55 protein-coding genes (2 of these 55 only partly in view) are annotated in these 56,039 nt (G+C 61.9%); 39 read left to right on the top strand and 16 right to left on the bottom strand.

Annotated features, from left to right (window positions below; translation table 11 throughout):
* Positions 1-533 carry the 3' portion of a protein adenylyltransferase SelO gene (gene selO, locus C4J85_RS02220; protein WP_124406107.1) on the top strand. 931 nt of this gene lie to the left of the window's left edge, so 533 of the gene's 1,464 nt are visible here — the last part of the coding sequence; the start codon falls outside the window, past its left edge; it ends in the stop codon at positions 531-533.
* A 4-nt stretch (positions 534-537) separates the two neighbouring features.
* On the opposite strand, the gene C4J85_RS02215 is transcribed toward selO, so the two are convergent.
* Positions 538-939, bottom strand: coding sequence for a type II toxin-antitoxin system HigA family antitoxin (locus C4J85_RS02215; protein ID WP_124365564.1), 402 nt, complete (start codon positions 937-939; stop codon positions 538-540).
* Positions 936-1,232, bottom strand: a complete 297-nt coding sequence (locus tag C4J85_RS02210; RefSeq protein WP_124408894.1) for a type II toxin-antitoxin system HigB family toxin — start codon at positions 1,230-1,232, stop codon at positions 936-938. The genes C4J85_RS02215 and C4J85_RS02210 overlap by 4 nt, the downstream gene beginning before the upstream one ends.
* Positions 1,233-1,455: 223 nt before the next feature.
* Between C4J85_RS02210 and trxC the strand changes: the two genes are divergently transcribed.
* Positions 1,456-1,890 carry a thioredoxin TrxC gene (trxC, locus tag C4J85_RS02205; protein ID WP_124408893.1) on the top strand — a complete coding sequence of 145 codons (435 nt, stop codon included), beginning with the start codon at positions 1,456-1,458 and terminating at the stop codon, positions 1,888-1,890.
* A 215-nt stretch (positions 1,891-2,105) separates the two neighbouring features.
* Here the strand turns inward: trxC and C4J85_RS02200 are convergent, their stop codons facing one another.
* From C4J85_RS02200 to C4J85_RS02190, 3 genes are all read right to left on the bottom strand, one after another.
* Positions 2,106-3,239, bottom strand: a complete 1,134-nt coding sequence (locus C4J85_RS02200; protein ID WP_124370322.1) for an IS4 family transposase — start codon at positions 3,237-3,239, stop codon at positions 2,106-2,108.
* 154 nt (positions 3,240-3,393) lie between these two features.
* Complete coding sequence (locus C4J85_RS02195; RefSeq protein WP_124408892.1) at positions 3,394-3,615, bottom strand: DUF6124 family protein; 222 nt, start codon at positions 3,613-3,615, stop codon at positions 3,394-3,396.
* Positions 3,616-4,086: 471 nt separating this feature from the next.
* Entirely contained in the window at positions 4,087-4,857 is a 771-nt protein-coding gene (locus tag C4J85_RS02190) for a ParA family protein (RefSeq protein WP_124408891.1), read from the bottom strand.
* 315 nt (positions 4,858-5,172) lie between these two features.
* On the opposite strand from C4J85_RS02190, the gene C4J85_RS02185 reads away from it, so the two are divergent.
* The 20 genes from C4J85_RS02185 to C4J85_RS02085 all read left to right on the top strand — a co-directional run bounded on the left by C4J85_RS02185 (position 5,173) and on the right by C4J85_RS02085 (position 22,660).
* Complete coding sequence (locus C4J85_RS02185; protein ID WP_124406101.1) at positions 5,173-5,892, top strand: beta-ketoacyl synthase chain length factor; 720 nt, start codon at positions 5,173-5,175, stop codon at positions 5,890-5,892.
* Complete coding sequence (locus C4J85_RS02180; RefSeq protein WP_124365558.1) at positions 5,868-6,680, top strand: 1-acyl-sn-glycerol-3-phosphate acyltransferase; 813 nt, start codon at positions 5,868-5,870, stop codon at positions 6,678-6,680. The genes C4J85_RS02185 and C4J85_RS02180 overlap by 25 nt, the downstream gene beginning before the upstream one ends.
* Positions 6,658-6,927 (top strand): phosphopantetheine-binding protein, encoded by a 270-nt coding sequence (locus tag C4J85_RS02175; protein WP_034117369.1) that lies wholly within the window; start codon positions 6,658-6,660, stop codon positions 6,925-6,927. The genes C4J85_RS02180 and C4J85_RS02175 overlap by 23 nt, the downstream gene beginning before the upstream one ends.
* Positions 6,928-6,936: 9 nt before the next feature.
* A complete protein-coding gene (locus C4J85_RS02170) occupies positions 6,937-7,191 on the top strand; it encodes an acyl carrier protein (RefSeq protein WP_003209389.1) in 255 nt (84 codons plus the stop codon).
* Entirely contained in the window at positions 7,188-7,733 is a 546-nt protein-coding gene (locus tag C4J85_RS02165) for a hypothetical protein (RefSeq protein ID WP_124408890.1), read from the top strand. Before C4J85_RS02170 ends, C4J85_RS02165 begins: the two co-directional genes overlap by 4 nt.
* On the top strand, positions 7,730-9,397 hold the full coding sequence (locus C4J85_RS02160) for an acyl-CoA synthetase family protein (RefSeq protein ID WP_124408889.1): 1,668 nt from the start codon (positions 7,730-7,732) through the stop codon (positions 9,395-9,397). The genes C4J85_RS02165 and C4J85_RS02160 overlap by 4 nt, the downstream gene beginning before the upstream one ends.
* A 171-nt stretch (positions 9,398-9,568) precedes the next feature.
* Positions 9,569-10,303 carry a glycosyltransferase family 2 protein gene (locus tag C4J85_RS02150; protein WP_124408887.1) on the top strand — a complete coding sequence of 245 codons (735 nt, stop codon included), beginning with the start codon at positions 9,569-9,571 and terminating at the stop codon, positions 10,301-10,303.
* Positions 10,300-11,235, top strand: coding sequence for a glycosyl transferase (locus C4J85_RS02145; RefSeq protein WP_124408886.1), 936 nt, complete (start codon positions 10,300-10,302; stop codon positions 11,233-11,235). Before C4J85_RS02150 ends, C4J85_RS02145 begins: the two co-directional genes overlap by 4 nt.
* Complete coding sequence (gene hutH / locus C4J85_RS02140) at positions 11,219-12,760, top strand: histidine ammonia-lyase (protein ID WP_124408885.1); 1,542 nt, start codon at positions 11,219-11,221, stop codon at positions 12,758-12,760. Before C4J85_RS02145 ends, hutH begins: the two co-directional genes overlap by 17 nt.
* A complete protein-coding gene (locus C4J85_RS02135) occupies positions 12,753-13,178 on the top strand; it encodes a thioesterase family protein (RefSeq protein WP_124360939.1) in 426 nt (141 codons plus the stop codon). Before hutH ends, C4J85_RS02135 begins: the two co-directional genes overlap by 8 nt.
* Positions 13,175-13,858, top strand: coding sequence for an outer membrane lipoprotein carrier protein LolA (locus tag C4J85_RS02130; RefSeq protein ID WP_124408884.1), 684 nt, complete (start codon positions 13,175-13,177; stop codon positions 13,856-13,858). Before C4J85_RS02135 ends, C4J85_RS02130 begins: the two co-directional genes overlap by 4 nt.
* The gene (locus C4J85_RS02125; protein ID WP_124408883.1) at positions 13,842-16,160 is read left to right on the top strand and encodes an MMPL family transporter; all 2,319 of its coding nucleotides are present in this window, start codon (positions 13,842-13,844) and stop codon (positions 16,158-16,160) included. Before C4J85_RS02130 ends, C4J85_RS02125 begins: the two co-directional genes overlap by 17 nt.
* Positions 16,161-16,193: 33 nt before the next feature.
* A complete protein-coding gene (locus C4J85_RS02120; RefSeq protein WP_124408882.1) occupies positions 16,194-17,441 on the top strand; it encodes an NAD(P)/FAD-dependent oxidoreductase in 1,248 nt (415 codons plus the stop codon).
* Positions 17,438-18,187, top strand: coding sequence for a class I SAM-dependent methyltransferase (locus tag C4J85_RS02115; RefSeq protein WP_124365547.1), 750 nt, complete (start codon positions 17,438-17,440; stop codon positions 18,185-18,187). The genes C4J85_RS02120 and C4J85_RS02115 overlap by 4 nt, the downstream gene beginning before the upstream one ends.
* Positions 18,184-18,666, top strand: coding sequence for a hypothetical protein (locus C4J85_RS02110; protein ID WP_124408881.1), 483 nt, complete (start codon positions 18,184-18,186; stop codon positions 18,664-18,666). Before C4J85_RS02115 ends, C4J85_RS02110 begins: the two co-directional genes overlap by 4 nt.
* Positions 18,663-19,829, top strand: a complete 1,167-nt coding sequence (locus C4J85_RS02105; RefSeq protein ID WP_124406093.1) for a beta-ketoacyl-[acyl-carrier-protein] synthase family protein — start codon at positions 18,663-18,665, stop codon at positions 19,827-19,829. Before C4J85_RS02110 ends, C4J85_RS02105 begins: the two co-directional genes overlap by 4 nt.
* Entirely contained in the window at positions 19,826-20,287 is a 462-nt protein-coding gene (locus C4J85_RS02100; protein ID WP_124408880.1) for a hotdog family protein, read from the top strand. Before C4J85_RS02105 ends, C4J85_RS02100 begins: the two co-directional genes overlap by 4 nt.
* A complete protein-coding gene (gene fabG, locus C4J85_RS02095; protein ID WP_124406091.1) occupies positions 20,284-21,012 on the top strand; it encodes a 3-oxoacyl-ACP reductase FabG in 729 nt (242 codons plus the stop codon). The genes C4J85_RS02100 and fabG overlap by 4 nt, the downstream gene beginning before the upstream one ends.
* On the top strand, positions 21,012-22,238 hold the full coding sequence (locus C4J85_RS02090) for a beta-ketoacyl-ACP synthase (protein ID WP_124408879.1): 1,227 nt from the start codon (positions 21,012-21,014) through the stop codon (positions 22,236-22,238). Before fabG ends, C4J85_RS02090 begins: the two co-directional genes overlap by 1 nt.
* Before the next feature lie 26 nt (positions 22,239-22,264).
* On the top strand, positions 22,265-22,660 hold the full coding sequence (locus C4J85_RS02085) for a hypothetical protein (protein WP_124360929.1): 396 nt from the start codon (positions 22,265-22,267) through the stop codon (positions 22,658-22,660).
* Between the two features lie 164 nt (positions 22,661-22,824).
* On the opposite strand, the gene C4J85_RS02075 is transcribed toward C4J85_RS02085, so the two are convergent.
* Positions 22,825-23,718: a LysR family transcriptional regulator gene (locus C4J85_RS02075; protein ID WP_124406089.1), complete on the bottom strand. Its 894-nt coding sequence runs from the start codon at positions 23,716-23,718 to the stop codon at positions 22,825-22,827.
* A 171-nt stretch (positions 23,719-23,889) separates the two neighbouring features.
* Here C4J85_RS02075 and C4J85_RS02070 point away from each other — a divergent pair, with 171 nt between their 5' ends.
* Positions 23,890-25,116 (top strand): MFS transporter, encoded by a 1,227-nt coding sequence (locus tag C4J85_RS02070; protein ID WP_372240627.1) that lies wholly within the window; start codon positions 23,890-23,892, stop codon positions 25,114-25,116.
* Between the two features lie 35 nt (positions 25,117-25,151).
* Here the strand turns inward: C4J85_RS02070 and C4J85_RS02065 are convergent, their stop codons facing one another.
* Positions 25,152-26,528 (bottom strand): L-serine ammonia-lyase, encoded by a 1,377-nt coding sequence (locus C4J85_RS02065; RefSeq protein WP_124365539.1) that lies wholly within the window; start codon positions 26,526-26,528, stop codon positions 25,152-25,154.
* 415 nt (positions 26,529-26,943) lie between these two features.
* Between C4J85_RS02065 and C4J85_RS02060 the strand changes: the two genes are divergently transcribed.
* The 3 genes from C4J85_RS02060 to choV all read left to right on the top strand — a co-directional run bounded on the left by C4J85_RS02060 (position 26,944) and on the right by choV (position 29,981).
* Positions 26,944-27,891: a choline ABC transporter substrate-binding protein gene (locus C4J85_RS02060; RefSeq protein ID WP_124365538.1), complete on the top strand. Its 948-nt coding sequence runs from the start codon at positions 26,944-26,946 to the stop codon at positions 27,889-27,891.
* A gap of 69 nt (positions 27,892-27,960) precedes the next feature.
* The gene (gene choW, locus C4J85_RS02055) at positions 27,961-28,806 is read left to right on the top strand and encodes a choline ABC transporter permease subunit (protein WP_003194913.1); all 846 of its coding nucleotides are present in this window, start codon (positions 27,961-27,963) and stop codon (positions 28,804-28,806) included.
* Positions 28,803-29,981 (top strand): choline ABC transporter ATP-binding protein, encoded by a 1,179-nt coding sequence (choV, locus tag C4J85_RS02050; RefSeq protein ID WP_124365537.1) that lies wholly within the window; start codon positions 28,803-28,805, stop codon positions 29,979-29,981. Before choW ends, choV begins: the two co-directional genes overlap by 4 nt.
* Positions 29,982-30,124: 143 nt before the next feature.
* Here the strand turns inward: choV and C4J85_RS02045 are convergent, their stop codons facing one another.
* On the bottom strand, positions 30,125-32,059 hold the full coding sequence (locus C4J85_RS02045; protein WP_256657488.1) for a BCCT family transporter: 1,935 nt from the start codon (positions 32,057-32,059) through the stop codon (positions 30,125-30,127).
* Positions 32,060-32,448: 389 nt separating this feature from the next.
* Between C4J85_RS02045 and betI the strand changes: the two genes are divergently transcribed.
* From betI to yccS, 10 genes are all read left to right on the top strand, one after another.
* A complete protein-coding gene (gene betI, locus C4J85_RS02040; protein WP_124360922.1) occupies positions 32,449-33,042 on the top strand; it encodes a transcriptional regulator BetI in 594 nt (197 codons plus the stop codon).
* Between the two features lie 110 nt (positions 33,043-33,152).
* Entirely contained in the window at positions 33,153-34,625 is a 1,473-nt protein-coding gene (gene betB, locus C4J85_RS02035; protein ID WP_124360921.1) for a betaine-aldehyde dehydrogenase, read from the top strand.
* 159 nt (positions 34,626-34,784) lie between these two features.
* Positions 34,785-36,491, top strand: a complete 1,707-nt coding sequence (betA, locus tag C4J85_RS02030; RefSeq protein WP_124365535.1) for a choline dehydrogenase — start codon at positions 34,785-34,787, stop codon at positions 36,489-36,491.
* Positions 36,492-36,700: 209 nt separating this feature from the next.
* Complete coding sequence (locus C4J85_RS02025; RefSeq protein ID WP_124408877.1) at positions 36,701-38,143, top strand: TldD/PmbA family protein; 1,443 nt, start codon at positions 36,701-36,703, stop codon at positions 38,141-38,143.
* Positions 38,143-39,459 (top strand): TldD/PmbA family protein, encoded by a 1,317-nt coding sequence (locus C4J85_RS02020; protein WP_124408876.1) that lies wholly within the window; start codon positions 38,143-38,145, stop codon positions 39,457-39,459. Before C4J85_RS02025 ends, C4J85_RS02020 begins: the two co-directional genes overlap by 1 nt.
* Before the next feature lie 182 nt (positions 39,460-39,641).
* A complete protein-coding gene (locus C4J85_RS02015) occupies positions 39,642-40,532 on the top strand; it encodes an alpha/beta fold hydrolase (protein WP_124408875.1) in 891 nt (296 codons plus the stop codon).
* A gap of 35 nt (positions 40,533-40,567) precedes the next feature.
* The gene (gene mdtD, locus C4J85_RS02010) at positions 40,568-41,995 is read left to right on the top strand and encodes a multidrug transporter subunit MdtD (protein ID WP_124365531.1); all 1,428 of its coding nucleotides are present in this window, start codon (positions 40,568-40,570) and stop codon (positions 41,993-41,995) included.
* 130 nt (positions 41,996-42,125) lie between these two features.
* Positions 42,126-43,463: an ATP-dependent RNA helicase DbpA gene (dbpA, locus tag C4J85_RS02005; protein ID WP_256657486.1), complete on the top strand. Its 1,338-nt coding sequence runs from the start codon at positions 42,126-42,128 to the stop codon at positions 43,461-43,463.
* 157 nt (positions 43,464-43,620) lie between these two features.
* Positions 43,621-44,799: an NAD(P)/FAD-dependent oxidoreductase gene (locus C4J85_RS02000; RefSeq protein ID WP_124365530.1), complete on the top strand. Its 1,179-nt coding sequence runs from the start codon at positions 43,621-43,623 to the stop codon at positions 44,797-44,799.
* Positions 44,800-44,958: 159 nt separating this feature from the next.
* Complete coding sequence (gene yccS / locus C4J85_RS01995) at positions 44,959-47,142, top strand: YccS family putative transporter (RefSeq protein WP_124369304.1); 2,184 nt, start codon at positions 44,959-44,961, stop codon at positions 47,140-47,142.
* Positions 47,143-47,227: 85 nt separating this feature from the next.
* Here yccS and C4J85_RS01990 read toward each other — a convergent pair whose 3' ends face one another.
* On the bottom strand, positions 47,228-47,965 hold the full coding sequence (locus C4J85_RS01990; protein WP_124365528.1) for an ABC transporter substrate-binding protein: 738 nt from the start codon (positions 47,963-47,965) through the stop codon (positions 47,228-47,230).
* 199 nt (positions 47,966-48,164) lie between these two features.
* Here C4J85_RS01990 and C4J85_RS01985 point away from each other — a divergent pair, with 199 nt between their 5' ends.
* Positions 48,165-48,617, top strand: coding sequence for a GNAT family N-acetyltransferase (locus C4J85_RS01985; RefSeq protein WP_124408874.1), 453 nt, complete (start codon positions 48,165-48,167; stop codon positions 48,615-48,617).
* Positions 48,618-48,721: 104 nt separating this feature from the next.
* Here the strand turns inward: C4J85_RS01985 and C4J85_RS01980 are convergent, their stop codons facing one another.
* The 3 genes from C4J85_RS01980 to C4J85_RS01970 are packed head-to-tail and all read right to left on the bottom strand — an operon-like array spanning position 48,722 to position 51,684.
* On the bottom strand, positions 48,722-49,018 hold the full coding sequence (locus tag C4J85_RS01980; RefSeq protein ID WP_124408873.1) for a helix-turn-helix domain-containing protein: 297 nt from the start codon (positions 49,016-49,018) through the stop codon (positions 48,722-48,724).
* 17 nt (positions 49,019-49,035) lie between these two features.
* Positions 49,036-49,536, bottom strand: coding sequence for a M48 family metallopeptidase (locus C4J85_RS01975; protein WP_065937088.1), 501 nt, complete (start codon positions 49,534-49,536; stop codon positions 49,036-49,038).
* A 42-nt stretch (positions 49,537-49,578) separates the two neighbouring features.
* Positions 49,579-51,684 (bottom strand): bifunctional diguanylate cyclase/phosphodiesterase, encoded by a 2,106-nt coding sequence (locus C4J85_RS01970; protein ID WP_124408872.1) that lies wholly within the window; start codon positions 51,682-51,684, stop codon positions 49,579-49,581.
* A gap of 310 nt (positions 51,685-51,994) precedes the next feature.
* On the opposite strand from C4J85_RS01970, the gene C4J85_RS01965 reads away from it, so the two are divergent.
* Together C4J85_RS01965 and C4J85_RS01955 are read left to right on the top strand one after the other, a co-directional pair.
* Positions 51,995-52,660 (top strand): polysaccharide lyase family 7 protein, encoded by a 666-nt coding sequence (locus tag C4J85_RS01965; RefSeq protein WP_124408871.1) that lies wholly within the window; start codon positions 51,995-51,997, stop codon positions 52,658-52,660.
* A gap of 486 nt (positions 52,661-53,146) precedes the next feature.
* Positions 53,147-53,440: a fructose-bisphosphate aldolase gene (locus tag C4J85_RS01955; RefSeq protein WP_124408869.1), complete on the top strand. Its 294-nt coding sequence runs from the start codon at positions 53,147-53,149 to the stop codon at positions 53,438-53,440.
* Positions 53,441-53,499: 59 nt separating this feature from the next.
* On the opposite strand, the gene fba is transcribed toward C4J85_RS01955, so the two are convergent.
* From fba to C4J85_RS01935, 4 genes are all read right to left on the bottom strand, one after another.
* The gene (fba, locus tag C4J85_RS01950; protein WP_003177554.1) at positions 53,500-54,564 is read right to left on the bottom strand and encodes a class II fructose-bisphosphate aldolase; all 1,065 of its coding nucleotides are present in this window, start codon (positions 54,562-54,564) and stop codon (positions 53,500-53,502) included.
* A gap of 273 nt (positions 54,565-54,837) precedes the next feature.
* Positions 54,838-55,170, bottom strand: coding sequence for an MliC family protein (locus tag C4J85_RS01945; protein ID WP_124369296.1), 333 nt, complete (start codon positions 55,168-55,170; stop codon positions 54,838-54,840).
* Positions 55,171-55,230: 60 nt separating this feature from the next.
* A complete protein-coding gene (locus C4J85_RS01940; RefSeq protein WP_124365520.1) occupies positions 55,231-55,458 on the bottom strand; it encodes a hypothetical protein in 228 nt (75 codons plus the stop codon).
* Between the two features lie 31 nt (positions 55,459-55,489).
* Positions 55,490-56,039, bottom strand: the final stretch of a protein-coding gene (locus C4J85_RS01935; protein ID WP_057014011.1) for a phosphoglycerate kinase. It continues 614 nt past the right edge of the window; 550 of the gene's 1,164 nt are visible here — the last part of the coding sequence; the start codon falls outside the window, past its right edge; it ends in the stop codon at positions 55,490-55,492.

The raw sequence follows: 56,039 nt of genomic DNA, 5'->3' as shown, positions 1-56,039 counted from the left end.
TCAGCGTTGACGCGCTCAAAGAAGCGCTCGGCCTGTACCTGCCGCTGTATCAAGCGCACTACCTGGACCTGATGCGTCGCCGGTTGGGCCTGACCATCGCCGAAGACGACGACCAGCAGCTGGTGGAACGCTTGCTCAAGCTGATGCAGAACAGCGGCGTGGATTACACGCTGTTTTTCCGACGTCTTGGCGATGAGTCGGCAGCCTTGGCAGTCACGCGGCTACGCGATGACTTTGTCGACCTGGCCGGTTTCGATGCCTGGGCCGAGCTGTACAAGGCCCGTGTTGCCCGAGACGGGGACGACAGCGAGACACAGCGCCGTGAACGCATGCATGCCGTGAACCCGCTGTACATTCTGCGCAACTACCTCGCACAAAACGCTATCACCGCCGCCGAGTCCGGGGACTACAGCGAAGTGCGACGGCTGCATGAGGTACTGACCAAGCCGTTTGAGGAACAAGCGGGAATGGAACAGTACGCACAGCGGCCGCCGGATTGGGGCAAGCATCTGGAGATCAGTTGTTCGTCTTGAGCCTTTAGATAAAGGTCTCCACGGAGACCCCGAAGCGCTCGGCCAACCACCGAATTTGGCGCACGTTAAGCTGGCGTTTTCCGCTCAATATCTCAGAGACGACTGATTGCGCCCCAACCCCCGGAAGGTCGCTCTGAGTGAGATTGTGCTCGCGCATCATGTAGCGCAGCACATCAACACCGCTGGCCACTGGCATTGGACGATGTTCACGGTCGTAGGCTTCGATCCAGTCGCTGAAAATATCGACTAGGCTCATCAGCGGACTGTCTTCGTCATCGCCCACCAGGCTCAACAGCTCATCCAAACCGCAGACCAGTGCGTCGTAGTCTGCCTCGTTTTGCGGCTTGCGCAGCACAGGCGCAACGTATTCCCAATGCTTTGCCGCTACTCGCATAAGCGCGCTCATCTGATTTTTTCCTTCCATTTGTCTTTCTCATAATCGCGATGGTCAAGCAGATGCTTGATGTAAACGCGTTGCGCCCGATACTGCACCGACGCAATCAGCCTCAGCTTGTTACCGCCAATATCAAACACATGAAATTCGCCCACCTTGTCGGTCGCGGGAAACATGGCTTTCATTGCAGCGAAGTCTGCGGGGTTGTTGCGCTTGATGACGCAGTACCACTGATCCAGAGCCGTTGCTGAACGCGGCCATTTTTCCTTGGCTTCCCAGATCCTTTTTTCACTGATCACTCGCATGCAACGTCCTTATCGCATCTTGCTATGAAGGTTAAGCCTGAATCCGGACTATCGCAATTTGCTATAACCAAAAACAGACCGGTGGCGCACACCAAAAAGCCTAGACAGACGACTCACCGCAGCGCGGGCAAAACTGTGAGCGAATGAGTCTCTGCACCCAGCCTTGATAAATCTCAGCCTCGGCACCAGATACAACCTATTGGCCAGTCCCCAGGAGCCTCCGATGTCTGAACCTCTCGTAATCCCTTGCCCACATTGCAACGGCCTCAACCGCATCCCCGGCGAACGCCTGGGTGATGCTCCAAAATGCGGGCGCTGCAAGCAGCCGGTTTTACTGAACAAACCTTTTGAATTGAAACAGGGCGACTACGCCAGCCAGATCAAGGGTGACCTGCCGTTGCTGGTGGATGTGTGGGCGGAGTGGTGCGGGCCGTGCAAGTCGTTTGCGCCGGTATTTGAACAGGCCGCCGGGCAGTTGGAAGGCAAGTGCCGGCTGGCCAAGCTGGACAGCGAGGCCAATCAGCAGTTGTCGGCGCAGCTGGGGATTCGCTCGATTCCCAGTTTGATTCTGTTCAAGAATGGCCGCGAAGTAGCGCGCCAGAGTGGGGCGTTTCCGTTGCCGCAATTGATGGGTTGGTTGCGCAGCCAAGGCGTGTAACCCGATCAGGAAAGCACCACAGGACAGTGTGGGAGGGGGCTTGCTCCCATATGCGCTAACCAAACCTCCCTCCCCACAACTCGTCCTGCTGGCGTCCTCGTTTTCGTGGGGATTCACGCAGTGCCTGGCTGATATCTCCCCACTTCTCGATACACGTAAACAACGACAAGTGGGGATTGATCGCGCTGCAAAGTAGCCAGTAAATAAAGGCCATCTCACGCCAGTGACAACGGAGTGGCGGCACTTCCTTTTTCTGTCTCGTCTCCCTCGATAGGGGAAAAATGCTCGCCCGCTGCGATTAACCGCTCAATCAGGCAAGCCACTAATAATTTCCCTTGCAACCATGCTTTTGCGCCTTCCGGATTTTTCTTTCTGAGGTGGGATAACCCCAGCAATGACTTCATCCGCTTGAACGCCAACTCCACCTGCCAACGGTGCCGATAGAGAGCCAAAACCTCCTGCGTATCCAGGCAGTCCAAGGTTGTTACCAGCACCACGTAACCGGCCGCTTCCATCGTTTCAGGTTTCAATTGCTTCTGCTTTTTTTGCCCGACTCTCTTGAGCTTGCACTCGCTTTGCGATCGCTGCTCGTCGGTTTTTCGATAGGCGCACACACGTACTGCAATATCCCCCTTTGAACCTTTCATCACAGCTGCCCACTCGCCCGTTTGCCCTGGCTGCAAGGTCCGTAGTCGCGCCAGTTGCTCAAAAGGCGACCCTTGCTCATCGCTAAGCGGCAGGCTGCTCAGGTTCATTCGTACCAGGATGTCACCGCCTGCATTGAGTACATGATTGACTCCACGCCGGTTGGCAAACCCTCGATCCGCGATGAAAACATCGCCCTGCTGCACCGAAAACCGAGTCAACGATTCGCCTGTTTTGGACGGTGTCACTTGCACTTCACAGCAACGCAACGTGCTGATATCCATCGTGTAATGCAGCCGCCATGTTGAGGTGACCGCGCCAGGCTCCATTACGACACTGCCATCAGCAGCCAGTATTCGTCTCCCCAGCAGCGCCGGGCATTGCATGGCCGCGACCGGCGATTGTTGGATCAACTGCTCTGTGATCCAACCTAGCCAGGCCCCCGATTTGTTGACCCTCTTGAGAAGGCCCACGTCTGATAACTCCAGCAATTTCCCTGTACGCGCTCGCTCTACCGTTTCGACCATCGAGCAATCGGCGCTCATGTACATCAATAATGTGCGCAATAGACTCTCTGGCCCGCTGAATCGGCGACCGAACTTCAGGGCCCCCAGCTCTTTTGCCTTGGCTTCCCATCCAGGCGGTAGTAGTGCCAGGAGCTTGGGCCAGTCTTCATTCAGTTTTTGTGTTGGGTCTATTGTCACTGCTCTCGCATCCTAAAGAGTCAGACTTGATTATATCTTTTGGGGTTTGGTTAGCGCATATGGGGCTTGCTCCCGATAGCGGTGGTTCAGTGACACTTAAGTGCCTGACACTCTGCCATCGGGAGCAAGCCCCCTCCCACATGTTGACCGCGTTTCAGCCTTGGGCCAGTGGGGCTTGGCGGTCCATCATTTGGCTGACCAGCATGACGCCAAGCTCACTCAATTGATGGATGGCCAGGGCCACGTCGCGGTGTTCGCCGGTGAGGTCGTTGGACAGGTTGAGTAATAAGGTGCGGACTGAGGCGAAGGTTTCGTAGCTGTTGAGCACGAGGGTTTCGGTGGGCAGGTTGGGTGTAACGGTATAGAGGTTAACCATGAATCGTCTCCGGGCAGAAGCCGCAACCAACCCGCTACTAAACGGAGGGTGGCAGCTGTACGCAGGTTAGTAGACCGGGGAGACTCAACCGGCGCGCCCGAAAGCGCCCTCCGTACAGCCACCATCAAATTCAGGAGAGTCCTGACCGACGATTTACCGTACGTCTCACCACGGGCTACTAAACCCGATCACTGAACATTCAGCGACCGGCAAACCTTAGAGATGCCCATCCAGACGCACAAGCCGGCGGATTCTGGCGTAGCTGTAGGCAAGGTTACAAGGCCCATCCCCTGCTGCCAGACCGCTCCTACAGCCTACGTAGGACAAGTCCCAGAAACCCAACTGGAATGCAATCCAAATGTGGGAGGGGGCTTGCCCCCGATTGCGGTGGGTCAGCTACAGATAAGCTGGCTGGCACACCGCTATCGGGAGCAAGCCCCCTCCCACATTGGATCTGTGTAGTGCTTGAGATCAGGTGTTTTCCAGCAAGTTGTGCAGTTCCACAAACTGCAGCGTCAGCTTATGCCGTGGGTCCAGATGAATCAGCGGCTTGTTCTCCTGGTGCGACTCGCGCATGCGCACGGAGCTGGCCAGGTACACCGGCAATACCGGCAAGCCTTCGGCAATCAATTCGTCGAGGATCTGCTGCGGCAGGCTCGCCCGGGCCTGGAACTGGTTGACCACAATGCCTTCGACTTCCAGGCCTTCGTTGTGGTCTTCCTTCAATTCTTCGATTTCAGCCAACAGGCCATACAAGGCCTGGCGCGAGAAGCTGTCGCAATCAAAGGGAATCAGCACACGATCAGCGGCAATCAGCGCCGACACCGCATAGAAATTCAACGCCGGTGGCGTATCCAGGTAAATGCGGTCGTAATCCTCGCTCAACTCATCCAACAGCTTTCGCAGCTTGTTGATCTTGTGCTTGGCCTCAAGCTTGGGCTGCAGGTCTGCCAGTTCCGGGGTGGCCGTGATGACGTGCAGGTTGTCGAACGGCGTTTCGTAGATATCCACCTTGTTTTTCTTCGAAAACGGCCCGGAAGACAGGGTTTGCTTGAAAAAGTCGGCGATCCCCATGGGGATATCGTCGCCGGTCAGCCCCGTAAGGTACTGGGTGGAGTTGGCCTGTGCATCGAGGTCCACCAACAGGGTTCGATAACCTTCGCTGGCGCTGACCGCCGCCAGGTTGCAGGCGATGCTGGACTTGCCCACGCCGCCTTTCTGATTGAACACCACGCGCCGCATGGGAAAACCTCCGTGTATCAATGAATGACCGAGTGTAGAGCGCAAAAGCGCCGGTTAGCTACCTCGTTCATCCATACGCTGTGCCTGGCCCACAAATGAAAGGGAACGCTCCGACAATCCAGTTCGGCCCTCTATCGCGCACAATTTGTGAATTCGTCCAATTTATTCGTGATCCGTCGTGAACAAATTTTTACCAATATTTGCTAGAAGCCCACGGCACCGGGATAATGCGCGCCATTCGGCCATTGCCCTCTGTCCCGGAATCCGGGGCCATTGGCCGCACATGGAAGCCCGCAGGGGCGGGATAACTTCTCAGTGATCAACTTCAACATCGCCCAATGGCGCGCCTGGGCCCCTGGCCTGGAGCGTGCGGACGACTGGCTGGCCTGGTGCCGGGACCCGGTGTTGCTGCCCGCCAGCGATGCCTCCCCGGATGTGTCATTTTTGCCAGCCATGCAGCGCCGACGCTTGAGCCGTCTGGCGCGCATGGCATTCAGTGTGGGCTGGCCGCTGGCCGAAGGCCGTGAAGCGCTGCCCCTGGTGTTTGTCTCGCGCCACGGCGAGACCCCGCGCACCCTCGACATCCTCAGTGACCTGGCCAACGAGCAGCCGCTGTCGCCGACCCAGTTCAGCCTGTCGGTGCACAATGCGGTGATTGGCCTGTGGTCAATCCTGCGCAATGAAACCAGCGAAATGACCGCCCTCGCCGCCGCCGGCGATGGCCTCGAACACGGCCTGCTCGAAGCCGCCGCGTTGCTCAACGAAGGCGCCCCGGCGGTATTGCTGGTGATTACCGAGGAACAACCGCCCGAGGCGTATGCCAGCTGGATCGCCGACGTGCCCTTCCCCTATGCCCTCGGTCTTTTGCTCACGCCCGGCGACGAGTGGCAACTGGAACTAAACAGCAGCGCTGTCCAACTCACTCAAACCCAGTGGCCCCACGCCCTGAACCTGCTGCGCACCCTGCTGACCGAACAGGGCGCCTGCCAACATGCCTGGAAGAACCGAGTATGGAACTGGCGACGCAAATCCTGACCGACAAACCACGGCAGGCCTATTACTGGCGCCTGTTCGCCACAGCCACCAGCTTCTTTATGTTCGGTGTCGGCGGGCTGTGCCTGCGCTTGCTGGTATTCCCGCTGCTCAGTTGCCTGCCGGGCGACGCCAGGCAGCATCAACGACGCGCGCGCCACACCATCAGTTGCCTGTTCTGGTTTTTTATCCGGATGATGAAGTTTCTGGGCATCCTCACCTACAGCGTCGAGGGTGCGGACAAACTCGGCCGCCCCGGCCAGATGATCGTCGCCAACCACCCGTCGCTGATTGACGTCGTGTTCCTGATCGGCCTGATGCGTCAGACCAATTGTGTGGTCAAGCAGAGCCTGTTTCAGAACCCGTTCACCCGCGGCCCGGTGCGCGATGCCGGCTATATCAGTAACGACGGCAGCGCCGACATGCTGGACGCGGCCGCCGACGCCCTGCGCGCAGGCCAGACCCTGATCATCTTTCCCGAAGGCACCCGCACCACACCCGGCGCGCCACCTGCCTTTCATCGCGGCGGCGCGGCCATTGCGCTGCGCGGTGCGACAATCATCACCCCGGTGGTGATCAAGGTCAGCCCCACCACCCTGACCAAGGCCGAGCCCTGGTATCGCATTCCCAGATGCCGATTCCACTTCAGTTTGCGCGTGGGTGCCGATATAGAACCACAGGCGTTCGCCGCACTGGGCCCCGCGCCCCAGGCGTCACGCAAGCTCAACGATTACCTGCATCACTATTTCATTAAGGAGCTCGCCGAAGATGAGCGACCAACACCGCCTTGAGCACGACATAAAGACGCTGATCATCGAGGCCCTGGGCCTGGAGGACATCAGTGCCGACGACATCGGCAGCGAGCAGACGCTGTTCGGCGAAGGCCTGGGCCTGGATTCGGTCGACGCCCTGGAACTGGGCCTGGCCATCCAGAAAACGTACGGCATCAAGATCGACGCCGACGCCAAGGACACGCGCAATCACTTCACCAACGTGGCCAGCCTTGCGGCATTCGTCACGGCCAGACAGGCAGCTTGAGACCGGACCATGCAAACTCGTGACGATATTTTCAACACCCTGCGCGACGCCTTGGTGGAACTGTTTGAACTGGAACCTGAACGCGTCACCCTCGATGCCAACCTGTACCAGGACCTGGAAATCGACAGCATCGATGCGGTGGACCTGATCGACCATATCAAGCGCCAGACCGGCAAGAAGATCGCCGCCGAAGAATTCAAGGCAGTGCGCACTGTGAATGACGTGGTTGAGGCGGTGTACCGTCTGGTCCAGCCCGCCGCATGAGCCGGCTGATCGGCCTTGGCCTGTTGCTGGCGGGGCTGCTGTACCCCTTTGCGGTGTATTACGGCACCGAGCATTTTGCGCCATGGCAATTCGGCCTGCTGCTGGGCAGCCTGTGGCTGCTGCGCGCGCTCACCGCTGCACGCCGCCCCGGCAGTCGCTGGATGGCGGTGGTGGTGATTGTGTTTTGCCTGGCGCTGGCCTGGTTCGATAACCCGCAGTGGCTGCGCTGGTACCCCAGCCTGGTCAGCGCGTTCATGCTGGCACTGTTCGGCCTGAGCCTTAAATACGGGCCGCCGATGGTCGAGCGCCTGGCGCGCATGGGCGACCCGCAGTTGCCGCCGCATGCAATTGTGTATACGCGCCGGGTCACCGTCGTGTGGAGTGTGTTTTTCCTGGGTAATGGCCTGCTCGCCGCCGCCCTCACCCTGTGGGCGCCGCTGAGCTGGTGGACGTTGTACAACGGCTTGATCGCCTACGGGCTGATGGGGCTGTTGTTTGCCGTGGAATGGCTGGTACGACAAAGGGTTCGAGGCCGCGTATGAAAGGTTTGAAACTTGAGCATCTGCTGCTCGAGCCGCAGGAACACCGCCAGGTCACCCTTGAGCCTGCGCTGAATCATGCACAACTGGTGGAGCAATCCCTGCGCCTGGCGGCAGGCCTGCAAGCGCGTGGCATACAGCGCCTGGCGGTGCACCTGGAAGACGCGGGCGTGCTGGCGATCGCCTTGCTCGGCGCCTGGCGTGCCGGGGTCAGCGTGCTGCTGCCGGCCGACCTGCAACCCCAGACCCGTCAACGCTGGGCCGCCGCCGTGGATGCCTGGCTGACGCAGGCATCGGACCTGGAGGCGCTGTATCACACGCCACTTAGCCCAGCCGCACTCGACCTGGATAGCTGCCAACTGAGCCTGTGCACCTCCGGCTCCAGCGGTGAACCCAAACGCATCGACAAGTCGCTGCGCCAGCTGGCCAATGAGGTCCAGGCGCTGGAAGCGCTGTGGGGCGTCGACCTGAAAGACGCCTGCATCATCGGCAGCGTCGCCACCCAACATATCTACGGGTTGCTGTTCCGCGTGCTGTGGCCGCTGTGCGCCGGTCGCACGTTTGTGCGCAGGCAACTGGCATTCCCCGAGGACCTGCAGCGCGCCAGTCGCGAGCATCCGCACTTCGCCTGGGTGGCCAGCCCGGCGCTGCTCAAACGCATGGGCGATAACCTCGACTGGCCGGCGCTGAGCCAGGTTTCACGGGTGTTTTCCTCCGGCGGTGCCTTGCCTGTCGAGGCCGCCGCCAGCCTCTACGACCGCTTGCAGCAATGGCCCACGGAAATCCTCGGCAGCTCGGAAACCGGCGGTATCGCCTGGCGCCAGGGTGCCCAGCCGTGGCAGCCGTTTACCGATGTACAACTGAGCCAGGATGCCGACGGTGCCCTGCGCATTGCCTCGCCTTACTTGCCCGAGGGGCATATCGAACAGACCGCCGACGCCGCGCGCATCCATGCCGATGGCCGTTTTGAGCTGCTCGGGCGCCTGGACCGCATCGTCAAGCTGGAAGAAAAACGCATCGCCTTGCCGATGCTCGAACAGGCCTTGATGAACCATCCATGGGTTGCCGACACCCGTCTGGGCGTGGTGCAGGAAAATCGCGCCTCACTCGGCGCCCTGGTGGTGCTGAGTGCCGAGGGCCTGCATGCCCTGCGCAACCAGGGCCGGCGCACGGTGACCCAAACCCTGCGCCAGCACCTGAGCCAGCATTGCGAAGCCCTGGCCTTGCCCCGCCGCTGGCGTTTGCTGCGCCAATTGCCGCTCAACAGCCAGGGCAAGCTGCCCCAGGCCGATACCGAGGCGCTGTTGCTGGCGCCGCGCCCCAAGGCGCCGGAGGTGCTGGCGCAGGTGGAAACCGACGGTGAATGGACGTTGCAACTGAGCGTTCCGCCGGACCTGGCCTATTTCAGCGGGCATTTCCCGGTGACGCCGGTGCTGCCGGGGGTGGTGCAGGTGGAATGGGCCTTCAATCTGGGCCAGCAATTGCTGAACCTGCCGGCGACGTTCGCCGGTATGGAAGTGCTCAAGTTCCAGCAACTGGTGCGCCCCGGTGATCACATCGAATTGCACCTGCGCTTTGACCGCGAACGCAGCAAGTTGTACTTCGCCTACCGCAATGGCGCCGCCGCCTGCTCCAGTGGCCGAATCGTGCTGGAGCCTGCCAAGTGAATAGGCTTTTGTGGCGAGGGAGCTTGCTCCCGCTGGAGTGCGCAGCACTCCCGACTCAGGCACCGCCATTTGCCAGGATGAATTCGTTCGCCTGCATTGGGGCTGCTTCGCAGCCCGGCGGGAGCAAGCTCCCTCGCCACAAGATGAGCGACAACCTTGAGAAGGTCCACCATGCATAACCCCTGCGCCCTGATCCCGGTCTACAATCACGAAGCCGCCGTGCCCGCAGTGGTCCACAGCCTGCTGGACAGCGGCCTGCCCTGCCTGCTGGTGGACGATGGCAGCAGCGCGGCCTGCGCGGCAGTGCTCGCGCAATTGGCGCTGCTGGAGAATGTCACCCTGCTGACCCTGCCGAGCAACCAGGGCAAGGGCGGCGCGGTCATGGCGGGCTTTCGCGAAGCCGCGCGGCTGGGGTACACCCATGCCCTGCAGGTGGATGCCGACGGCCAGCATGATCTTCGCGAAGTCGAGACCTTTATCGACACCTCCCGCCGGCACCCCGACGCCGTCATCTGCGGCTACCCCGAATACGACGACAGCGTGCCCAAAGGCCGCCTTTATGCACGCTACCTGACCCACGTGTGGGTATGGATCAACACCCTGTCGCTGCAGATTCGCGACTCGATGTGCGGCTTTCGCGTGTACCCGCTGGCCCCGACGCTGGCGCTGATGGACTCGGCCTACATCGGCACGCACATGGATTTCGACTCGGACATCCTCGTGCGCCTGGCCTGGCGCAACCAGCCCATGCGCTGGCTGCCGACCCAGGTGCATTACCCCGCCGACGGCCTGTCGCACTTCCGCCTGTTCCGCGACAACGTGCGCATCAGCGCCATGCATACGCGCTTGTTCTTCGGCATGCTGGTGCGCGCGCCGGCCATTTTGTGGCGTCGGTGGCAGGCATGAGCGACAGCGGCAAACACTGGGCCGATCGCGAGGAGCGCGGCAGCTTCTGGTTGATGAAACTCACGGCGATCGCGGCAAAAGTCCTCGGCCGGCGCCTGTTGAGCCCGTTGCTCTACAGCATCGTGTTGTACTTTTTCCTGTTCGGCCGCACCGCGCGCCAGAGCGCCTGGCACTACCAGCAGCGCCTGGCGCAGTGGAGCGGGCGTGATGACCTGCTGCCGAGCCACAGGACGGTCTTTGCCCAGTTCATGGCCTTCGCCGACTCACTGCTCGACAAGCTGGACGTGTGGAACGGCAAGCTGCGCCTGGAGCAGATCGACATCAACGACCCGGCGCAATTACGCGGCCAATTGCGAGGCGAGCGCGGGCAGATGCTGGTGGGCGCGCACCTGGGCAACCTGGAAGTGTGCCGCGCCCTGGCGGAAATCGGCGAACGCGTCACCATGAATGTGCTGGTGCACACCAAGCATGCCGAGCGTTTCAATCGCTTGCTGGGCGAAGCGGGCGCGACCCATTTGCGCCTGATTCAGGTCAGCGAGCTGGACCCGGCCACCATGCTGTTGCTCAGCCAGCGCCTGGACGACGGCGAATGGCTGGCGATTGCCGGCGACCGCATCCCGCTGCACGGCGGGCGCACGGTGCGCGTGGATTTCCTCGGGCATGCAGCCGCGTTCCCCCAAGGCCCGTGGCTGCTGGCCGGCCTGCTCAAATGCCCGGTCAACCTGCTGATGTGCCTCAAGCATCAGGGCCGCTATCGCCTGACCATCGAGCCCTTCGCGCAATCGATTGAATGGAAGCGCAGCACCCGCGAGCAGGTCATCGCCCTGTGGACCGCCCGCTACGCCACGCGCCTGGGTGAATTCTGCCTGCAGGCGCCTCAACAGTGGTTCAACTTTTACCCTTTCTGGAAGACCGATGACGACGCCTCTTGAGCCGATCACCTTTGGCGAACGCCCCCTGCGCATCGAAGACGTACTGGCCCTGGCCAACCGTCAGGTGCCTGCCCGCTTGCAGAACGATGCCGCGTATCGCCAGCGCATCGCCAAGGGCGCGCAGTTTCTTGACTCGCTGCTGGACAAGGAAGGCGTGATCTACGGCGTGACCACCGGTTACGGCGACTCGTGCGTGGTCGCGGTGCCGTTGCACCATGTCGAAGCGCTGCCGCGTCATCTCTACACCTTCCACGGTTGCGGCCTGGGCAAATTGCTCGACGCCCAAGCCACCCGCGCCGTGCTGGCGGCGCGCTTGCAGTCGCTGTGCCATGGCGTGTCGGGCGTGCGCGTGGAACTGCTGGAGCGCCTGCAGGGTTTCCTCGAACACGATGTGCTGCCGCTGATTCCAGAAGAAGGCTCCGTGGGCGCCAGCGGCGACTTGACGCCGCTGTCGTATGTGGCGGCGACCTTGTCCGGCGAGCGTGAAGTGCTGTTTCGTGGCGAACGGCGCCAAGCCGCCGACGTGCACCGCGAACTGGGCTGGGAGCCGCTGGTACTGCGGCCCAAGGAAGCCCTGGCGTTGATGAACGGCACGGCGGTGATGACGGGTATTGCCTGCCTGGCCTTCGCCCGCGCCGACTACCTGCTGCACCTGGCCACGCGCATCACTGCGCTCAATGTGGTGGCGCTGCAAGGCAACCCGGAACACTTCGATGAACGCCTGTTCGCCGCCAAGCCCCACCCCGGGCAAATGCAAGTCGCCGCCTGGCTGCGCCAGGACCTGGCTATCGATGCACCGACTGCACCGCTGCACCGCCTGCAGGATCGCTATTCGCTGCGCTGCGCGCCCCATGTGCTCGGCGTGCTGGCCGACAGCCTGAATTGGTTGCGCTCGTTTATCGAAATCGAGCTGAACAGCGCCAATGACAACCCGATCATCGATGCCGAAGCCGAACGCGTGCTGCACGGCGGGCACTTCTACGGCGGACACATCGCCTTTGCCATGGACAGCCTCAAGACCCTGGTGGCCAACGTCGCCGACTTGCTCGACCGGCAGCTGGCGCTGCTGGTGGACGTGCGTTACAACCACGGCCTGCCGAGCAACCTGTCGGGCGCACCGGCCGACCGCGCGATGATCAACCATGGCTTCAAGGCCGTGCAGATCGGCACCAGCGCCTGGACTGCCGAAGCGCTGAAAAATACCATGCCGGCCAGCGTGTTTTCGCGCTCTACCGAGTGCCATAACCAGGACAAAGTGAGCATGGGCACCATCGCCGCCCGTGATGCGATCCGCGTGCTGGAGCTGACCGAACAGGTCGCCGCCGCCACCTTGCTCGCCGCCAACCAAGGGGTATGGCTGCGCGCCCAGGCCGACGATGCCCGGCCGTTGCCACCGGCGCTGGCAGCAATGCATGACGCGCTGGCCAAGGATTTCCCGCCGGTCATTGAAGACCGCGCCCTGGAAGGCGAACTGCGCCTGTGCCTGCAACGCATCGCCGCGCAACACTGGAGGCTGCATGCGTAGCCCCGGCGTATTGCACAGCGACACTGAAATCCTCGTGCCGTTTTTCGACATCGACTCGATGAACGTGGTGTGGCACGGGCATTACGTGAAATACCTGGAAGTGGCGCGCTGCGCGCTGCTGGACAAGATCGGCCACAACTACACCGCGATGCTCGAAGCCGGCTACGCCTGGCCGATCATCGACATGCAGCTGCGCTATGTGCGCGGCGCGACCTTCGGCCAAACCCTCAACGTGCGCGCCAGCCTGGTGGAGTGGGAGAACCGCTTGAAGGTGAATTACCTGATCACCGACCTCGCCAGCGGCGAACGCCTGACCCGCGCCAGCACCGTGCAAGTGGCGGTAGAGATCGCCAGCCGCGAGATGCAACTCGCTTCCCCCAAAGTATTCACCGACGCCGTAGAAAGGGCCTTGAAATGAGATCCCCTGTAGGAGCGAGCTTGCTCGCGAAGATCGCCAACGATAACGCGCAGCACCTGACGCCCCGCAGGGCCCTCAGGTTCTTCGCGAGCAAGCTCGCTCCTACAGTGGCCGCCGCGTTGCTGAGCTTCAGCGCCCACGCCTTCGACCTGCAACAGCTCAGCGATCAATTGGCCAAACCCCGCGTGATCCACGGCAACTTCATCCAGGAAAAACACCTGCGCGCCCTGCCCCAGCCGCTGGTCAGCAAAGGCACCTTCGTGCTCGCCAAGGACCACGGCTTGCTGTGGCTGTTGAAGACCCCGCTGCAACAGGACTATCGCATCACCGCCCAGGGCATCGCTCGGCGTGACGCCAACGGCTGGCAACTGCTGCCGAACAAGAGCGCCGGCGCCGAGCAGAACCGTCTGTTCCTCGCGGTGCTGCAGGGTGACAGCAGCGGCTTGCAACGTGACTTCGAACTGCAACTGCAAGGGCAAGCCCAGCAATGGAAGCTGACGCTGATCCCGCGTTCGCTGCTGCTCAAGCAAGTCTTTACCCAGATCAATATCGACGGCGGCGAGCTGGTCAATACCATTGAGCTGCTGGAAACCCAGGGCGACAGCACACTGCTGCGCATGCAGGACAGCAGCGCCGACCAACCTTTGAGCATTGCCGAGCAACATGACTTTGCCCAGTGAGCGCCTGCTGCCGCGCCTGTTCCTGATCCTGCTGGTGGCCGTATTGGCCCTGGCCGGCTGGCAGTGGCGCGCGGGTGCGCCGTTGTCGGCCAACCTGATGGAACTGGTGCCCGGCAGTACGCCGGACGCCTTGGAGCTGCAAGCCGAGCAGCGCATGCAGGAGCCGCTGAACCGCGAGATGCTGGTGCTGGTGGGGCATGCCGACCGCCAGCAAGCGCTGGCCGTGGCGCAACAAATGGCCGAGCGCTGGCAAGCCAGCGGCCTGTTTGAAAAGGTGCAATGGAACCTGCAAGCCGACTTGCCGGCGCTGCGCGAACAGCTGCTGCGCGGTCGCCTGGCGATGCTGGCGGCCAAGGACCGCGAGCAACTGATCGAACAGCCTGAGGCCTTTATCCAGCAGCGTGTGCAGTCGCTGTTCGACCCCTTCACCGGCTTCAGCCTGGTGCCGAGCCAGGACGACTGGCTGGGCCTGACCGGGCGCATCCAGAACAGCCAACCGCAACACGGCGCGGTACAGCTGGATATCGGCAGCGGCGCGCTGATCGCCGATGCCGACGGCAAAAGCTGGGTGCTGCTGCGGGCGCGCACCACCGGCAATGCGTTCGATATGAAACTGCCGCTGCAAGTGGCCGATCTGCTCCAGGCCAGCCGCGCCCAGGCAGGCAAGCAAGGTGTGCAACTGCTCGCCGCCAGCGGCTTGCTCTATGCGGCCAATGGGCAGCAGCAAGCCACGCGGGAAATCACCTGGGTCGGCGGCGGCGCAACCGTGGGCATCCTGCTGTTGCTGTTGCTGGCGTTCCGGCGCTGGCGGGTGCTGCTGGCGTTCGTGCCGGTCGTGGTCGGCATGCTGTTTGGCGCCGTGGCCTGTGTGGCGCTGTTCGGCCATATGCATGTGATGACCCTGGTGCTGGGCTCGAGCCTGATCGGCGTGGCGGTGGATTACCCGCTGCACTACCTGTCCAAAAGCTGGAGCCTGCAACCCTGGCGCAGTTGGCCGGCATTACGCCTGACCCTGCCAGGGCTGAGCCTGAGCCTGGCCACCAGTTGCATCGGCTATCTGGCCCTGGCCTGGACGCCGTTCCCGGCGCTGACACAAATCGCGGTGTTCTCCGCAGCCGGCCTGGTCGGCGCCTATCTATCGGCCGTGTGCCTGTTGCCCGCGCTGCTCAGCGGTGTGGAACTGCGCCCGGCGCAATGGCCGCTGCGCATCGCCGAACGCTTGTGGCAATGGCGGGCGGCATTGATCAAGCGCGTACCAGGCTCGGTGCTGCTGGTGTGGGTGCTGTTGTTCTGCGCCGGTGGCCTGTGGCAGTTGAACACTAAAAACGATATCCGCCAGTGGATCGGCGCACCGCCGCAATTGCTGCAGGAGGCCCAGGCCGTGGCGCGCATCACCGGGTTCCAGCCCACCAGCCAGTTCTTTCTGGTGCGCGCCGAGACTCAGCAGCAGTTACTCGAACGCCAAGCGGCGCTGGGCCAGCGCCTGGACCAACTGGTGAACATGGACAAGCTCCAGGGTTATCTGGCGCTGAATCAGCTGGTCAACCTGCCCGCCGAACAACAGCAACTGCGCGACGCGCTGGGTACACTCGCGCAGCATTGGCAACCGCTGCTGGACCTCGGCGTGCCCGCCGCCGCGCTGCAGGCCGAAGTCGCGCAGTTGCAGGCGCTGCCCACCGAAGACATCGACGTCGCGCTCAAAGGCCCGCTGGCCGAGCCATGGCGTACGCTGTGGCTGGGCCCGGTAGACGGCGGCGTGGCGGCGATGGTCAGCCTGCAAGGCCTGAACAACCCGGCCTTGCTGCGGGTGCAGGCCGTGGATTTGCCCGGCGTGCAACTGGTGGATCGCCTGGGTGACTTGAACCGCGTGTTTGCCGATACCCAAATCAGCGCCGCCGAGTTGAAGTTGCTGTCCTGTGTGCTGATCGTGGTGCTGTTGATGCTGCCCTTCGGCTTCATCGGCGCGTTGCGCATCGTCGCGCTGCCGTTGCTGGCGGCGCTGTGCAGCCTGGCCAGCCTCGGTTGGCTGGGCCAGCCGCTGACGCTGTTCAGCCTGTTCGGCCTGCTGCTGGTCACGGCCATCAGCGTCGATTATGCGATCCTGATGCGCGAGCAGATCGGCGGTGCTGCCGTGAGCCTGCTGGGAACCTTACTGGCCGCGCTGACCACTTGGTTATCGTTCGGCCTGCTGGCCGTCTCCAGTACCCCGGCAGTGAGCAATTTCGGCCTGTCGGTCAGCCTCGGCCTGGCATTCAGCTTTATGCTGGCGCCCTGGGCCGGGCAACAGAAACACGCCTTATGAATGTGATTATCGCCAAAGCGGCAAGGAGCCTTCGTGCCCACAGTTGAAATGGAACGTCGCCAAGTGGTGGTGATCGGTGCCGGGCCGTCCGGGGCCATCGCGGCCGCGCTGCTCAAGCGCAAAGGGCATGATGTATTGATTATCGAGCGCCAGCATTTTCCGCGCTTCTCGATTGGCGAAAGCCTGCTGTCGCACTGCATCGACTTTATCGAAGAAGCCGGCATGCTCGACGCCGTGCAGGCGGCCGGCTTTCAACTGAAAACCGGTGCCGCATTCGCCTGGGGCGAGCGCTACAGCGCGTTCGATTTCGGTGACACCTTCAGCAACGGCAAGCCGACGACCTTCCAGGTGCAGCGCGCCGAGTTCGACAAGCTGCTGGCCGATCAGGCGGCACTGCAGGGTGTGGAAATCCGCTACGGCGAAAGCATCGTCGGCGTGGACTTTTCCGGCGAGTGTCGTTACCTGCACGTACGCCGCGAGAACGGCAGCGAGTACCACCTCAAGGCCAAATTCGTGCTGGATGCCAGCGGCTATGGCCGCGTGTTGCCGCGCCTGCTGGACCTTGAAGCCCCGTCGAATTTTCCGCTGCGCCAGGCCGTGTTCACCCACGTCGAAGACCGCATCGAACACCCAGGCTTCGACCGCACCAAGATTCTGGTGACCACCCATCCCGAGAAGCGCGATATCTGGTTCTGGACCATCCCGTTCAGCAACGGCCGTTGCTCGGTGGGCGTGGTCGCGGCCAAGGAGCACTTCGACGGCCACGACGGCGACCTCGACGCCTGCCTGCGCGGGTTTATCGAGCAAACCCCGAGCCTGTCCGGCGTGCTGCAAAACGCCGTGTGGGACACCCCGGCGCGCAGCATCGGCGGCTATTCGGCCAACGTCAAAACCCTGCACGGTCCGGGCTTTGCGCTGCTGGGCAACGCGGCGGAGTTTCTCGACCCGGTGTTCTCTTCCGGCGTGACCATCGCCATGCGTTCGGCGAGCATGGCCGCCGGCTTGCTGCATCGCCAACTGCAAGGCGAAACGGTGGACTGGCAAACCGAGTTCGCCGAACCGTTGAAGCGCGGCGTCGACACCTTCCGCTGCTACGTCGAGGGCTGGTACGCCGGGACGTTCCAGGATGTGATTTTCCACACCGGCAGTTCGCCGGAGATTCGTCGCATGATCAGTTCGATCCTCGCCGGTTACGCCTGGGATGAACGCAATCCGTTCGTCAGCGAGCCCAAGCGGCGCCTGCGCATGTTGTCGCAAATCTGCGCGAGTGAGACGGTATGACCAGCCCTGCCGTTGAAAAAAACTACCTGAGTAAGAACTACGTCGAAGAAACCCGGTTCGGCTTCTGGTTCCTGCGCAGCCACACCTGGCAGCACCATGTGCTCCGCGTAGCGATCAACGACCTGCGCAGCCTGTTCAGCGAACCGCTGCCGGTGGCGCCGGTGTTGCTCGACGCCGGCTGCGGCCAGGGCAAATCCTTCAACTTGCTGCAGCAGGTGTTTGCGCCCTCGCGTTTGATCGGCCTGGATGCCGACCCCCACAGCCTGGCGCTGAGCCGCGAAGAAGCCGCTCGCCAGGGCCTGGCCGTGGAGTTGATCGCCAGCGACTGCGCCACCCTCGACGTTCCCGACGCCAGCGTCGATATCGTGTTTTGCCACCAGACCTTTCACCACCTGGTCGAGCAACATCGCGCACTCAAGGAGTTTTATCGGGTACTCAAGCCGGGCGGCTATTTGCTGTTTGCCGAGTCCACCGAAGCCTATATCGACACCTGGGTAATTCGCTGGCTGTTCCGCCACCCGATGCACGTACAAAAAAGCGCCGAGGAGTATCTGCAGATGCTGCGCGAGCAAGGCTTTGAATTCGGCGCGGGGAACGTCTCGTACCCCTATTTGTGGTGGAGCCGTTCCAGCGATTTCGGCCTGCTGGAACGCTGGGGCCTGCGCAAGGCGCCGCCGGTGGGCCAGCGTGAGGAAACCCTGGTCAACTGTGTGGCGCGCAAGCCGTTAGAGGCCGCGAGCTCATGATGCGCCGGCTGTTGATGGGTTGCCTGTTGCTGCTCAGCGCGTGCGCCAGCCAGGCACCGTTACCCGAGAAAATCCCGGCGCTGGCCTTGCCGATGCAATTGCATGTGCAACGCCTGGAGGGCGAGCGCAGCCAGGACTGGCTGTTGGTGATCCAGCGTGAAGGCGCGGCGATTCGCTGGTCGATGATGGATCCGCTGGGCATTCCCCAGGCCCGGCAGAAGCTGATCGACGGGCAATGGCAGGCCGACGGCTTGCTGCCGCCCGATCCCCAGGCGCGAGCGCTGTTCGCCGCGCTGCTGTTTGCCCTGGCCTCGGCGGATGACGTGCGTGCGCTGTATCCTTCGGCCCAGGCCATGGACCTCACGCGAACGCTGCCGGGCCATTGGCAAATCGTCTATCAGTCCTCGGAGGTGTTCAGCGTGAACATGGCGGGCCAACCGTTGAGCTATCGCATTACTCCGCTGGGGGGCGGCCGATGACTGCCTACCTCAATGCGCTCGGCGTAATCTGTGCCCTCGGTCGCGGCCAGGCCGAGGTCAGCCGCAGCCTGTTTGCCGGTGACTGCAGCGGCATGCGCGCCGAGAGCGGCTGGGTGCCGGAGCGTGTGGTGCCGGTCGCAGCGGTGCGCGGCGAACTGGCGACCATTCCGGCGCAATTGGGCCAGCAGAGCAGCCGCAATAACCAGTTGCTGCTGGAAGCGGCGTTGCAGATCGAGGCGCAGATTCGTCAGGTGATCGACACCTACGGCGCCTCACGGGTGGGCGTTGTGCTGGGCACCAGCACTTCGGGCATCGACGAAGCCAGTCGCGGCATTGCCCACTACCTGCGCGATCACGCGTTCCCTGGCGACTACGACTACCAGCAGCAGGAACTCAGCGCTCCGGCGAATTTCCTCGCCGACTGGCTGCAGTTGAGCGGCCCGGCCTATGTGATTTCCACCGCCTGCACGTCCAGCGCCCGCGCATTGATGAGCGCCCAGCGCCTGCTCGACTTGCGCGTGTGCGATGCGGTGCTCTGCGGCGGCGTCGACAGCCTGTGCAGGCTGACGCTGAACGGGTTTACCGCGCTGGAAGCGGTGTCTGCCGAGCGCTGCAATCCGTTCTCGGTGAACCGCGACGGCATCAATATCGGCGAAGCGGCGGTGTTGTTCGTGATGAGTCGCGAGGCGGCGCCGGTCGCCCTGCTGGGCAGCGGCGCCAGTTGCGACGCGCACCATATCTCCGCGCCCGAGCCCAGCGGCAAGGGGGCGTTGCAGGCGATGCGCAAGGCCCTGGCCAACGCGAAACTTACGCCCGAGCAGATCGGTTACCTGAACCTGCACGGCACCGCCACCCAACACAACGACGCCATGGAAAGCCAGGCGGTCGCCAGCCTGTTTCCGGGCGGCGTGGCCTGTTCGTCGACCAAACCCATGAGCGGCCATACCCTCGGCGCGGCGGGCGCACTGGAAGCGGCGTTCTGCTGGTTGAGCCTGACTCACGGCCTTGTCCCGCCCCATGTGTGGGACGGCCACATTGACCCGGCGCTGCCCGCGTTGCAGTGGGCGCACAAGGGCGACACCCTGGAAAAACCCTACCTGATGAGCAACTCGTTTGCCTTCGGCGGCAACAACGTCAGCCTGATTATTGGAGAGGCCCCATGATCGATTGGCCACTCGCCGAACTGCTGCCCCACGCGGGCGACATGATCCTGATCGACCAGGTGCTGTCGTTCGATGAAGAGCAGGTGCATACCCGCCTCACCGTCAAGCCTGGTGGCCTGTTCAACCGCGCAGACGGCAGCCTGCCGGCCTGGGTCGGTATCGAGCTGATGGCGCAAAGCGTCGCCGCCTATGCCGGTTTTCGCGCGCGCCAGCAGGGCCTGGCGGTGGAACTGGGCTTCCTGTTGGGCACGCGTAAATTCGAGTGCAACGTGGAACACTTCCCGGTCGGCGCCGAGCTGAACATCCACGGCCTGCGCTCCCTGGAAGACGACAATGGCATGGGGGTGTTCGAATGCCACCTCACTGGCGACGCAATCCAGGCCAGCGCACGCTTGAACGTATTTCGACCGCCCCAGGCGGCCAACTATTTAGCTGAAACGAAGGACGAAACGCCATGACTGAATCCGTACTGGTCACCGGCTCCAGCCGTGGCATCGGCCGCGCCATTGCCCTGCGCCTGGCCCAGGCCGGGCATGACATCGTGCTGCATTGTCGCAGCGGGCGTGCCGAAGCCGACGCGGTACAGGTCGAGATCCAAGCCCTGGGCCGCCAGGCGCGGGTGCTGCAGTTCGATGTGGCAGACCGCGCCGCGTGCAAGGCAATCCTTGAAGCCGATGTGGAGCAGCACGGCGCTTATTACGGCGTGGTGCTCAACGCTGGCCTGACCCGCGACGGCGCCTTCCCGGCCCTGTCGGAAGAGGACTGGGACGTGGTGATGCGCACCAACCTCGACGGTTTCTACAACGTGCTGCACCCGGTGATGATGCCGATGATTCGTCGGCGTGCCGCCGGGCGCATCGTGTGCATCACCTCGGTTTCCGGGCTGATCGGCAACCGTGGCCAGGTCAACTACAGCGCTTCCAAAGCGGGCCTGATCGGCGCAGCCAAGGCGCTGGCCATCGAGCTGGGCAAGCGCAAGATCACCGTCAACTGTGTCGCACCGGGCTTGATCGACACCGCCATGCTGGATGAAAACGTACCGGTGCAGGAGCTGATGAAGATGATCCCGGCGCAGCGCATGGGCACCCCGGAAGAAGTCGCCGGGGCGGTGAACTTCCTGATGTCGGCCGAGGCCGGCTATATCACGCGCCAGGTGTTGGCCGTGAACGGGGGCTTGTGCTGATGAAGCGCGTCGTCGTCACCGGCATGGCCGGCATGACCTCCCTGGGCAGCGATTGGGACACCATCGCCGCCAACTTTCGCGCCAACCGCAGCGGCATCCGGCGTATGGATGAGTGGGACCGTTTCACCGAATTGAACACGCGCTTGGCCGGGCCGATCGATGATTTCGTCGTGCCCGCGCACTGGACGCGCAAACAGCTGCGCAGCATGGGCCGTGTCTCGCGCCTGGCGGTGTGGGCAGCGGAGCAGGCGTTGCAGGACGCCGGCCTGCTCGGCGACGCTTCGATCAAGGACGGGCGCATGGGCGTGGCGTGTGGCTCGTCCACCGGCAGCACCGATGAGATCAAGGCGTTCGGCAACATGCTGCTGAACTCGGTGGCCGAGGGGCTGAATGCCAACTCCTATGTGCGCATGATGCCGCACACCACGGCGGCGAATATCAGTATCTTTTTTGGCCTGACCGGTCGCTTGATCCCCACGTCCAGCGCTTGCACCAGCGGCAGCCAGGGCATCGGTTATGCCTACGAGGCGATCAAGTTCGGCCGCCTGCCCTTGATGCTGGCCGGAGGCGCCGAAGAGCTGTGCCCCACCGAGGCGATGGTGTTCGATGCGCTCTATGCCACCAGCCTGAAAAACGACGCCCCCCAAACCAGCCCGCGCCCCTACGACAGCGGCCGCGATGGGCTGGTAATCGGTGAAGGCGGCGGCATGCTGGTGCTGGAAGAGTTGGAGCACGCGCTGGCGCGGGGTGCGCATATCCACGCCGAACTGGTTGGTTTCGGCAGCAATGCCGACGGCCAGCACACTACCCGTCCGGAGCAGAAAACCATGCGTCGCGCCATGGAACTGGCGCTGGAGGATGCCGGGATTGAGCCGTCCGCCATCGGCTACGTGAACGGCCACGGCACCGCCACCGACCAGGGCGACATCGCCGAAACCCTGGCCACCAGCAGCCTGTTCGGTCCTCGCATGCCCATCAGTTCGCAGAAGAGTTTCCTTGGTCACACCTTGGGCGCGTGTGGGGCGCTGGAGTCATGGTTCAGCATCGAGATGATGAACCGCGACCAATACGTGCACACCTTCAACCTGGACGCCGTCGACCCGCAATGCGGCGAGCTGGATTACCTGCAAGGTGGCTTTCGCGAGATGCATCACGACTACGTGATGAACAACAATTTTGCCTTCGGCGGCGTCAACACCTCGTTGATCTTCCGCCGCTGGTCCTGACTTTTTAATCAATTGGAGAAAACGGAATGTCTTCCCTGCTACGCGCGACCCTGATCACCCTGGCCCTGCTGACCACCGCCGGCTGCACCAATAAACCGGTACTTAACACCCAGCACGAACTGCCGGCCACCACTCAGGTCAGCGAAGAAAAAATGAAACAGGTGATCGTCGCCGCCCTGCAAAAACGCGAGTGGACGGTACAACGCCTGAGCCCGCAACTGGTGCAGGCCGAGATCACCGTGCGCAACCAGTTTTATGCAGCCATCGATATTCGCTACACCCGCAACAGCTACGCCATTACCTATCGCGACAGCCGCGACCTGGGCTACAAGGACGGCAAGATCCATCGCAACTACAACCGTTGGATCAGCATGCTGGACCGCGACATCATGGCCGGGTTGCGCTCGGCGGGAATGCAGTAACGCTGATTGTTTGGATCGTTCCCACGCTCCGCGTGGGAACGCTGCCTCGGACGCTCTGCGTCCCGCCGCGAGTGCACGGTTGCAGTCCCCTTCACCTGGGTGACGCGGAGCGTCACGGGATGCATTACCACGCGGAGCGTGGGAACGATCGGATGTGACCCGGCCTACACCTGCGCCTTACGCGTCAACAACTCCACAAACGCCTGCGCCATCGGCGACTGCGCGCCCTTGCGCTGCACCAGCCACACCGCCGTCACCGCCTCCGGGTCCAGCAAGGTGCGGTACACCACGCCATCAATGCGGATACGCTGGTAAGACGCGGGCAGCACCGACACCCCCAACCCTGCCGCCACCAGGCCAATGATGGTCATCGCCTCGCCTGCTTCCTGGGCAAAGTGCGGGCTGAACCCGGCGTCGCGGGCCAGATTGAGCAATTGTGCATAGAGACCACTGCCATAACTGCGCGGGAAAAATACAAAGGGTTCGTCAGCCAATTGCGCCAGGTGCAAGCCGCCTTCGCTGCCCTGGGCCAACGGGTGCCCGGCGCTCAATACCGCCACCAACGGCTCGCGCATCAGCTCGATCACACTGAGGGAATCCGGCAACGGCAACGGTCGCATGAGCCCGACCTGGATCGACTCATCGAGCAACGATTCGGCCACCTGGGTGCTGCTCATTTCTTCCAGGCTCAAATGCACCGCCGCAAATGCCTGGCGAAACGCAAAGATCGCCTGCGGGATGCTGGCGTTGAACGGCGCCGACGACGTGAAGCCGATTTTCAGCTCTCCAAGCTCTCCCAACTGCGCACGTCGCGCGACGTCTGCCGCTTTATCGACTTGCGCCAGCACCAGGCGCGCCTCGTGCAGAAACAGCCGCCCTGCTTCGCTCAGCTCGACCCGACGATTGGTACGCTCAAATAAGCGCGCGCCCACGTCTTGCTCCAACGCCTGAATTTGTTGGCTCAACGGCGGTTGCGAGATGCCCAGCACTTGCGCGGCGCGGCCAAAATGCAGCTCCTCGGCGACGGCGATGAAGTACCGCAGGTGACGTAATTCCATGCAAACCTCATTAGGTCGCTAAAGCTATCAAACGGGTCGAACAATATATTGGAAAGAATCATTAGCCAGCTATATTCTTTTTCGTATTGCCGGCCGTGGCAGTCTTTCCTCCCCGAGGTCACCGTGAAATCTGCTGTTGCTGCACACGCTCAAGAAGCCCCGCACACTGCCCTGGATGAGGTCGTCGCGCAGCTCAACGACGAGTACATCGAAAAAGGCACGCCGATGTTCATGCGCACGGTCTTGGCGCTGTTCTCCGGCGGCTTTGCCACGTTTGCCCTGTTGTATTGCGTGCAACCGATGATGCCGGCGCTGTCCCACGAGTTTTCCATCAATGCCGCACAAAGCAGCCTGATCCTGTCGGTCGCCACGGCGATGCTAGCTTTCGGCCTGCTGATTACCGGGCCGGTTTCCGACAGGCTGGGGCGCAAGCCGGTGATGGTCGCCGCGTTGTTCTGCGCAGCGCTGGCCACCATTGCCAGCGGCTTGATGCCGAGCTGGGAAGGCATCCTGTTGATGCGGGCGCTGGTGGGCTTGTCCCTGAGCGGCCTGGCCGCCGTGGCCATGACCTACCTGAGCGAAGAGATCCACCCGCAGCACATCGGTTTGGCCATGGGCCTGTACATCGGCGGCAATGCGATTGGTGGCATGAGCGGGCGCCTGATCATTGGCGTGCTGATCGACTTCGTCAGTTGGCACACCGCAATGCTGATCATCGGCGGCCTGGCGCTGATCGCCGCGACGGTGTTCTGGAAAATCCTCCCCGAATCGCGCAACTTCCGCGCCAGCAGCCTCAAGCCGCGCAACCTGCTGGATGGATTTGTCATGCACTTCAAGGATGCGGGCCTGCCGTGGCTGTTCCTTGAAGCTTTCCTGCTGATGGGCGCGTTTGTCACGCTGTTCAACTACATCGGCTATCGCCTGCTGGCCGATCCGTATGACCTGAGCCAGGCCGTGGTCGGCCTGCTGTCGCTGGTGTATCTGTCGGGCATCTACAGCTCGGCAAAAATCGGCTCCCTCGCCGACCGCCTGGGCCGCCGCCGCGTGCTGTGGGGCACCATTGTGCTGATGCTCGCCGGCATGGCCCTGACGCTCTTCAGCCCGCTATGGCTGGTGGTGCCGGGCATGCTGATCTTTACCTTCGGCTTCTTCGGCGCCCACTCGGTAGCCAGCAGCTGGATCGGCCGTCGTGCGGTGAAGGCGAAGGGACAGGCGTCGTCGCTGTATCTGTTCTGCTATTACGCAGGTTCAAGCATTGCCGGCACAGCGGGCGGATTCTTCTGGCACTTTGCCGGATGGAACGGGATAGGCGCATTTATCCTGGCGTTGCTGATCGGCGCGTTGCTGGTGGCGTTGAGGTTGGCGAAGTTGGCGCCGTTGGGCCATGTGAAGGCCTGAGATCACCTGCGTCTGCCGATGCAGGTGACCCGGTCTCAGCACTCAACCGCACTCACCGCCAACCCGCCCCGCGACGTCTCTTTGTACTTGTCATGCATATCCGCACCGGTATCGCGCATGGTGCGGATCACCCGGTCCAGGGAGATAAAATGCTGCCCATCGCCGCGCAAGGCCATTTGTGCGGCGTTGATCGCCTTGACCGCCGCAATCGCATTGCGCTCGATACACGGCACTTGCACCAAGCCGCCCACCGGGTCGCAGGTCAGGCCCAGGTTGTGTTCCAGACCGATTTCTGCGGCGTTGCACAGTTGCTCGGGGGTGGCGCCGAGAATTTCGGCCAAGCCCGCTGCGGCCATGGCGCAGGCGGAACCGACTTCGCCCTGGCAACCGACTTCGGCGCCGGAGATCGAGGCGTTCTTTTTGCACAGAATGCCCACCGCCGCCGCGCCGAGCAGGTAGTCGACCACGTTGGCCTCCGTCACCTCTTCACTGAACTTCATGAAGTAATGCAGCACTGCAGGGATGATCCCCGCTGCGCCATTGGTGGGCGCCGTCACCATGCGCCCACCGGCGGCGTTTTCTTCATTGACCGCCAGGGCGAACAGGTTCACCCACTCCATGGCACTCAAGGTCGAACCGATCACATTGGGCTTGTTCAACTCCTGCAGACTGCGGTGCAACTTGGCCGCGCGACGGCGCACGTTCAAGCCGCCAGGCAGGATGCCTTCATGCTTGAGGCCTTCCTCCACGCACGCCTGCATGGCACGCCACAGGGTCATCAGGCCACTGCGGATTTCTTCTTCGGAGCGCCAGACCTTCTCATTGGCCAGCATCAGTTCGGCGACGCGCAGGTTGTGGGTCTTGCACAGCTGCAACAGCTCTGCGGCGCTGGAAAAGTCATACGGCAGCTCGGTGCGGTCCATGTCCGCCACGCCGCTCTGGGCCTGGGCTTCATCCACCACAAAGCCTCCGCCCACCGAGTAGTAGGTGTCGCGGTGCAACTCGCCGTCAGCATCGAACACCACCAGGGTCATGGCGTTGGGATGGAACGGCAGGTTTTCGTCGAGCAGACGCATGTCCCGTGACCATATGAACGGCACCGGCAAGCGGCCGTCGAGCAACAGGGTCTCGGTTTCGCGCAGCGTGTGAATGCGCACGCCAATCTGGGACGGGTCGATTGCGTCCGGCCACTCGCCCATCAGCCCCATGATGGTGGCGGTGTCGCTGCCATGGCCGATGCCGGTGGCCGACAAGGAACCGTAGAGTTGCACTTCGACACGCCGAACCTGTTCCAACACGCCACGTTCGCGTAACGTTTGAACGAACAACGCCGCAGCGCGCATGGGGCCGACGGTGTGAGAGCTGGAGGGCCCGATGCCGATCTTGAACAAGTCGAAAACGCTGATAGCCATTAACCTGAAACTCCTCGATAAGCGCGGCCAGGCTTGAACGAGGTGCTACGCTCAGATCGCCCAGATGGCGGCATCATCCAGCTTTTATCCGCCGTCACGGCGTCTCACACCGACGCACCCATGCTCACCAGCGTCGCTAACGTGCGATCGCCTGTTTTGGCCGTTTTTAACGGTGCAGATGAGTAAAAACTGCAGTTTCACTGTGGTAAAAATCTGTAAGCGACGTCACCGACACTGGATGCGACCCTCCCTGTACTGGATACGACGCCCCCTGTAGGCGTCAGATTTTCACTGGTACATGATCAGTCTCGACTCGTTTGCAAGGCACCGTGCCAGAGCTGTCCGACGCATACTCCAATAGCAGCACCTATAAAGCGCGGCGAATGCCGCCAGAAAAACACAGGAGTCTACCCCGATGAAAGGTTCACCCTCGTTGTTGTTGGCCGCCATGCTGAGTCTGCCGGTCATGGCGCACGCTGCAGAACCGGAACAATGCAAGACCGTCAACTTCTCCGATGTCGGCTGGACCGACATCACCGTCACCACCGCGACCACCAGCGAAATCCTCAAGGGCCTGGGCTACAAGCCGCGCACCACGATGATTTCGGTCCCCGTGACCTACAAGTCCCTGGCTGACGGCAAGAACATGGACATCTTCCTCGGCAACTGGATGCCGACCATGGAAAACGACATCAAGCAGTACCGCGATGCCGGCACCGTGGAAACCGTACGCGCCAACCTGGAAAACGCCAAGTACACCCTGGCGGTGCCCGAAGCGCTGTATGACAAGGGCCTGAAAGACTTCGCCGATATCGCCAAATTCAAGGATGAGCTGGGTGGCAAGATCTACGGCATCGAGCCGGGTAACGACGGCAACCGCACCATCCAGACGCTGATCGACAAGGATGCCTTCGGCCTCAAGAAAGCCGGTTTCAAAGTGGTCGAGTCCAGCGAAGCGGGGATGCTCTCCCAGGTTGAACGCGCCACCAAGCGCGGCCAGGCCATCGTGTTCCTCGGCTGGGAACCGCACCCGATGAACACGCGTTTCAAGATGAAGTACCTGACCGGGGGTGACGATTCGTTCGGCCCCAACTACGGCCAGGCCACCATCTACACCAACACCCGCAAGGGCTACACCCAGGAATGCAGCAACGTCGGCCAGTTGCTGAAAAACCTGCAGTTCACGCTGAACATGGAAAGCACCCTGATGGGCAACGTCCTGGACGACAAAATGAAGCCCGATGCTGCCGCCAAGGCCTGGCTGCAGAAGAACCCGCAAATCCTCGACACCTGGCTGGCCGGTGTCACCACCGTTGATGGCCAACCAGGGCTCGATGCCGTTAAAGCTTACCTCGCCAAATAGCACCCGCTGACCCCGGGGCGGTGCGCTGCCCCGGGATGTTTCCCTCTTCGCATGTGGACATTCACTACCATGCTGACTGAACAGAAAATCCCACTAGGCCAGTACATCGCTGCCTTCGTCGACTGGTTGACCCAACACGGTGCCAACTATTTCGACGCAATCGCATCGACACTGGAAACGATGATCCACGGCGTGACGTTTGCGCTGACCTGGTTCAATCCGCTGGCATTGATCGGTCTGATTGCGCTGCTGGCTCACTTTATCCAACGCAAATGGGGCCTGACCGTCTTTGTCATCGCCTCCTTCCTGCTGATCCTCAACCTGGGGTACTGGCAGGAAACCATGGAAACCCTCGCGCAGGTGCTGTTCGCCACCCTGGTCTGCGTGGTCATCGGCGTGCCGCTGGGCATTGTTGCCGCGCACAAGCCGATGTTCTACACCATGATGCGGCCGGTACTCGATCTGATGCAGACCGTACCGACCTTCGTCTACCTCATCCCTACCCTGACCCTCTTCGGGCTGGGTGTGGTGCCCGGCTTGATTTCCACGGTGGTGTTCGCGATTGCCGCGCCGATCCGCCTGACCTACCTGGGCATCCGCGATGTACCGCAAGAGTTGATGGATGCCGGCAAAGCCTTTGGCTGCTCGCGCCGTCAGTTGCTCTCACGCATTGAACTGCCCCACGCGATGCCGAGCATTGCCGCCGGTATTACCCAATGCATCATGCTGTCGTTGTCGATGGTGGTGATCGCGGCGCTCGTCGGCGCCGATGGCCTCGGCAAGCCGGTGGTCAACGCACTCAACACCGCTGACATCGCCCTGGGCTTCGAAGCCGGGCTGGCCATCGTGTTGCTGGCCATCATGCTCGACCGTATCTGCAAACAACCCGATGCCAAAGTAGGGGGTGATGCATGAGCATTATCCGATTCGACAAAGTCGACGTGATCTTTTCCAAAGACCCACGCGAAGCGCTCAAGCTGCTGGACCAGGGCATGAGCCGTAACGAAATCCTGAAGAAAACCGGGCAGATTGTCGGCGTTGAAAACGCCAGCCTGGATGTGGAAAAAGGCGAGATCTGCGTGCTGATGGGCCTGTCGGGCTCCGGCAAATCCAGCTTGCTGCGCTGCATCAACGGCCTCAACACCGTCAGCCGTGGCCAGTTGTTCGTGGAGCATGAAGGTCGCCAGATCGACATCGCGTCCTGCACTCCCGCCGAGCTGAAAATGATGCGCACCAAACGCATCGCCATGGTGTTCCAGAAGTTCGCCCTGATGCCCTGGCTGACGGTGCGCGAGAACATCAGCTTCGGCCTGGAAATGCAGGGCCGTCCGGAGAAGGAACGGCGCACCCTGGTCGATGAAAAACTCGAGCTGGTGGGCCTGAGCCAATGGCGCAACAAGAAGCCCGATGAGCTGTCCGGCGGCATGCAACAGCGCGTGGGCCTGGCCCGTGCGTTGGCGATGGACGCCGATATCCTGCTGATGGACGAACCCTTCTCCGCCCTCGACCCGCTGATCCGCCAGGGCCTGCAAGATGAGCTGCTGGAGCTGCAACGCAAGCTGAGCAAGACCATCGTGTTCGTCAGCCATGACCTCGACGAAGCCCTCAAGCTCGGCAGCCGCATCGCGATCATGAAAGACGGCAAGATCATCCAGTACAGCGTGCCGGAAGAAATCGTGCTGAACCCGGCGGACGACTATGTGCGCACCTTCGTCGCCCACACCAACCCACTCAACGTACTGTGCGGTCGCAGCCTGATGCGCACGCTGGATAACTGCACGCGGGTGAACGGTTCGGTATGCCTGGACCCAGGCGCCGACTCCTGGCTGGACCTGGCCGAAGGCAACACCATCCAGGGCGCACGCCAGAATGGCGTGGTGATGAACCTGCAGAACTGGGCGCCGGGGCAAGCGGTGGAGGGCTTGGGCCGGGTGCCGACGCTGGTGGACTCCAATATCGGCATGCGTGACGCCTTGCAGATCCGCTATCAGACGGGGAACAAGCTGGTGTTGCATGACAACAACAAAGTGGTGGGAATCCTGGGCGACAGCGAGCTGTATCACGCCCTCCTAGGCAAGAACCTGGGCTGACCAACACCGCAAAACAACTGAAGGAACCGGGCCAATGTGGGAGGGGGCTTGCTCCCGATTGCGGTGTATCAGCATCAAATGTGCTGACTGACACACCGCTATCGGGAGCAAGCCCCCTCCCACATTTAGCGCATTGCCTGGCTTCAGCTGTAAACCCGGCCAAGGAGCTGCCGATGGCTTTCGAACTGATCGAGCACGTCACGGGTGATCTGCTCCTGGGTGAAGCCCATCAGGTCGTATTCCTGCGGCCCGTTGTGCAGGTACACCTCGGCGCGGTAGTAGCGGGTGCGTTCTTCTTCGGGCAGGTCAGTGGGCGCCGAGGAATAAGCATCCAGGCTGACTTCGTAGACGAACGGGTTGCCCTCTTCCATCTCGATCCGCACACCGATGCAGCGTTTGGATTTGCCCAGCAAGGTCTGCACTTCCAATCCCTGCTCGCGCAACGCTGTGGCGGCTTCTTCCAATGCCGGCGTGACGTGCTTGTCCATAAAGCGTTGCACGGTGCCCTGGCTCGGTTGCAGGTCGAGCGCGGTCAGGCGCTCGCTGAACCCCCGGCGCCCGCGTTCAGCCAACTGCGCCTGCTCTTGTTCGATGGCCACATCCTGGCGCATGGCCTTGTGCAAACCGAACATGAACAGAATCAGCACCACCGAGAACGGCAACCCCGCCAGCACCACCATGGTCTGCATGGCTTCGAAGTTGCCGGCGAACAGCAGGCCGATGGTCACCAGGGTGATCACCGCCGACCAGAAGATCCGCAGCCAGTGCGGCGCATCTTCATCCACGTTGCCGCCTTTGCACGACAGGTTGGCCATCATCACCGCGCCGGAATCCGCAGGCGTCAAGAACAGCACGAAGCCCACAAAGATCGACACACCGATGACGATTTTCGACGCCGGGTAATGCTCAAGCAGCTGGTAGATGGCCATGGACGGCTGTTCCAGCGCAGTCTTGCCCAGCTCCACCGCGCCATGGTTCAGCACCAGGTCCAACGCCGAATTACCGAAGATCGACAACCACGCCAGAGTGAAGCCCAGCGGGATCAGCAGCACGCCGGCGACCAGTTCGCGTACGGTGCGGCCACGGGAAATACGCGCGATGAACATGCCCACGAAGGGCGCCCAGGAAATCCACCAGGCCCAGTAGAACAGGGTCCACAGGCCCATCCAGCGCTCGGTCTTGTCGGCGTCGCCTTCGTACACATAGAGGTCGAAGGTTTTCAGAATGATGCCGTTGAGGTAGTCACCGGTGTTTTGCACCAGGCCGTTGAGCAGGTGCAGGGTGGGGCCGAACAGCAGCACAAAGATCAGCAAACCGCTGAACAACACGATGTTGAGGTTGGACAGGCGGCGGATGCCATTCTCCACACCCGATACCGCAGCGATAGTCGCCACCGTGCTCATTACGATGATCACGATCAGCAGGTTGGTGTTGCTGTGCGCCATGCCGAACAGGTTTTCCAACCCGGACGACACCTGCATCGAACCGATCCCCAGGTTGGTCACCAGGCCGAGCAGGGTCACGAACATGCCGAAACCGTCCACCGCATGGCCGGCCGCGCCCTTCACCCAACGCTCGCCCACCAGCGGGTACAGCGCCGAACGCAGGGCCAGCGGCTGGTTGTGGCGGTACGCGAAGTACGCCACGGCCAGGCCGACCAGCGCATAGATCGCCCAGCCATGCAGGCCCCAGTGCAGGAAGGTCAGTTGCAGCGCCTGACGTGCCGCGCCATTGCTGGCGGCCGTGCCTTCGGGCGGGTTGAAGTAGTGGTCCAGGGGCTCGGAGGCGCCGAAGTACAGCAGCGAAATGCCGATGCCCGACGAAAACAGCATGCCGGCCCAGGCGCCGTAGCTGAAGTCCGGGGTGTCGTCCTTGCTGCCCAGTTTCAACTTGCCGTAGGACGAAAACGCCAGGCCGACCACGAACACCAGGTAGGCGGCGATGACCACCATGTAGTACCAGCCGAAGCTTTTCGACAGCCAGGCCTGGGCGACGCCGAGCATGCGCCCGGCCTCCTGCGGGGCGATGATCAGGATGGCGGTCAACAACAGAATCAGCGCGGTGGAGGTGTAGAACACCCAACCGTTGACCCGGACCTTTTCCGGCGGGGTCTTTATAAGAGAGGCAGAACTCATGGCGCAGATGCTCCGGGCAGTGCGAGAGAGAAACACAAGGCAACGGTTATCCCGGGACATCGATTTTTCGGCAGTCGACGGACGGGTGTTATAAAGACACCCCGAAAATCCCCAACCCCGCCGAAGCGGTAGCCAGGCCCTGATACGGCCTGTTTCAGGGGTTTTCGCAGGTGTCAGAGGGCGCGGCTCCCAGGTAGGAAATATCTGTAGGCAGCGACCATTTGTCGCAGAGCTTATTCTTTGTTGATTGAACGTTCAATCAAAACAAAATAGACTGGCCTTCAAGCCGATGGACGTGATCGCCCGTCAGCAGGCCTAAGGAGAGGTGCTACATGCCCAAGGTCGGTATGCAACCCATACGCCGCCAGCAGTTGATCGAAGCCACCTTGACGGCCATCGATCAGGTTGGGATGGGAGATGCCAGCATTGCGCTGATCGCCCGTCTGGCGGGTGTCTCGAATGGCATCATCAGTCACTATTTTCAGGACAAGAACGGCCTGATCGCAGCGACGATGCGTTACCTGATGAACGCGCTGATCGAAAACGTCCAGGAACGCCGGCGTGCCCTGAACGATGACAGCCCACGGGCGCATCTGCGGGTGATCATCGAAGGCAACTTCGACGCCAGCCAGGTCAACGGCCCGGCAATGAAAACCTGGTTGGCCTTCTGGGCCACCAGCATGCATCACCCGTCTTTGCACAGGTTGCAGCGGATCAACGATCACCGCCTGTATTCCAACCTGTGCTGCCAGTTCCGCCGTGCGATGCCGTTACCCGAGGCACGCAGTGCAGCTCGAGGCCTGGCGGCCCTGATCGACGGTTTGTGGTTGCGCGGTGCCTTGTCGGGAGACGCTTTCGACACGGAGCAGGCGCAACGGATCGCTTACGACTACATGGATTTCCAATTGGCCAAGCAGGTGAGTTAGAGCCCTTATAAACGCTCAACCCCTGAACGTCCGCCGCGCAGTATTGCCACATCCCCATGGCCCACTGTTCGACGGGTAACGCCAACCACTTATGCACTTGCGAGGACTTTATGGCCCGTTTCGACCTGCAAAAACTCTACATTGACGGCGGCTACAGCGACGCTGGCAGCGATGCCACCTTCGAAGCCATCAACCCGGCTAACGGTGAAGTTCTCGCCCAAGTGCAACGCGCCACCAAGGAAGACGTCGAGCGTGCCGTGGTCAGCGCTGAAAAAGGCCAGAAGATCTGGGCCGCCATGACCGCCATGGAGCGTTCGCGCATCCTGCGTCGCGCCGTCGACATCCTGCGCGAGCGCAACGATGAGCTGGCCGCCCTGGAAACCCTGGACACCGGCAAAGCCTTCTCCGAAACCAAGTACGTCGACATCGTCACCGGCGCCGACGTGCTGGAGTACTACGCGGGCCTGGTGCCGGCCATCGAAGGCGAGCAGATTCCGCTGCGCGACACGTCCTTCGTCTACACCCGCCGCGAGCCGCTGGGCGTGGTTGCTGGTATCGGCGCGTGGAACTACCCGATCCAGATTGCCCTGTGGAAATCCGCACCGGCCCTGGCCGCTGGCAACGCGATGATCTTCAAGCCAAGCGAAGTCACCTCGCTGACCACCCTGAAACTGGCCGAGATCTACACCGAGGCGGGCGTTCCAGCCGGCGTATTCAACGTACTGACCGGCAGCGGCCGTGAAGTCGGCACCTGGCTGACCGAACACCCACGCATCGAGAAAGTCTCGTTCACCGGCGGCACCGACACCGGCAAGAAAGTCATGGCCAGCGCGTCGAGCTCGTCGCTCAAGGAAGTGACCATGGAACTGGGCGGCAAGTCGCCACTGATCGTGTTCGAAGACGCCGACCTGGACCGTGCCGCCGACATCGCGATGATGGCCAACTTCTACAGCTCCGGCCAAGTCTGCACCAACGGCACCCGCGTGTTCGTGCCCAAGCACCTGCAAGCGGCGTTCGAAGCCAAGATTCTTGAACGTGTTGCGCGCATCCGTGTGGGCGACCCGCAAGATGACAATACTAACTTCGGCCCACTGGTCAGCTTCGCGCACATGGAGAGCGTGCTGGGCTACATCGCCAAAGGCAAAGAGCAAGGCGCACGCCTGCTGTGCGGCGGCGACCGCCTGACCGACGGCGACTTGGCCAAGGGCGCCTTCGTCGCACCGACCGTGTTCACCGACTGCACCGATGACATGGTGATCGTGCGTGAAGAGATCTTCGGCCCGGTGATGAGCATCCTCACCTATGAAACCGAAGAAGAAGTGATCCGCCGCGCCAACGACACCGACTTCGGTTTGGCTGCCGGCCTTGTGACCAAAGACCTGAATCGCGCGCACCGTGTGATTCACCAGCTGGAAGCGGGTATCTGCTGGATCAACGCCTGGGGCGAATCCGACGCGAAGATGCCGGTCGGTGGCTACAAGCAATCCGGTGTGGGCCGTGAAAACGGGATCAGCTCGCTGAATAACTTCACCCGCATCAAATCGGTACAGGTTGAGCTGGGCGATTACGCCTCGGTGTTTTAACACCCGGGATTTGTATTGCCTTTGAGGCTGCCATCGGGAGCAAGCCCCCTCCCACACTCACTGTATTCACAGGTTCAGATGTGTAAATACAGTCAAATGTGGGAGGGGGCTTGCCCCCGATGAGGCCCGACCTGACCACACATCAAGAGGGTGCATTCAATGTCCCAAGAATACGACTACATCATTGTGGGTGCCGGCTCTGCCGGTAACACCCTGGCGACCCGTCTGACCGAAGACGAAGGCGTCACCGTCCTGTTGCTGGAAGCCGGTGGCCCGGACTACCGCCTCGACTTCCGTACCCAGATGCCCGCCGCCCTGGCGTTCCCGCTGCAAGGCCGTCGCTACAACTGGGCCTACGAGACCGACCCAGAGCCACACATGGACGGTCGCCGGATGGAATGCGGTCGCGGCAAGGGCCTGGGTGGCTCTTCCCTGATCAACGGCATGTGCTACATCCGCGGCAACGCCATGGACTACGACAACTGGGCGAAATTGCCGGGCCTGGAAGACTGGACCTACCTGGACTGCCTGCCGTATTTCCGCAAAGCCGAAACCCGCGACATCGGCCCCAACGACTACCACGGTGGCGAAGGCCCGGTCAGCGTGACCACGCCCAAAGCCGGCAACAACCCGCTGTTCCACGCCATGGTTGAAGCCGGCGTGCAGGCCGGTTACCCGCGTACCGAAGACTTGAACGGTTACCAGCAAGAAGGCTTCGGCCCGATGGACCGCACCGTCACGCCGAACGGCCGTCGCGCCAGCACCGCACGCGGTTACCTGGACGTCGCCAAGAAGCGTTCGACCCTGACCATCGTTACCCACGCCCTCACCGACAAAGTTTTGTTCGAAGGCAAGCGTGCGGTCGGCGTGCGTTACCTGATCGGCGCCGCTGAAGAGCGTGTCGAAGCCCGTGCGCGTAAAGAAGTGCTGGTCTGCAGCGGCGCGATCGCTTCGCCGCAGCTGCTGCAACGCTCCGGCGTCGGCCCGGCCAAACTGCTGGAAAGCCTCGACATCCCGGTGGTCCACGACCTGCCAGGCGTCGGCGAAAACCTGCAGGACCACCTTGAGCTGTACCTGCAATATGCGTGCACTCAGCCGGTGTCGCTGTACCCTTCGCTGCTTTGGTACAACCAGCCGGCCATCGGTGCCGAGTGGCTGTTCAACGGCACGGGTATTGGCGCCAGTAACCAGTTCGAAGCCGGCGGTTTTATCCGTTCGCGTCCGGAATTCGAATGGCCGAACATCCAGTACCACTTCCTGCCGGTGGCGATTAACTACAACGGCAGCAACGGGGTGAAAGAACACGGTTTCCAGGCACACATGGGCTCCATGCGTTCGCCGAGCCGTGGCCGTGTGCAGTTGAAGTCGAAGAACCCACGGGACTACCCGAGCATCCTCTTCAACTACATGGCCACCGAGCAGGACTGGCAGGAATTTCGCGACGGCATCCGCCTGACCCGTGAAATCATGCAGCAGCCGGCGCTGGACCCATACCGTGGCCGCGAAATCAGCCCGGGTATCGAGGTGCAAACCGATGAACAGCTCGACCAGTTCATCCGCGAGCACGCCGAGACCGCGTTCCACCCGTCCTGCTCGTGCAAGATGGGCACCGACGAGATGGCGGTGGTCGATGGCGAGGGTCGCGTGCATGGCATGCAGGGCCTGCGTGTGGTGGATGCGTCGATCATGCCGATCATCACCACCGGCAACCTGAACGCTCCGACGATCATGATCGCCGAGAAAATCGCCGACAAGATCCGTGGCCGCCAGCCGCTACCGCGCAGCACCGCCGACTACTACGTGGCAGGCGATGCGCCAGTGCGTGGCAAGCCGCTGCGTGAAGTGGGGCCGCTGCGCAATAACTGATACACCGCCAACCGATCGTTCCCACGCTCCGCGTGGGAATGCCGCCCTGGACGCTCTGCGTCTGCTCTTGAGGTCGTGACGCGGAGCGTCACAGGATGCATTCACACGCGGAGCGTGGGAACGATCACCTCCCCCTCCTTGATCAGCCCCCCAGCCCCGGCCTACTCTGTTGGCCTGCCCCGCGCTGAGCTGCCCACAAGGAAGGCCCCATGTTCGAACACCACGCCACGCTCAAACAACACTTCAGTGCCCTGCGCACCACCGCCCAATTCTTCTCCCTGCGCTATGTGCGCGAATCCGGCCGGTACCTGTCGGTGCGCAAGAACGTCGCCGAGCCGCCACACCTGAGCCATGACGAAGGCGCCATGCTCACCGTGCGCCTCAACGGCGTCGAAGCTTACGCCGCGACCAATGATCTGTCCCTGGCCGGGCTGCGAGCCGCCCTCGAACGCGCCGAGCAGCAGGCCCGGCGGATCAAGCCCCACGCGCTGCTCGACCTGCGCGAGCAAGCGGTGTCGAGTGACGTTGCCGACTACCTGTCTCCCGACTTCGACCAGCCCTTCCCGTCCCTGAGCGACTGCTACCAACTGCTCGGCGATGAGTCGGCCGCCGTGCCCAGGGATGAGCGCCTGGTGAGCTGGGACGTCAGCCTCGGCCAGACCACGGTCGAACAGATCTACCTCAATACCGCTGGCGCACAATTGCGTCAGGCCCAGCGCTTTGTGTTTCCCGGCGTCAACGTCACCGCCTTCGATGGCAACGACAGCCAGACCCGCACCCTTGGCGGCAGCAACTTTGGCCAGCAAGGCGGGTTTGACGTGATCAGCCGCTTCGGCCTGATCGGCGCCGCGCCACGCGTGGCCGACGAGGCCCTGCAACTGCTGCTGGCACCGAACACGCCCCAGGGTCCGCGTGACCTGCTGCTGATGCCCGACCAGATGATCCTGCAGATCCACGAGTCCATCGGTCACCCGCTGGAGCTGGACCGCATTCTGGGCGACGAGCGCAACTACGCCGGTACCAGCTTTGTGAAGGCCAGCGACTTCGGCCATCTGCAATACGGCTCCAACCTGCTCAACGTGACGTTCGACCCGGACATCCCCGAACAGCTCGCCAGCTACAGCCATGACGATGACGGCAGCCGCGCCAGCAAGCAGTTCCTGATTCGCGAAGGGCTGCTGCTCAAGCCGTTGGGCGGCGCGCTGTCGCAATTTCGCGCGGGGCTGGGCGGTGTAGCCAACAGCCGTGCCAGCAGTTGGAACCGCCCGCCGATCGACCGCATGGCCAACCTCAATATCGAGGCGGGTGACCAGAGCCTGGCCCAACTGATTGGCGGTATCGAACACGGCATCCTGATGTCGACCAATCGCTCCTGGTCCATCGACGACGCGCGCAACAAATTCCAGTTCGGCTGCGAATGGGGCCAACTGATCGAAAACGGCGAGCTCAAGGGCGTGGTCAAGAACCCCAACTACCGCGCCATTTCCGCGCAGTTCTGGCGCAAGCTCAGCGCGGTCGGCGATGCCAGTACCTTCAAGGTGCTGGGCACACCGAACTGCGGCAAAGGCGAACCTAACCAGGTGATCCGCGTCGGCCATGCTTCGCCGGCGTGTGTGTTCAGTAACGTCGACGTATTTGGGGGAGATGCCTGATGAACGACTTCAAGGCACTGGTGGACTGGCTCAAACAGGCCGTCACCGAGCAGGAACAGTTTCACCTCGGCTTTGCTGCTGAAGCGTCCGAGTTCGTGCGTTTCAACCACGCCCAGGTACGCCAGGCCGGCCAGGTGCAGCAGGCCAGCCTCAACCTCAAGCTGATCAACGCCGGTCGCCATGCCGACCTCGGCATCACCCTGGCGGGTGATCCTCAGCTGGACCGCCAACGCCTCGCCACAGGCCTGCAACAGTTGCGCGAAACCTTGCCGTTGCTGCCGCCAGACCCCTACCTGCTGCTGAACCACAACGCCTGGCAAAGCCACAACGAACAACTGCGACCCTTGCCGGAACTGACCCAGGTGCTGCAAGACATCAGCCAGGCCGCCGAAGGCGTGGACCTGGTCGGCTTCTATGCCGCTGGCCCGATCAGCCGTGGCTTTGCCAGCTCCGACGGCGCGTTCGGCTGGCACCAGGCCAATAGCTTCAACTTCGACTTCAGCCTGTTCCACGCCAATGGCGAAGCGGTCAAGGCCAGCTACGCCGGGCACACCTGGGACAGTGCCGAGTTCGCCCGGCGCGTCCAACAGGCCCGCGGCCAGCTTGAGTTCCTCGGCCGACCGTTGCACCCGCTGGCACCGGGACAATACCGCGCCTACCTCGCTCCGGCGGCACTCGAAGAAATCATCAGCATCGTGACCTGGGGCGGTTTTTCCGCCCAGGCCATCGCCAGCAAGGGCAGTTCGCTGCAACGCCTGTATGCCGGGGAACAACACCTGAGCCCGCTGGTAACGGTGACCGAGCAGATCAGCGGTTCACTGAGCCAGGCATTTTCCAGCGAAGGCTACCCGCGCAGTGACGTCACGTTGATCCATGCCGGCCAGGCCGACGGCCAATTGGTCAACTCGCGCAGCGCCGCCGAGTATGGCCTGAGCGCCAATGGCGCCAGCAGCGACGAATCCCCCAGCGCCTTGCAAATGGCCGCCGGTAACCTGGCCCAGGCCGATATCCTCAAGCAGTTGGGCACCGGGTTGTACATCAGCAACCTGTGGTACCTGAACTACTCCGACCTGCCAGCGGCGCGCCTGACCGGCATGACCCGCTTCGCCACGTTCTGGGTAGAAGACGGCGAGATCAAGGCGCCGGTCAGCACCATGCGCTTTGACGACAGCGTGTTCAGCCTGCTGGGTTCGCAGTTGGAAGCGCTGACCGCTGACCGGGAACTGCTGCTGTCGGCCAGTACGTATGGCCAGCGCAACACCGCGTCCAACCTCCTGCCAGGCGCCTTGGTCAAGCGCCTGACACTGACCTTGTAATCCAAGAAAATCCCCTGTGGGAGGGGGCAAGCCCCCTCCCACATTGTCCTGTGTTGATTTCGGACACTTAGCTGAGCCCCTTCCTACCGTTCAATCCCATACTCCGGGCAGCCTGTTGTCGCCCGCAATAAACCTCGTTATAAAAGCTAATGGCATACCGCCACACGACAGGGAGTGTTGCGATGACCCAGGCAAGTTTTGTCATAGACAAGCTGTACAAGCACTACAACGTCCACGTAGAGCAACTGGGCAACGACCCACACAGAAAAACCGTGCTGATGGTCAATGGCGCCCTGTCCACCACGCGCTCCTTTGCCCGCACCAGCAAATGCCTGGCCGAGCATTTCAACGTGCTGCTGTTCGACCTGCCCTTCTCCGGCTATTCCCGCGAGCACAACACCGACCTCGACCTGGTCACCAAGGATGACGAAGTGCAGATCCTGCGGGCGCTGGTGCAGCGCTTTGCGGTCAACCATCTGGTCTCGGCCTCGTGGGGTGGCATCTCCACGCTGCTGACCCTGGCCCATAACCCGCCCTCCATCGAAAGCTCGGTGGTGATGGCCCTGGCGCCGAACCTCAACCAGGCGATGCTCGAGTATGTGGAGCGCGTGCGCGTGTTGATCGAGGCCGATGACAAATCCGCCGTGGGCCATCTGCTCAACGAGACGGTCGGGAAATACTTGTCGCCCCGCCTCAAGCGCAACAACCATCGCCATCTGTCGAACATGGCCACCACCGAGTATCGCCAGGCGCGCTTCCATATCCATCAGGTGCTGGCGCTGGGCGATGGCAACTACCTGCCGGCGCTCAGGCAGATTGAAACGCCGGTGCACTTCCTCAACGGCACGCTGGACGAATACACCCCCGCCGCCGATGCCCGACTGTTCGGCAGTTACGTGAGGCGCAGCAGTTTCGCCGTGGCCGAACACACTGGCCATTTGCTCGACCTGGAGTCCCGCGAGGCGGCGCTGGCGGTGCATCGCGCCTTGCTGGATTTTTTGGTCGGTGAACACGCGGCTTTGTCGGACTTAGACGAACCGCCAGTGGGAAAAGCAGCGACGAATGGCGCATAATCGCCGACACATAGCCTGCTAACAAAAGGGATCCCATGCCGAATCGTGCCCCTCTCGACGCCAAGACCGCCCGCTGGCTCCCCTGGGTGGTAGCGATTGCCTTCTTCATGCAGTCGCTGGACGGGACGATCCTCAATACGGCTTTGCCGGCCATGGCCCGGGACCTGGCGGAAAACCCGCTGCGCATGCAGGGCGTAGTCATTGCCTACATGCTCACCGTCGCCTTGCTGATTCCGGCGTCAGGCTGGATCGCCGACCGCTTCGGCACCAAGAAAATCTTCTTTGGCGCCATCTTGTTGTTCAGCATCGGATCATTACTGTGCGCGCTGTCGAGCAGCTTGAGCATGCTGGTGGGTGCGCGGGTGATCCAGGGTTTGGGCGGGGCGCTGATGCTGCCGGTCGGGCGCCTGGTGGTATTGCGCGCCTATCCCCGTTCCGAGCTGGTGCGGATCATGGGTTTCATCACGATCCCCGGCCTGCTCGGCCCGTTGCTCGGCCCGACCCTGGGCGGCTGGATGGTGCAATACCTGACCTGGCACTGGATCTTCCTGCTCAACCTGCCGGTGGGCATGATCGGCTGCTATGCCGTGTGGAAATTCATTCCCGACCTGCGCGGCAGCGAGCGCACGCGCTTCGATGGCCTGGGTTTTGTGCTGTTCGGCGCGGCGATGGTGCTGATCACCATCGCCATGGAAGGCCTGGGCGAACTGCACTTGCCGCACCTGCGGGTGATGTTGCTGCTGTTCGGTGGCCTGGCGTGCCTGGCGGCATATTGGCTGCGCGCCGGGCATGTCGATAATCCGCTGTTCTCCCCGGTGCTGTTCAAGACCCGCACCTTTGCCGTGGGCATCCTCGGCAACCTGTTCGCACGCCTGGGCAGCGGCGCCCTGCCGTTTCTGGTGCCCTTGCTGCTGCAGGTGGCGCTGGGTTATTCGCCGTCGGAAGCCGGCATGAGCATGCTGCCGCTCGCGGCGGCGGCGATGTTTGCCAAGTCCATCGCCCGACCGCTGATCGAGCGCCTGGGTTATCGCGTGGTGCTCACCGGCAATACCCTGGCCCTGGGCGCGATGCTGGCGAGCATGGGCCTGGTCAGCGAGCAGACGCCCTATCCCGTGCTGCTGGGCATGCTCGCGGTGCTGGGCGCGATCAACTCCCTGCAATTCACCGCGATGAACACCGTGACGCTGATCGACCTCGACGACGCCCAGGCCAGCAGCGGCAACAGTTTGCTGTCGGTGGTGGCGCAACTGTCCCTGAGCCTGGGCGTGGCCTGCGCCGGTGCGCTGCTCGGCGGGTTTACCTTGGAGACCGGCAACGATGGGGTGAACACGGTACTGGGCGCGTTCCAGCTGACGTTCCTCACGGTGGGCATCATGGCCATGCTGGCGGCGGCGATCTTCCTGCAATTGTCGCCAAAAGATGGCAAACGCGTGGTCAGCCGCGAGCACGACCTGGAGCATTGAACGGCGGCTCGTCTAGAACTTGCGGGGAAATTCCCACGAGGCTGGTACACTGCGCGACATTTTGTTTTGCAGAGCCAGTCCCGTGACCACCATCGCCACCGCTTTTAATACTTTGCCCCTGTCCGCCGCCATGCTGGCTAACCTCGACTCGCTGGGTTATGTCGAGATGACGCAGATCCAGGCGCAGAGCTTGCCGGTGATCCTCAAGGGGCTGGACCTGATCGCCCAGGCCAAGACCGGCAGCGGCAAGACCGCCGCGTTCGGTATCGGCCTGCTGAACCCGATCAACCCGCGCTACTTCGGTTGCCAGGCCCTGGTGATGTGTCCGACGCGCGAGCTGGCCGACCAGGTTGCCAAGGAAATCCGTCGCCTGGCCCGCGCCGAAGACAACATCAAGGTGCTGACCCTGTGCGGTGGCGTGTCCCTCGGCCCACAGATCGCCTCCCTTGAGCACGGTGCCCACGTGATCGTCGGCACCCCGGGGCGTATCCAGCAGCACTTGCGCAAAGGTTCGCTGGTACTGGACGGTTTGAACACGCTGATCCTCGATGAAGCCGACCGCATGCTCGACATGGGTTTCTACGACGCCATCGAAGACATCATCAGCAAGACCCCGCCGCGCCGCCAGACTCTGCTGTTCTCGGCCACCTACCCGGTGAGCATCAAGCAGCTGGCCTCCAAGTTCATGCGCGCCCCTCAACAGGTGAAAGCCGAAGCCTTCCACTCCGACGACCAGATCGAGCAGCGTTTCTACGAGATCTCGCCGGAAGAGCGCATGGACGCCGTGACCAAGGTGCTGGCGCATTTCCGCCCGGCTTCGTGCGTGGCGTTCTGCTTTACCAAGCAGCAAGTGCAGGAGACCGTGGATCACCTGACCGCCAAGGGCATTTCCGCCGTTGGCCTGCATGGCGACCTGGAGCAGCGTGACCGTGACCAGGTGCTGGCCATGTTCGCCAACCGCAGCACCTCGGTCCTGGTAGCCACCGACGTGGCCGCCCGTGGCCTGGACATCGACGCACTGGACATGGTGATCAACGTCGAACTGGCTCGCGACTCGGAAATCCATATTCACCGTGTCGGCCGTACCGGTCGCGCGGGTGAGACCGGCATCGCCATCAGCCTGGTGGCGCCGTCCGAAGCGCACCGTGCCCAAGCCATCGAGCAGTTGCAAAAGTCGCCCTTGAACTGGGACCAGCTGGACAACCTCAAGCCGCAGAGCGGCGGCCCGCTGCTACCGCAGATGAGCACCCTGTGCATCGCCGCCGGGCGTAAAGACAAGGTTCGCCCAGGCGACATCCTTGGCGCACTGACCGGCGATGCCGGCATTCCGGGGGCCCAGGTCGGCAAGATCGCGATCTTTGACTTCCAGGCCTTCGTCGCCGTGGAACGCGGGGTCGCCAAGCAGGCGCTGCAGCGTTTGAACGACGGCAAGATCAAAGGCCGTTCGTTGCGCGTGCGGATTCTGTAAGGCTCTTCCATCCAATGAAAATCCAATGTGGGAGGGGGCTTGCCCCCGATTACGGTGTGTCAGTCAGTACATCTGTTACTGATACACCGCCATCGGGAGCAAGCCCCCTCCCACATTTGACTGTATTCCAATTCAGAATTTGTATGAGGACATTGCTGTGCGCTCGACCGAAGTTGTGATCATTGGCGCCGGCGCCGCAGGCTTGATGTGCGCGCTGACCGCCGCGGGGCGGGGGCGCAAGGTGATGCTGATCGACCATGCGAACAAGGCCGGCAAAAAGATCCTGATGTCCGGCGGTGGCCGCTGCAATTTCACCAACCTGTACACCGAGCCGGCCAACTTCCTCTCGCACAACGCGCACTTCTGCAAGTCGGCACTGGCGCGCTATACCCAGTGGGATTTCATCGGGCTGGTGGCCAAGCACGGCGTGCCGTACCACGAAAAGAAACTCGGCCAGCTGTTCTGCGACAACAAGTCCAGCGACATCCTCGGCATGCTGCTCGACGAATGCATCCAGACCGGCGTGAGCCTGCACCTGGACACCTCGATTGAAGCCATCGCCAAGGTCGACCACGGCTACCAGTTGCAGACCACCCTGGGCGAACTGCGCTGCGAGTCCTTGGTGATCGCCACGGGCGGCCTGTCGATCCCGACCCTCGGCGCCACCGGTTTCGGTTATCAAGTGGCCAGGCAATTTGGCCATGAGCTGCTGCCGACCCGCGCGGGACTGGTGCCGTTCACCATCACCGATCAGCTCAAGGACTTGTGCGGCGAGCTGTCGGGCACCTCGGTGGACTGCCTGGTCAGCTGCAACGGCCAGAGTTTTCGCGAGAACATCCTGTTCACCCATCGCGGCCTGAGCGGGCCGGCGATCCTGCAGATTTCTTCCTACTGGGAATCCGGCGACACCGTGGAAATCAACCTGCTGCCCGACCACGACGCCCACGCCTGGCTGCAACAGCAACAGGCCGAGCGCCCCAACAGCGAGCTGAAAACCCTGCTGGGCGAGATTTTCACCAAGAAGATGGCCAATCTGCTGGCGGAGACCTGGTTCGCGTCCAAGCCGATGAAGCAGTACACCCACGCCGAAATCGCCGATATCGCTTCGATGCTCGGCAGCTGGCAGTTGGTACCGGCGGGCACGGAGGGCTATCGCACCGCCGAGGTGACATTGGGCGGGGTGGATACGCGGGAAGTGTCATCCAAGACCATGGAGTCGCTGAAAAGCCCAGGGCTGTACTTTATCGGTGAAGTGCTGGATGTAACCGGCCACTTGGGCGGGTTCAACTTCCAGTGGGCCTGGGCGTCAGGCTATGCGGCTGCGCAGTACGTCTGACTCAACACAGTTAAAAATGTGGGAGGGGGCAAGCCCCCTCCCACATTTGGTCTGTGGTGAGCCAGGGAAATATTTTGCGGGTGGATGTGATCACCACCCTTGCCGTGGCGTCCTTGATAGCTCAATTTAGCGGCATCGTCCCGGAAGACTCCCGACTTCATGTCATCGACCTCGTTCAAGCAGTCCCTGCGGCGCCTGTGGGCACTGGATAAATTCAGCTACAGCATTCGGGTATTCATCGCCCTGACCGGCAGCATGGCGCTGTGCTGGTATCAGGATGAAATGACGCTGTTGATCCCGCTGTTCCTGGGGATTATCGCCAGCGCCCTGGCCGAGACCGATGACAGTTGGCAAGGCCGCCTCAACGCCCTGGCGGTGACGCTGGTGTGCTTCAGCATCGCGGCGCTGTCGGTGGAACTGCTGTTCCCTTACCCCTGGATTTTCGCGGCCTCCCTGGCCCTGGCCACGTTCGGCCTGACCATGCTCGGCGCGCTCGGCGAACGCTATGGCGCGATTGCCTCGGCCACATTGATTCTGTCGGTCTACACCATGATCGGCGTGGACCAGCGTGGCGGTGCCGTCAGTGATTTTTGGCACGAGCCGCTGCTGCTGGTGGCGGGCGCGGCCTGGTACGGCGTGCTGTCGGTGCTGTGGCAGGCGCTGTTTTCCAACCAGCCGGTGCAGCAGAGCCTGGCGCGGTTGTTCCGCGAGCTGGGGCGCTACCTCAAGCTCAAGTCGTCGCTGTTCGAACCGATCCGCCAGCTGGACGTAGAGGCGCGGCGCCTGGAATTGGCCCAGCAGAATGGCCGGGTCGTCGCCGCCTTGAATGCCGCCAAGGAAATCATCCTGCACCGCGTCGGCAACGGTCGCCCAGGCTCGAAGGTCAGCCGTTACCTGAAGCTGTACTTCCTGGCGCAAGACATCCACGAGCGCGCCAGCTCGTCCCATTACCCGTATAACGCCCTGGCCGAAGCCTTCTTCCACAGCGACGTGCTGTTCCGCTGCCAACGCCTGCTGCGCCAGCAAGGCAAGGCGTGCCAGGCCCTGGCCGAGTCGATCCAGCTGCGCCAGCCGTTCATCTATGACGACAGCTTCGCCGAAGCCCTGGGCGATTTGAACGCCTCCCTGGAACACCTGCGCATCCAGAGCAACCCGGCCTGGCGCGGTTTACTGCGCTCGTTGCGCGCCCTGGCCGCCAACCTGTCCACCCTCGACCGCCTGCTCGGCGACGCGAGCAACCCCGACGCCCTGGCCGACGCCACCGACAGCAACCTGCTGGACCGCGCCCCGCGCAACCTCAAGGAAATGTGGACGCGCCTGCGCACCCAGCTCACGCCGACCTCGCTGCTGTTTCGCCACGCCCTGCGCCTGTCCCTGGCACTGACCGTCGGCTACGCCACGCTGCATGCCATCCACGCGTCCCAAGGCTACTGGATCATCCTCACCACGCTATTTGTTTGCCAACCGAACTACGGCGCGACGCGACGCAAGCTGGGCCAGCGGATCATCGGCACCGCCATCGGCCTCACGGTGGCCTGGGCGCTGTTCGACCTGTTCCCCAGCCCGGTGGTGCAATCGATGTTCGCCATCGCTGCCGGCCTGGTGTTCTTTATCAACCGCACCACGCGCTACACCCTGGCCACGGCAGCGATCACCCTGATGGTGCTGTTCTGCTTCAACCAGGTGGGCGATGGCTACGGACTGTTCCTGCCACGCCTGTTCGATACCCTGCTCGGCAGCCTGATCGCGGGCCTGGCGGTGTTCCTGTTCCTGCCGGACTGGCAAGGCCGGCGCCTGAACAAAGTGCTGGCCAATACCCTGACCTGTAACAGCATCTACCTGCGCCAGATCATGCAGCAGTACGCCGCTGGCAAGAGCGACGACCTGGCCTACCGCTTGGCCCGTCGCAACGCGCACAACGCCGATGCGGCGCTGTCCACCACCCTGGCGAACATGCTGATGGAACCGGGGCATTTCCGTAAGGAAGCGGATGTGGGCTTCAGGTTCCTGGTGCTGTCGCACACCCTGCTCAGCTACTTGTCGGGCCTTGGCGCACACCGCGACACCCAGCTGCCGGCCGAGGTGCGGGAGCAGTTGATCGACGGTGCCGGGCACGCCCTGGCGTTGAGCATCGACGAGATCGCCAGTGGGCTGGCGAATAAACAGCCGATTGCGATTCAGAGTGATGAGGAGGAAGCACTGGCGGCGCAGCTTGAGCAGATGCCGGATGAGATCGACGAAGGCCAGCGGCTGGTGCAAACGCAGTTGGCGTTGATCTGTCGGCAGCTGGGGCCGTTGCGGACGTTGGCGGCGCATCTGATCAAGGATACCCGCGCGGCTTAGAACGCCATCGGGGGCAAGCCCCTCTCAAAGTGGAATGCAGTCAAATGTGGGAGGGGGCTTGCCCCCGATGAGGCCCTCACAGGCACTACATCCCATGCGCCTTCATCAACCTGGCATAACTGCCATCCGCCTTCATCCTGGCAATCTCCCGATCAAAGCCGGCCACGATCTGCGCATGCTCAGGGTTCTTCAGGCTGACCAGAATATGCAGGCTGTTCTCGCTCAGCGGCTTGCCCAGGAACTCCACGGCATTGCGCACCCTCGGCGACTCCCGCGCCAGGTAGTAACGCGCCACGTACTCGTCTTCCAGCGTCAGCCGCACACGGCCCGCCGCCAGCATGCGCACGGCCATGGCAAAGTTATGCACAGGGACTTTCTGTAACAGCGCATCCTGGTCGAATGCCGCCGAATAGGCATAGCCTCGCACCACGGCGATGCTTTCGTCGTGCAACTGTTCCAGGCTCTGATAATCAATAGCGTCGTCGCGACGCTTGATAAAACGCACACGGTTGACCAGATATTGCTCGGAAAACTGCCCCAGCTGCGTGCGGGCATCGTCGTACCACGCGTTGATCAGCACGTCGTAGCGCCCATCGCCTACACCCTTCAGCGCGCGCGCCCAAGGCACCTGCTCAAAATCACTGGCGTACCCCGCCCGAGCCAGCGCGGTGCTGACGATATCCGTGGCCAGCCCGCCGTTGACCAAGGTGACATCGGTAAACGGTGGCCAGCCATCCGCCACCAGGCGCAGACGCTGCGCCACCACCGGTTGAGCCAGCAGCAACACTGCAATCAAAGCAACGGCACGAGACAATCGCGGCATGCTTAAAGTCCTTGGCGGGCAGGCGATGGCCTGATAACAGTAGCTCATCAATGAGCGTGCATTGCTTATTACACAAAGAAGTCGGCCGTGCATGCACTGAATGATGGCAAATTGACGCTATTCACAAAATAGCCGGTTTTAGACAGCAGCGCCGGTCGCGCTTACTATCCCTGCCAAGCCTTTGACAAGAGCGCACATCATGACGGTTGATTGGGTCTGCAAACATCACGACGATCTGGGCAAAGAACAGCTTTACGCCATCCTGCGCCTGCGCGGCGAGGTGTTCGTCGTTGAACAGAAATGCGTTTACCAGGACATTGACGGGCAGGACCTGTCAGGCGATACCCACCACTTGATGGCCTGGAACGACAATGAACTGGTGGCCTACCTGCGGCTGCTGGACCCAGAGACCCAGGGCGGCGATGTGGTGATCGGTCGAGTGATCGTCTCGCCATCGGCACGCGGCACCGGGCTGGGACATTTGATGATGGAAGAGGCCCTTAATCAGATCCGGGATATCTGGCCCGAGACACCGATTTTTCTGTCAGCCCAGGCGCACTTGCAGGGGTATTACGGACGGTACGGGTTTGTGGTGGCGGGAGAGGAATACCTGGAAGACGACATTCCACATATCGGGATGCGGCGAGTCTGATGGCCTCATCGGGGGCAAGCTCCCTCCCACATTTGATTTGTGAATACATTCAAATGTGGGCGGGGGCTTGCCCCCGATAGCGTCAGGCCAGGCACTGCAAGCCTTCAGGGATAACCCAATACCCGCTTGATCGACACCAGATTAGCCTCGATCCATCCGCGATCAATCGCACCCCAGTTCCGAATCCGATAACGCCCGGCATGGTTACGGGCGCCATCCTCCTGCTCGAACTCGCACACAATATCCAGATCGGCCAACGCCGCAATCGTATCCTGCGCCGTGCGCCGGGGCATGCCAGTCGCTTCGGTCAATGCAGGGACGCTGCTGGCCAGCCCGCTGTCGATCAAATACGCCACATACAGGCGGCGGTAGAAGCTGCTCTTGGTCTTGCTCACATCCATGGTCAATCGCCTTGTGATTAGGGCTTGCCCTGCAGATCGCGCCAGGTAAGGTACACCCGCAGGTCGAATTCCACCTGGTGGTAGCCGGGCATCATGTGTTCACAGAGTTTGTAGAACGCCTTGTTGTGGTCCGATTCCTTGAAGTGCGCCAGCTCGTGCACCACGATCATGCGCAGGAACTCGGGAGCCGCTTCCTTGAACAGCGAGGCGATGCGGATCTCTTTCTTGGACTTGAGATTGCCACCCTGCACCCGGGAAATCGTGGTGTGCAATCCCAGGGCGCGGTGGGTCAGGTCCAGGCGGTTATCAAACAGCACCTTGTCGATCGACGGCGCATTGCGCAGGTGTTCCTGCTTCAAGGCCAGGGCGTAGCTGTACAGGGCCTTGTCGCTCTGCACGGCGTGCCGCTCGGGATAACGCTGCTCCAGATAGGCGCCCAACTGGTCCTTGGCGATCAGCTGGCGAACTTGCTCCTGAAGGGCAGCGGGATAGGCCTGGAGGTATTTCAACGCGGTCATGGGGTCTGCAACGTGGTTCGGACGGGCGCCAGTGTAGCGAATTCAAAGCGCGTGAGGGTGCGACCAACCGACAACGTCCTCGGCCATCAGCGGCGCCGCCGCCCAGGTGCCCTGGATGAACGAGCAGCCATGGGCCTTGAGCCACTGCGACTGCTCAAGGGTTTCCACGCCCTCGGCGATCACCAGCACATCAAAATGCCCGCACAGCTCGATGATGCTGCGCGCCATCGCTGCATCCCGTGCCGAGCCTGGCAGGCGAGCCACCAATTGCGGGTCCAGCTTGAGGGTGTCGAACGCCAGGTCGCGCAAATGCGCCAGGGAACACCGCCCTGAGCCAAAGTCATCCAGGGCGATACGCACCCCAAGCCCACGCAACAGTTTGAGCTGCTTGGTCGATTCCTCAAGGTTACTCATCAGGCAGTCTTCACTGATTTCCACTTCCAACTGCCGCCCCTGTAACCCGTGCCTTTCGAGGACCTGGCGCAGTTGACTGGCCAGGTTGGGCATATTGAACTGGCTGCTGCTCAGGCTCACGCTCAGCACCAGCTCTTCATCGAACGCCGCTTGCCAGGCCTGGCGTTGGGCGGCGACTTGCTGGTAAATCCAAGTGCTCAACTGGCTGATCAAGCGCGCCTCTTCCAGCAACGGCAAAAACAGACCCGGCGACACATCGCCGACGCTCGGGTGCTGCCAGCGCAGCAACGCCTCGACACCGCGCAAGCGCCCGTCCTCCAGCGACACCTGAGGCTGGTATACCAAGGTGAATTCCTTGTTTTGAATCGCGGTGCGCACACTGTCTTCCAGCATCAGGCGTGAGCGGGCTCGGCCGTTCATTTCTTGGTCGTAATAGCGATACTGCTGACGGCCGGCGCGCTTGGCTTCGTACATGGCGATGTCCGCCGCGCGCAACAAACCGCTCAGGTCCGAGCCACAGTCGGGAAACGTCGCAATACCGATGCTGACCCCAAGCATCACCTCCAGACCGTCGACCTGCTGGCACACCGACACCCGTTCGATCAGTTTTTCCGCAATCTTCGCCGCCTGCTCCGGGAACTCCAGCTCCAGCAAGGCAGTGAATTCATCCCCGCCCATGCGTCCCAGAATGTCGTAGGAGCGCAGGCACGCCTGCATCTGCTCGGAAACCCAGCGCAGCACGCGATCACCGGCGTCGTGGCCCAAGGTATCGTTGACTCGTTTGAAGCCATCCAGATCCAGGTACAGCAACACCAGCGACTGCTCATTGCGCTCGCTGCGCGACAACATGTTGCCCACTGTCTGGTAGAAGCCGCGACGATTCAGCAGCCCGGTCAACGGGTCGGTCACCGCCTGGAACTCCAGTTGCTGGTGCAAGTGACGCACCTCGGACATGTCCAGCACCGTCACCACCATCGCCTTCTGCTCTGCGGGCAAGGGCGCGCAGGACAACGCCACCGGCACCTGTTGACCACGGCTGGTGCGCAAGATGGCATCGTGCAAGCGCCACGTTTCGCCTTTGCGATAGGCCTCATACATCGGGAACCCCAACCAGGCGGGCACATGGGGTTTTTGCAGGAAGCTCAAGAAACTCTCGCCTTGCAACTCCGCCATCGTGGCGTTGAGCAGCCTGGAGATCGCAGGGTTGGCATACTCAATCACGCTGCCCTCGCCCACCACCAGAATGCCTTCGGCCGCGTTGTCCAACACCGAGGCATTGAAGGCGCGGGCGGCTTCCAGGTCATGGCTCAACCGCTGCAGGGCGCGGCGATTATGCTGATGCTCCAACAGCGCCTGCACCTTGGGCTTGAGGATATGCGGGTCGAAGGGCTTGAACAGGTAGTCGATCGCACCGCTGGCATAGCCTTTGAGCACCGCGTCGGGCGACTGTGCATCGGCGGTGAGAAAGATGATCGGCGTCATGCTCGTACGCTGGCTGCCCCGCATCAGGCGTGCCACCTCGAAGCCATCCATACCGGGCATTCGCACATCCAGCAATACCAGATCGACGTCGTGGACCAGTAGCAATTCCAGGGCCTCCAGACCGGAAGCGGCGGTAATGATTCGCCAGTCTTCGCGCTGCAACACTGCACGCATGCTGACGAGATTTTCCGGGTAGTCATCGACCACCAAGAGAACTGAACTGCCGTCGCCGAGGTTTGGAGCGCAATCCATGCTACGTCTCTTCCTTAAGGAACTGCACCGGTCACTTCGGGTACTTTAAACCGGACAAATAATGAGGCCTCACTCTAGCCCCGGTTATAAAAAAGCAGAAGTAACGTCGATGCCATCATTGCGCCAAAGCCGAGGCAGCCGACTAACGGTAAGGCTCTGTAGCCCGCGTACCATGGGCAACATGGCTTTTTGGCATTCTGCTGACGCCAATAAATTGCCAGTCAGTGTTAACAACTTGGTTAACACCACCTATAAAGAACCTGTGCAGCCCTTGGGCTAAAGCTTTCACCCCTCGTAAAAGGCCAACACCATGATCGACCTTTCCACCTGGAACCTGAGCATTCCGGTCGGCTCCCCGCCCACGACCATCGAAACCCCGAAGCTGCTCAACGGCTTCAATGACCAGTACTTCCAGGCCGAAGGCAGCGATGTGCAGTTCTGGACCCCTGTCACCGGCACCCGCACGGAAAACGCCATCTACCCGCGCAGCGAACTGCGCGAGACCTACTCCGACGGGCGCTTGCGCAACTGGACCTACCCCGAAGCCGATAACTTCCTGCGCGCCACGCTCACCGTCAACCAGGTACCGTCCACCGGCAAGGTCGTGATCGGCCAGATCCACGCCTACGACAGTCAGAAACCGCTGATCAAGCTGGAGTACCAGTTCAAGGAAAAAACCCAGACCGGCAACATCGTCGCCAAAGTGCGCATGCGCCCGGACGAATCTGAAAGCCGGGTAATCATCGTTGCCTCCAATGTGCCACTGGAAAAGACCTTCACCTATGTGATCAACCTCAACAAAGCCGGGCTGCTCAGCGTGTACGCGGCCGACAGTGAGTGGAATGAACGCATCGGCGCGGCCTGGGCCGACAAGCCGCTGTACTTCAAGGCGGGGGTGTATGTGCAGGACAACAGTGGGGACAGCAAGGAAGGGGCAAAGGTGACGTTTGCGAAGTTGGATATTGATCATGAATAGGTGGACTGGCCTCAATGCGCGTAGGCCATGTCCGATGAGCGCGAGGGTCATTCCCCAATAAGTGCAGACACTTGAATCCCCTGTGGGAGGGGGCTTGCTCCCGATGGCGGCGTATCAGCTTGCACATGCAGTGACTGACGCACCGGCATCGGGGGCAAGCCCCCTCCCACATTCGCCCTGCTTGGCCTGAGAGGCCGGTGTTCGTCCTACAGCACCGTTGCGGCCAGACAGATCGCCGCTTATAGTTCGCCTCGTCGCTGGCATTGATCGGTGGCAGGGTTTCGCAGCCCTACAGAGTTAATTCCGCACCCGTCAAAAACAGCCCAGGCTCCCGGCCGACGGTCGTCTTTGTTATGGCGGCTGTGCGTGGGAGACCTTCGGGTCTGCCGGGTCTTAACTCCTCGGTCTGCGAACCCGCGTACAGCTGCCACCCAATTTGTTTCGCAGCAAACGGTGGTTATTCTTCTTTCGAGTTAAGGATTTGCCATGAACAACCAACTTCCGCCCCGCCGTTTTTATCCCTGCACTGAGTCCGCGACCGATTCGCCCGTGCTCTTGATCGACAGCGACGCCCCACTGCTCGACCTCCACGCCTGCCTGCGCGAACGCCTCAACGTCGCATTGGAACACCTCAACCTGATGGCCTGCTCCAGCCTGCCGGACTTCGCCGAGCGCGACCTGAACAACGTGGCTAACACTGCGCGTATTTTGGTACAGGACGTGAGTGACGTGTTCCGCGTTATCGAACACCGTGGCTTCGATACTCCCAGCGCTGCCTGATCAAATTCCAAACACAAAAAAGCCCGCATCACTGCGGGCTTCCTTTTAAACGCTGAGGCTTAATTGACCTTGGCGTTCAACTCACCTTTCAAATACCGCTGGTACATCGCTTCCAACGAGATCGGCTTGATCTTCGAAGCATTACCGGCAGTACCAAACGCTTCATAACGTGCAATACAAACATCACGCATGGCGGTCACGGTGGCGCCGAAGAATTTACGCGGGTCGAACTCGCTCGGGTTGGTCGCCATCAGGCGACGCATCGCGCCCGTGGAGGCCAGACGCAGGTCGGTGTCGATGTTGACCTTGCGCACGCCGTACTTGATGCCTTCGACGATTTCTTCAACCGGTACGCCGTAAGTTTCTTTGATGTCGCCGCCGTACTGGTTGATGATCGCCAGCCACTCTTGCGGTACCGAGGAAGAACCGTGCATCACCAGGTGGGTGTTGGGGATGCGTTTGTGGATTTCCTTGATGCGGTCGATGGCCAGCACGTCGCCGGTCGGTGGCTTGGTGAACTTGTAGGCGCCGTGGCTGGTGCCGATGGCGATGGCCAGGGCATCTACCTGGGTCTTCTTGACGAAGTCGGCGGCTTCTTCCGGGTCGGTCAGCATCTGGCTGTGATCCAGCACGCCTTCGGCGCCGATGCCGTCTTCTTCGCCGGCCATGCCGGTTTCCAGGGAACCCAGGCAGCCCAACTCGCCTTCAACCGATACGCCGCAGGCGTGAGCCATGGCCACGGTTTGTTGGGTAACGCGTACGTTGTATTCGTAATCGGTCGGGGTCTTGCCGTCTTCGCCGAGAGAGCCGTCCATCATCACCGAGCTGAAGCCCAGCTGGATCGAGCGCTGGCACACGTCAGGGCTGGTGCCGTGGTCCTGGTGCATGCACACCGGGATGTGCGGGAATTCTTCGATGGCCGCGAGGATCAGGTGGCGCAGGAACGGCGCACCGGCGTATTTGCGGGCACCGGCCGAAGCCTGGACGATCACGGGGGAGTCGGTCTTGTCAGCGGCTTCCATGATGGCGCGCATCTGCTCAAGGTTGTTGACGTTAAAGGCTGGGACGCCGTAGCCGAACTCGGCTGCGTGGTCCAGCATTTGACGCATGCTGATAAGTGCCATTGTGTTGTCTCTCCCGGTCGAGGGTCGTTAATCGTGCAAGCCTGCCGTAGCGGCGGCTGCTATTCAAGTTATTGCAGATCAAGGGGTTGAGCCTTGTGCTGCTGAATCGTTATTGCAGTGTCCGGCTCACAACCTATGTCACTTTGGAACCGGATTTAATGTGGGAGGGGGCTTGCTCCCGATAGCGGTTTGCCAGACACCTGTGTGCTGGCGGACCTACCGTAATCGGGGGCAAGCCCCCTCCCACATTTGGATCTCGTCACATTCGAGACCTTATTGGGCCTTGCAGCCCCGTCCAATCAAATCATCCGTGGCCGTCCAGTAAATCAGGCCTTCCTCACCCTTGGTGTGAAACGCCAGCTGATCATTGCTGTACAGCACGCCCGAAGCCGCCACGTCCTGCTTGAGGCGATAAACCTGGTCGGAACCGCCGAGGCGTACATCCACCTCAGTGCGGGCCGGGTTGGCGAAGCGCCAATTGACCTCGGCCTTGCTGTCGCAGGTCCACGTCGTCCATTTACCTTCCGGCCCAGCCTTGTCGAACATGTTCATGCTGCTGCAACCGGCCAACAAGGCCAGGGTTGCCAGGGCGATAGCGCCTTTCATTGCCAATCCTCGCAGGGCGACACAAGGCCGCCATTGCTGTGGGTTAGTGGATCAGACCCGTCAAGGGCAACCCTGTTCCTGACCGTTGGGCGCGGAGTCGTATTTCTCCAGCCTGTCATTGCCCATGCGCTTGTTGATCACCGGCATGGTCTCGGCTTGCCAGTCGGCCTGGTAGCAGCTTTTCTTCTGCACCGGCCCCGGCTTTTCAGCTTCCGGCGCCGCGCTTGGCGTGCTGCTGCAGCCGGCCAACAGGCCCACTGCTATCACCAGTGCCAACGACTTGATCATGGGACGCTCCTTTTTCCTGATCACGCGCGCCTTAACCTTTGGCTCGGGTTTCCAGCACTTCAACGGCCGGCAGTACTTTGCCCTCGACGAACTCGAGGAACGCACCGCCGCCGGTAGAAATGTAGGAGATCTGATCAGCAACGCCATATTTATCGATGGCCGCCAGGGTGTCGCCACCCCCCGCGATGGAGAATGCCGAGCTTTCAGCGATGGCTTTGGCCAACACCTTGGTGCCATTGCCGAATTGGTCGAATTCGAATACGCCGACCGGGCCGTTCCACAGGATGGTCTGGGAGGCTTTCAACAGCTCAGCGAAGTTGGCTGCGGTTTGCGGACCGATATCCAGGATCATGTCGTCGTCGGCCACGTCAGCGATGAGCTTGACGGTGGCTTCGGCGCTTTCGGCGAATTCCTTGGCGACCACCACGTCCACCGGCAGCGGTACGCTGACCTTGGCGGCGATGGCGCGGGCGGTGTCGAGCAGGTCCGGCTCGTACAGCGACTTGCCCACCGGGTGGCCGGCTGCGGCCAGGAAGGTGTTGGCAATGCCGCCGCCGACGATCAGCTGATTGCAGATCTGG

Origin of the sequence: Pseudomonas sp. R4-34-07 (assembly GCF_003852375.1) — a bacterium.
Lineage (GTDB): Bacteria > Pseudomonadota > Gammaproteobacteria > Pseudomonadales > Pseudomonadaceae > Aquipseudomonas.
This window is presented reverse-complemented; position numbering and strand designations above follow the sequence as displayed.

What these genes read in the sequence shown, in the direction of transcription:
- C4J85_RS02215 (WP_124365564.1), bottom strand. Translation starts at nt 939, where the DNA reads ATGAGCGCGCTTATGCGAGTAGCGGCAAAGCATTGGGAATACGTTGCG.
- C4J85_RS02210 (WP_124408894.1), bottom strand. Translation starts at nt 1,232, where the DNA reads ATGCGAGTGATCAGTGAAAAAAGGATCTGGGAAGCCAAGGAAAAATGG.
- trxC (WP_124408893.1), top strand. Translation starts at nt 1,456, where the DNA reads ATGTCTGAACCTCTCGTAATCCCTTGCCCACATTGCAACGGCCTCAAC.
- C4J85_RS02195 (WP_124408892.1), bottom strand. Translation starts at nt 3,615, where the DNA reads ATGGTTAACCTCTATACCGTTACACCCAACCTGCCCACCGAAACCCTC.
- C4J85_RS02190 (WP_124408891.1), bottom strand. Translation starts at nt 4,857, where the DNA reads ATGCGGCGCGTGGTGTTCAATCAGAAAGGCGGCGTGGGCAAGTCCAGC.
- C4J85_RS02180 (WP_124365558.1), top strand. Translation starts at nt 5,868, where the DNA reads ATGGAACTGGCGACGCAAATCCTGACCGACAAACCACGGCAGGCCTAT.
- C4J85_RS02175 (WP_034117369.1), top strand. Translation starts at nt 6,658, where the DNA reads ATGAGCGACCAACACCGCCTTGAGCACGACATAAAGACGCTGATCATC.
- C4J85_RS02170 (WP_003209389.1), top strand. Translation starts at nt 6,937, where the DNA reads ATGCAAACTCGTGACGATATTTTCAACACCCTGCGCGACGCCTTGGTG.
- C4J85_RS02165 (WP_124408890.1), top strand. Translation starts at nt 7,188, where the DNA reads ATGAGCCGGCTGATCGGCCTTGGCCTGTTGCTGGCGGGGCTGCTGTAC.
- C4J85_RS02160 (WP_124408889.1), top strand. Translation starts at nt 7,730, where the DNA reads ATGAAAGGTTTGAAACTTGAGCATCTGCTGCTCGAGCCGCAGGAACAC.
- C4J85_RS02150 (WP_124408887.1), top strand. Translation starts at nt 9,569, where the DNA reads ATGCATAACCCCTGCGCCCTGATCCCGGTCTACAATCACGAAGCCGCC.
- C4J85_RS02145 (WP_124408886.1), top strand. Translation starts at nt 10,300, where the DNA reads ATGAGCGACAGCGGCAAACACTGGGCCGATCGCGAGGAGCGCGGCAGC.
- hutH (WP_124408885.1), top strand. Translation starts at nt 11,219, where the DNA reads ATGACGACGCCTCTTGAGCCGATCACCTTTGGCGAACGCCCCCTGCGC.
- C4J85_RS02135 (WP_124360939.1), top strand. Translation starts at nt 12,753, where the DNA reads ATGCGTAGCCCCGGCGTATTGCACAGCGACACTGAAATCCTCGTGCCG.
- C4J85_RS02130 (WP_124408884.1), top strand. Translation starts at nt 13,175, where the DNA reads ATGAGATCCCCTGTAGGAGCGAGCTTGCTCGCGAAGATCGCCAACGAT.
- C4J85_RS02125 (WP_124408883.1), top strand. Translation starts at nt 13,842, where the DNA reads ATGACTTTGCCCAGTGAGCGCCTGCTGCCGCGCCTGTTCCTGATCCTG.
- C4J85_RS02115 (WP_124365547.1), top strand. Translation starts at nt 17,438, where the DNA reads ATGACCAGCCCTGCCGTTGAAAAAAACTACCTGAGTAAGAACTACGTC.
- C4J85_RS02110 (WP_124408881.1), top strand. Translation starts at nt 18,184, where the DNA reads ATGATGCGCCGGCTGTTGATGGGTTGCCTGTTGCTGCTCAGCGCGTGC.
- C4J85_RS02105 (WP_124406093.1), top strand. Translation starts at nt 18,663, where the DNA reads ATGACTGCCTACCTCAATGCGCTCGGCGTAATCTGTGCCCTCGGTCGC.
- C4J85_RS02100 (WP_124408880.1), top strand. Translation starts at nt 19,826, where the DNA reads ATGATCGATTGGCCACTCGCCGAACTGCTGCCCCACGCGGGCGACATG.
- fabG (WP_124406091.1), top strand. Translation starts at nt 20,284, where the DNA reads ATGACTGAATCCGTACTGGTCACCGGCTCCAGCCGTGGCATCGGCCGC.
- C4J85_RS02090 (WP_124408879.1), top strand. Translation starts at nt 21,012, where the DNA reads ATGAAGCGCGTCGTCGTCACCGGCATGGCCGGCATGACCTCCCTGGGC.
- C4J85_RS02085 (WP_124360929.1), top strand. Translation starts at nt 22,265, where the DNA reads ATGTCTTCCCTGCTACGCGCGACCCTGATCACCCTGGCCCTGCTGACC.
- C4J85_RS02075 (WP_124406089.1), bottom strand. Translation starts at nt 23,718, where the DNA reads ATGGAATTACGTCACCTGCGGTACTTCATCGCCGTCGCCGAGGAGCTG.
- C4J85_RS02065 (WP_124365539.1), bottom strand. Translation starts at nt 26,528, where the DNA reads ATGGCTATCAGCGTTTTCGACTTGTTCAAGATCGGCATCGGGCCCTCC.
- C4J85_RS02060 (WP_124365538.1), top strand. Translation starts at nt 26,944, where the DNA reads ATGAAAGGTTCACCCTCGTTGTTGTTGGCCGCCATGCTGAGTCTGCCG.
- choW (WP_003194913.1), top strand. Translation starts at nt 27,961, where the DNA reads ATGCTGACTGAACAGAAAATCCCACTAGGCCAGTACATCGCTGCCTTC.
- choV (WP_124365537.1), top strand. Translation starts at nt 28,803, where the DNA reads ATGAGCATTATCCGATTCGACAAAGTCGACGTGATCTTTTCCAAAGAC.
- betI (WP_124360922.1), top strand. Translation starts at nt 32,449, where the DNA reads ATGCCCAAGGTCGGTATGCAACCCATACGCCGCCAGCAGTTGATCGAA.
- betB (WP_124360921.1), top strand. Translation starts at nt 33,153, where the DNA reads ATGGCCCGTTTCGACCTGCAAAAACTCTACATTGACGGCGGCTACAGC.
- betA (WP_124365535.1), top strand. Translation starts at nt 34,785, where the DNA reads ATGTCCCAAGAATACGACTACATCATTGTGGGTGCCGGCTCTGCCGGT.
- C4J85_RS02025 (WP_124408877.1), top strand. Translation starts at nt 36,701, where the DNA reads ATGTTCGAACACCACGCCACGCTCAAACAACACTTCAGTGCCCTGCGC.
- C4J85_RS02020 (WP_124408876.1), top strand. Translation starts at nt 38,143, where the DNA reads ATGAACGACTTCAAGGCACTGGTGGACTGGCTCAAACAGGCCGTCACC.
- C4J85_RS02015 (WP_124408875.1), top strand. Translation starts at nt 39,642, where the DNA reads ATGACCCAGGCAAGTTTTGTCATAGACAAGCTGTACAAGCACTACAAC.
- mdtD (WP_124365531.1), top strand. Translation starts at nt 40,568, where the DNA reads ATGCCGAATCGTGCCCCTCTCGACGCCAAGACCGCCCGCTGGCTCCCC.
- dbpA (WP_256657486.1), top strand. Translation starts at nt 42,126, where the DNA reads ATGCTGGCTAACCTCGACTCGCTGGGTTATGTCGAGATGACGCAGATC.
- yccS (WP_124369304.1), top strand. Translation starts at nt 44,959, where the DNA reads ATGTCATCGACCTCGTTCAAGCAGTCCCTGCGGCGCCTGTGGGCACTG.
- C4J85_RS01990 (WP_124365528.1), bottom strand. Translation starts at nt 47,965, where the DNA reads ATGCCGCGATTGTCTCGTGCCGTTGCTTTGATTGCAGTGTTGCTGCTG.
- C4J85_RS01985 (WP_124408874.1), top strand. Translation starts at nt 48,165, where the DNA reads ATGACGGTTGATTGGGTCTGCAAACATCACGACGATCTGGGCAAAGAA.
- C4J85_RS01980 (WP_124408873.1), bottom strand. Translation starts at nt 49,018, where the DNA reads ATGGATGTGAGCAAGACCAAGAGCAGCTTCTACCGCCGCCTGTATGTG.
- C4J85_RS01975 (WP_065937088.1), bottom strand. Translation starts at nt 49,536, where the DNA reads ATGACCGCGTTGAAATACCTCCAGGCCTATCCCGCTGCCCTTCAGGAG.
- C4J85_RS01970 (WP_124408872.1), bottom strand. Translation starts at nt 51,684, where the DNA reads ATGGATTGCGCTCCAAACCTCGGCGACGGCAGTTCAGTTCTCTTGGTG.
- C4J85_RS01965 (WP_124408871.1), top strand. Translation starts at nt 51,995, where the DNA reads ATGATCGACCTTTCCACCTGGAACCTGAGCATTCCGGTCGGCTCCCCG.
- C4J85_RS01955 (WP_124408869.1), top strand. Translation starts at nt 53,147, where the DNA reads ATGAACAACCAACTTCCGCCCCGCCGTTTTTATCCCTGCACTGAGTCC.
- fba (WP_003177554.1), bottom strand. Translation starts at nt 54,564, where the DNA reads ATGGCACTTATCAGCATGCGTCAAATGCTGGACCACGCAGCCGAGTTC.
- C4J85_RS01945 (WP_124369296.1), bottom strand. Translation starts at nt 55,170, where the DNA reads ATGAAAGGCGCTATCGCCCTGGCAACCCTGGCCTTGTTGGCCGGTTGC.
- C4J85_RS01940 (WP_124365520.1), bottom strand. Translation starts at nt 55,458, where the DNA reads ATGATCAAGTCGTTGGCACTGGTGATAGCAGTGGGCCTGTTGGCCGGC.